Raw genomic sequence first — 57,671 nt, forward strand, 5'->3', positions numbered from 1 at the left:
CAACTTAAATAGCATGTCTCCCCTTTTGAAATTTTCCTCCTATGTAGTATAAAAACTTCATAATTCACTTTGAAACTGCTCTTCTTCCCTCACATCTATTTTTAGATGAAATAAATCCCAAAACAATATTTATTACCGGCTAAAATACGTTATAATTTTATGGTAAAAAACTTTTGTATATATATATCTTCGGGAGGAATACAATGGCAACTTCAATAATTTCTGCTCCTATAACAGTACCATTTAATGAATATAAATGGTTATGGGCTACCTGGACTGTTAGAGAGATATTTAAATCGGTAGATATTTTTCCAAAGTCAGTAAAAATTATGTATAAATACAATGATTTACCCTACGGTTTAAGTACAACTACAGGCAGGAACTTTCACGATGATTTACTTGCTCTTAATTTGACAGATGACAATGGAAGTAGAATTTCCTTTGTTGACACAAATGATAGAAGTTTTTTGAGAGGTTATCAACCCTATTGGACTAATTCCGGTATACTTAGTCCTCCATCTCTGAACAATAATAAAATTGTTGTTACACCTTTAGGAAAAGCTTTGGCAACAGGGAAATTTTCCTTTTCAGAATATATAAAAATTATTGCATCTCGCTTCCAATTACCTAGTCTTATTACACAATATAATGATTACCAAGCTTGGCTTACACATGGAGTAGTTTTTAAACCCTTTATTTTTACACTTAACGTTTTGGTGGAGTTATATAAACAAGGTGGCTTTGCAAATTCTTATATATCAGAGCAAGAAATGGCACTAATTTTAGTTCCATTAGTTCCTAGCATGACACCAAATCAAATTGCTAATGAAATTATTTCTTGGAGAGAAGGTCATCCGAGTTTTAATCTTTCATATCTTTATACTGGGTTTGCCACTGTGTCAAATACATATAGGAATATTAAAGAGTTTCTTCAACTTTTATCAATTGGTGGCTTGTTGGTAAATACGAATATGCTTGTTAAAAGCTTCTCAATTACAAGTGGAGTTGTTACCAGTACTACCTCTAATTCTAACTGCTACTTTTTAAATACTTTTACTAATGGAAAATGGGGTCAGTCTTCATCTAGCACATTTGTGCTAACTGAAATAGAGGATTTCTGTAAGGATGCTGAAAATTTAGGTTATTTCGCATATAACTCAACGTTGCAGGAGAGAGACCACAAATTAAAATTTATTGAATACATGGGAGCTTTTAATAGTAACACCTTTATTCCAACAACTTCAAATCCTGATATAAATAATTATATAGACCTTTTGAAGATGAACAAACAAATAATTTTTGCTGGTGCTCCTGGTATTGGAAAAACAAAAATTGCACTAGATATAGCGAACACTTTACAAACCAATGGTGAATTAGCCGCTGCAGAAACCATCTTGTTTCATCAAGCCTCTACCTATGAGGATTTTATCGAAGGAATAAGACCTTCTATTGATTCTGCAAATTTAAGTTATTCATATAAAACAGGGAAATTCAAATTAATTTGTGAAAAAGCACGTGAAAATAAAAGCCAATATTACCTTTTGATTATTGATGAAATAAACAGAGGCAATATTTCTAGCATTTTCGGTGAATTAATCTTTTTGTTAGAACCTGCTTACCGTAGACCAGAATATCAAATTGAACTTCAATATACTGGTGATTATTTTTATGTACCTGAAAATGTTTTGATTATCGGTACTATGAATACTATTGATAAGTCAGCAGTAGAACTAGATTTAGCACTAAGAAGACGGTTTAAATTCATCTACTTACATCCAGACTCAAAAGTAATTAAAGATGAGTTAGAAAAATTATCCGTTACAATAAACGACCCTGCAGGAGTACCTGTAGACATTCCAAAGACACACGAAAATTTGAATAACATTATTGCCGATGATCCGGGGTTAGGTGAGGACTTTTGCATTGGACACTCTTTTTTCTTGCCAAAACCTAATATTAATTATGATGAAGGATTTTTATTAGATATTTGGAATTTCAGTATTATACCTTTACTAAATGAGTATATTCTTCTATCGCCTAGATTCAAAACTACACTAACAGATTATGGCTTTAACATTTATAGGGGGAGAATTTCTGATTTCGATTTATCTAGTATGTTTAATACGATGGCTCAATTAAGTAGGTGAACCGGTTTATGCGAAGAGTTGAAAATAAAATTTATTATGGAAAAACTGGCATCCGAATAGCTCTTTCTCCAATGGATGAAATAGTATTAAAAGAAACCTTAGATGATAGAGAACGATGGACTAGAATAACACCTAATGGTAAAGAAAAATTTGAGCCCTTGTTTGAAAACATAGAAAGAATTGACTCAAAACACTGTATTGTTACTCCAGGGCCATACGTAGGGAAAATTAAGTTACTCGACTCTGATTTATTATTCTTACCGCCCACATGGTTAAAGGGATTTGATACATCTCATTTAATGTATATGATGATAAAATCAATGCGGGACGAACCAAAGGCTGCATACTTACCTGAATTTGTTACTGAAAATCGATCTAGCGTAAGCGAACTAAACGAACCTCTATATTCTTTTTTTGTAAATGAAGCATTTAAAGCATTAAAAAAAGGAATTTATAGAAACTACGAACATCAAAAAATCATTTCACCCCGATTAAGAGGGAAGCTAGATTTTTCACGTCAAATTAGTTTAAATATTAGGGGAAAAGCATTATTTGCAACGGAACAGCAAGTTTTTAGTGAGGATAATGATGTTAATCAGCTACTATTTTTAGCTAACAAAGTAGTATTAGAGCAGTCAAACAGTTATAAAACAATTGAGACTGCACAACAAGTAAAAAGAATACTACCAAACCTCTCAAATACCAAATCATTTAAAGCTAAAAAAATAAATTTACCTCGAAGAGGAAATCATTTTAAATCTAGTATTGAATTAGCAAAGTTAATTGTATCAGGTCAGTCTATATCCTATGAGGGGGAGTTAGCAAATACTTTTTCGATGGTTATAAATTTATTTGATTTATTTGAGAAATATGTATCAAGTGAATTATTTTCAAGGGATACGAATTATAACAATCAATATCCATTACTTTTAACAGATTCTAACGCCGCTAGTATCCCTTGGAGTAACCGAACAGTTTATCCAGATATAGTTTATTCTTCAAGTACAAAAAAAATGGTAATAGACATGAAATTAAAAAGGATTTCCAATTTTGGTCCGCAAATTGAGGATATATATCAGATTTTTTTCTACTCAACCATGATAAACTTGAAAAGTGGGATACTTATATATCCCACTAATTCAGATACTGAACAAATATATAAATTTCCTTTATCCCATGCTGGAGCTGATAAACTTCAAATTATTGCATATGGACTTCCTATAGTAAAACCTGTAGAAAAATTATCTATAGAAATTGATAAATTACACAGCTTCCTATTAAAAACACCGTAAAAACCTAAACCTTTACGGTGTGTTTTGTATTAACTGGAAAACATTTAGCCAAATTAAAAGCTAATAGTGGCGGAACTGCATTTCCAATCTGTCGATAACCATCAGTCTTTGAACCTGCGAAAACAAAATCCATTGGAAAAGATTGTACTATTGCCGCTTCTCTGACTGATAATCGCCTATGATTATTGGGGTGATGAATTATTACTACTCCACCTTTGTTATCACCTCTTGCAGTAATTGTAGGAGCAGGGCGATCAGGATTAATTTCTCTATGACCCATATATCCATTAAAGCGAAGTTTATACTTTGTATACTCATGGTTAGGTATATCAGGGGCCTCTTCAGGTTCAGGAACATCCTTTAACGCTTCACCAATAGTTACCCACTTCTTTAATCCAAATAACAAGTGGGAAGGAGGCTCTGCATGAGTTGGAGCTGGAAAATCGATAATCTCATTTAAATCTTTTCTTACTCCTATAAAAAAGACTCTTTCTCTCAGTTGAGGGACTCCATAATCTGCTGCATTTACTAAATTGCACGTAACATTATATCCAGCATTTTCAAAATCGGAAAGTATCATTTCCTTTATTTTCCCTTTTGCTAAACTAAGAATTCCTTTTACATTTTCAGCAACAAAGTACTTTGGTTGTTTGGCTTTAATTATTCTTAACATTTCTAAGTAAAGTTTATTTCTTTCGTCTTCTGTAGAACGGTTCATATTTGCTACCGAAAACCCTTGACATGGAAATCCACCAATTACCATGTCACATTTAGGAATCTGTTCAGAAGGAATATCTTTTATATCTTCACAAATGATGTGCTCCCCTATATTTTGTTTATATGTTTCAATTGCTCTTTCATACACATCATTTGCCCAAATGATTTCGTGACCAGCCTTTATAAACCCCAGATCCATTCCACCGGCCCCGGAAAACAGGGAAACGATTTTCATTTAAATTCATCTCCAATTTGTATTATCTAAAATTCTTAGCTAGTAAGTTCGCAAATAGCGGAGGTACTGCATTTCCAATTTGCCTGTAGCATGAGGTTTTTGAACCAGTGAATATAAAGTCCATTGGAAAGGTTTGAATGATAGCCGTTTCTCTAATAGACATTCTCCTATGGTTTTTAGGATGTTGAATAACAACTACACCTCCCCCACCGTTTCCCCTAGCTAATATAGTAGGTGACGGTTTATCCGGATCTACCAATCGATGTCCCGTGAAGTTTCTATTTGTTACTTTATATTCAGAATACACGTGGTTATAAAGAGTACAATCCTCAGAGGGTTCTGGAATATCTTTTAGTGCTTGTCCTATTGTTACCCAAGGCTTTGTATTTTCTTTAGCAGTCTTTGAGTAAGTCGGAGAGGGAAACATTATATCATCATGTGTATCATTTCTTACCCCTATAAAAATTACTCTTTGTCTAGATTGGGGAACACCATAGTCAGCTAGATTAAATAATTTGTACTTAACCCTATATCCTGCACTTTCGAAATCCTCGACTATTTGTTTTACGACCTCGCCCTTCCCCAAACTTAAAATTCCTTTTACATTTTCAGCAACAAAGTAACGAGGTTGTTTATCCTTAATTACACGATAAAATTCCCTATACAGGCTATTTCGTTCGTCATCAATAACTCTAAATCTATTAGCCATAGAAAAGCCTTGGCAAGGAAAACCTCCTATCACTATATCACTTTCAGGAATCTGATTTGAAAGGATTTCTTTTAAATCCCTATGAATAATATGTGTACCTATGTTTTTCTTATATGTTTCTACCGCATCAAAATCAATATCATTTGCCCAAATTATTTCATGTCCTGCTTGGATAAACCCCAGGTCAAGTCCTCCGCATCCGGAGAATAAAGAAACGACTTTCATTATAACACTCCTTTATTCCTATTAATTATAACATAAATATAGAAACGTTTGTTTGTGTTTATCATAGAAAAAACTGCATTATAAAAACTACTAAACTTTATCGAAAAAAGTCGAAAATAAAACTAAGATTTAATTATAATAGAATATAGTTACATAGTACATATTTATAATCACTATAAATTTATATATAAAGATTAGATAGTTTCAAGAAGATTTAGGACTTACTTGTTAATAGATAAAATTTTACCTTGGGGTTTTAAAGACATAATTTAAGGGTGAAAAAAAATTATGTTGATTCTTCACATCCATATTAGTCATTTGAACGTACCGCCGTACCATATTCATATGAGAGTGACCAAGTATACGTTGCAAACTAAAAGGGTCACCACCATTTAATATATAGAATAGTGCACCAGTATGACGTAAAGTGTGAGGACTACAACGTTTGTTATTGATACCTGCAATTTGACCGTATACCCTCATATTATCTCTTACAGTAGCTTCACTCATGTGTTCTCCTTCATAAGTTAAGAAGACAAATTCACTCTCGAAGTCTTCTGTTTCAGCCATATACTCACTAAGTAACTTCGCTGTTTTTGCTGATATTGGAACAGTACGAGCAATTTTAACTTTTGTATCCAATGCCTCTAATTGAATAGTTAAGCTTTTAAAATCGACATTCCTCCTTTTTATATCAACCAGCTCCGAAACACGAACCATTGTATCTAACAGAACAAACAAAATTACCTTCGTTCTAAATCCAGTGTATGAGGAATCATCTATTGCACCTATTAGCTTTTTAAAATCTTCTGGAGTAAATGCTTCAACATTGTCGATAGGGGCTTTTATTGGTTTAAAACGTTTATGGATAGGTTCTCTAATCCATTGCTTATCTTCAAAGATGTACCGTAAAAATGACCTCATTGTCCTTACTCGTATGTTTACAGTTGCTGGAGAGTAATTCAATTCTTCACACATATAAGTTATCCAACCAGTAAAAACTTCAATGGTCATTTCTTTTGCTGATAATTCACGACCAATATACTCCATGAAATATTGGAAGTTATTGTAATATTCCTTAATAGTTCTTGGTGCTAATCCTTCCCCTTTTTTGATTAACATGAATTGCTCAAACATCTCTGAAATTGAATAATCATAGCCTCCTACATTTACTGGTTTTGCTTCACGTTTAATACGTCTTAATTGATTTTGTCGCAAAATAAAAACCCCTTCCATAATAAAAATTACGTAAGAGGTTGAACGGTTTTATGTATCAGCCTAAAACAGTTTCTCATTTCAGCCTAACAAAGTCTTTCGTTTGACTGGTCAAAATCCGTTTGGAAATAGGTACAAACACATATTCGATTTTGATTCAAGAATGTGTCAATGGCGGGACTGCGTGGGAATCGAACCCACCAGACCTGGCACGCAGGTCTCAAGCAGTTTTGAAGACTGTGGAGGACACCAGTACCCCATTCAGCCCCATTTAGATGATAAATCATCATAAAAACTAAGTATATTTTACATTCTATTTCTTTAAATAACAATTATTATCTTGATATCATATTACAATGGAATATAGTATTAATCAATAAATTTGGCCCAATTGTCATTTTTTCGACAAGCAATTCCAATTCCCTTATGACAGTTTTACTAATTGATTAAAGCCAAACTTGTGACGAATTCTTGTCATCCGCCCAAGAAAAAGACTATAATAGATAATAATATCGTTATTGTAGGTGAATAGCATGCTTCAAGGTTGGTTTCTCTGGTTTATCCTATTTTGGGTAGTCTTTTTAATAGGTTCCTTTTCCATTGGCGGCTTCTTTATGTTCCGAAAGTTTCTGAAAAAGATGCCAAAGGAAGATGGCAAATCCGACATGGATTGGGAAGAACATTATGTAAATGAATCCCTTCACCTCTGGGGTCCTGAAGAAAAGGCCCTGCTCAATGATCTTGTCAGTCCCGTGCCTGAACTATTCCGTGATGTAGCAAAACATAAAATCGCAGGAAAAATTGGTGAGTTGGCCGTAAAAGAAAATGCCTCCAAAATAACAGAAGAACTCGTTATTCGCGGCTATATTCAAGCCACACCAAAACGGGATCATAAGTTTCTACGAAAAAAACTCTTTCAAAATCAAATAGATGTTACACCGTATGAACATCTATTTTAACCGCCCTATCAAGGCGGTTTTTTTCTTTTTTTATATATAAAAACACTGACTCACGGAGGAATCAGTGTTCATCATTTACATCATTTTACCTACTATTATGAAGTTCCCTGAAGAGTTTTCTATACGAACGGTACATTGCCACACGCCAAGGGACAATCATGCTGAAAGCCAACAGGAAGAACATCCCGCTTAACTGTCCGATATCAATCGTAGTACTCAAAATTGCTTTTAGGACCAGACGAAGAATTAACAACCCAACAAGGATGTAGATAAAGGCCTTCGACCGTTTTAAATAAATATTATTATCTCGAATTTCAAAATTTGATGTCTTAATCAATAAAATGGAAAACAGCATGCCAACTATAATTGCCTCACCAATTTCCATTGGGGTTAAGCGAAACTCCGGTACCACATACATCAATGCCCCAGTCGCCATAAAGAAAGGTGGCAGGATAATTTTTTTTGCATTGGTCGGTTTCTTTGCTGCTTTCATCCGAACAAACAAAGCAAGAGAGCCCATAATAACAGCTCCGATTGAAGAAACAACTACGTAATTCATTGGATTCATTCATCCCTTATCTTTATCTAATTATTTACTCAACTATTATATATCAAATGATGAATTTTGAGAAAAAATAATCACTGTTTTTACCTTTAAAATATTTAAATGTTCAAGGAAAACCATGCAATAGCTGGAAAGATCCAAATAACTTCCAAACTAGGAAATTCTTAAAAACCAGTAAAGCCGCCAAACATTCCTTGAAAAAGGATAATAATTTTCGTCATCCAGTCAAAGAAGAGCACAATTCCCATGACAATCATGATATAACCGCCGATTTTCATAATCTTTCCGCTGTGCTTCTTAATCCACTTCAATCGGCCGACAAAGAATGACAGGATTAAAAATGGAATCGCAAAGCCTAGGGAGTAGGCAATCATATATAATACGCCTGAACCGGGATTGGATGCGGCTAAGAGAATGACGGATGAAAGAATCGGCCCCGTACAAGGCGTCCACCCAGCAGCAAATGCCATCCCAATTAATACGGATCCAATATAACCGGATGGCCTGTTTTTGAATTCAAAGCGGCGATCCCTCATCATAAATTCCGGTTTAAACACACCGACAATCATTAAGCCAAATAAAACAATAAAGATTCCGCCTAATTGACGAATCAAATCTTTATAAGATAAGAAGAAGCTGCCAAGAAATGAGGTTCCAAAACCGATCGCGATAAAGATAATTGAAAAACCTAACAAGAAAAATAAGGTATGCAGCAAGCTTCGTTTTTGCAGCATGGCATTTTCATCTTTTAGTTCTCCTACAGACATTCCCGTTATGTATGAAAGAAAAGCTGGATAAAGCGGTAAACAGCAAGGAGAAATAAAGCTTAAAAAGCCGGCCCCTAATGCGATGAATATGTTTACATCAGACATATATTAACACTCCCACTATAGTCGATACCTTCTCATTCTAACAAATATGCTCTCTAAAAGATAATGGTTAACGTGAATATTTTGTGTCTCGATGTGAACACGTCAAAAATTAGTAACTTTTTCAAATAGAAACAAATAAATTGGATTTTTTCTTACAAATCTCTTTGAAGTAATTTACATTATAGGTTATACTAGTAAAACAATGCCCTTTTAAATGGCAATAGACTCTATCTTTTTACTAAAAAATTTTAGGAGTTACTCCGGAAAGGACTTCGGCCGTGCTGAAACAAGATCTCATTACTATGATAGAAACAAAGCGAGCTGAATTAATTCAAGTCGCCACCACAAACGGCTTGACATCCTCCGTTGCAATTCGTTACAGCCAGGAACTTGATAAGTTATTAAACGAATATAATAAAATATATATTAAAAAAGTTCCAACCACCGCAATATAAGAAAAGCGTAAGCTCCCTCGAGCTAGACAACTTTCATTGTCAAATCGAATACTTTTATCAACTTTAAAACGAAAGCCTGGCATCTCATGCCAGGCCTTTTTCTATTAATTCACCGCATCCTCCATACGCTCTAGTGCCCCGTTTTGCAGCAGGAACATCTTATGATAGAGTCCTCCCAGGGCCAGCAGTTCTTGATGCGTCCCTCGCTCAACAATCCCCCCTTGGTGCAAGACCAAAATTAATTCGGCATCTTGGATCGTTGACAAGCGATGGGCAATGGCGATCGTGGTTCGACCTTTTCGCATCTTTGCTAACGCGGTTTGGATCATTTCTTCTGTTTCTGTATCAATATTAGCCGTTGCTTCATCAAGGACCAATATTTTTGGATTTGCTGCTATTGTTCTAGCAAAGGCAATCAGCTGCCGCTGTCCGCTTGAAAATGTAGATCCCCTTTCAACTACCTTATGATGATAGCCATCTTCTAATCTTTCAATAAACGGATGGGCTTGCACAAACTTCGCTGCCTCTTCTATTTGTTCATCTGATAGACCCTGATTATGAAGGCGGATATTATCTTTTACCGTCCCAAAAAAGAGAAACGGATCTTGGAGTACAAGGCCCATTTTTTCCCGTAACTCGGCCTTTGTGTAATCTCGAATTGATTTCCCGTCAATTAAAATCTCGCCCCGTTCAAACTCATAAAAACGCATCATCAAGTTAATAATCGAGCTCTTCCCGCTCCCTGTATGTCCTACTAAGGCAACGGTTTCCCCTGGATGGGCTGTAAAACTGATATTTTTTAACACATCCCTTTCACCATCATAGGAGAAGCTGATATTCTTAAACTCAATTTTTCCTTCCTCAATCGTTGTGCTTTTTTTCAGCTGTTGGGCAGGGGCTAGTTCCTCTTCGTCTAATAATGTAAAGACGCGTGAACCGGCTACGATGGCCTGTTGGTATAACGAAAGCCTCATCATCATTTGATTGATTGGTTCAAAGAAACGGTCTAAATAATTGATAAAGGCGTAGATGACACCGATTTCTACACGATTCTCAAAGGAAGTAATCCCGAAGTAACTGAGAACAAGAATCAGGGCAAAGATATAGATGAGGTCAATCGCCGGTCTTAACAGTAAGCCATCAATCTTAATATTTTTCATTCCAGCATTGTAGTGCTGCTCATTGATGTTACCAAATTCTTGGCGGAGGCGTTTTTCTTGGCGAAAAACTTGAATGATCGCCATCCCGGAAAGCGATTCGGCCAGCTTTGCATTTAATTGACTCAATCGCTCCCGCATATCGAGGTAAAAACGAGAGCTCAATTTTCTGTATAAGTTCATAACAAACATTAAGATCGGCAAAATAATCACACATAACAGGGCAAGCTTCACATTTAAGAAAAACATGGCAATAAAGATGCCTATCAGTAAGAATCCACTTTGAATAAAAGTAGCGATGACCGTTACAAACATATCCTTGATGGCTTCTGTATCATTGGTAACCCGTGAAACGATACTCCCTGCCGGTGTTTTATCAAAATACCTTAACCCAAGTGACTGTACCTTGGAAAAGACATCAATTCGAAGCTGCTGGATAATATAAAGGGCAATCTCCTGAAATTTAACTAATTGAAAGAACATGAGAATCGCTTTAACGACTTGAATCCCCATATAAACGGATCCAAGAATCAGCAAGGGCTGAAATTCAAGTTTTCCTGGTGTTAAATAATCATCAATAAAGACTTTCACGATTAACGGAAGCACAATATCGCCAATCGTGGTAAGCAAAAGCAGGACAAAGGCAAACGTGATTATTTTTTTGTGCGGCTTTGTATAGGAAAGAAGACGGTATAAGACCTTTCGTTGTTCACGTTCTGACAGTTCTATTTTCTCGTCCATATTAACGTCCTCCATGTTCGACCAGCTCTTCCAATTGCTGGTGCAAATACATTTCCTTATACCATCCGTCTTGTTGCATTAAGTCTTCATGCTTCCCTCTCTCAACAATTTTCCCGTCATCCAGGACCAGAATGAGATTGGCATGCTGAATGGCACTTAAGCGATGGGAGGTGATCATCGTGGTCTTCCCTTCCCGATTTTGTCGTAAGGAAGAAAGGATTGCCTCTTCCGTTTTAGCATCGACCGCAGATAACGAATCGTCCAGCACTAATAGTTCTGGATTCATCAGCAGGGCCCGGGCAATGGAAATCCGTTGTTTTTGTCCGCCTGATAAAGAGACACCCCGTTCCCCGACAACCGTTTGATAGCCTTCGGTAAATTGAAGAATGTCATCATGAATATTCGCAAGTTTTGCCGCCTTTTCGATTTCGTCCTTTGAAATATCCGGGTTTGTAAACGCAATATTCTCGGCAACGGTCGCGGAAAACAGAAAATGATCCTGGGGAACATAGCCAATTGCTTCCCGAAGTTTTTCGAGCCTATATGATCGAAGCGCTTTTCCGCCAAACATAATTTCTCCCTGATAGCCTTCAAATTCACGGATAAGAAGTTTGAGCAGTGTTGTTTTTCCGGCACCTGTTTTCCCCACAATTCCGAGTGTCTCACCTTTCTTAAGTGAAAAGTAGATGTCTTTTAAAATCGGGTCTGTGGTGCCTGGATAGGTAAATTCGTTTATCTTAAAATCAATATCGCCAATCGGCATGACGTCTAATGCATCATCATTATCGGTGATTTCTACGATTTCTCTTAAGAGCGCAGCGACACGATCATAGGAAGCACGACCTCGTTCCACGATATTAAACAGCCAGCCAAATGCCAGCATCGGCCATATTAGAAGGCCTAAATAAGTAGTAAACGAGATTAATTGTCCGATTGTTAACTCCCCATTAAGAACATATTTTGCCCCAAAAGCAATCGATAGAAAAAAAGAAATCCCAACAATGATGGAGATGGTCGGGTCATAAAGAGAATCGATTTTGGCTACCACAATATTTTTTTGCACGACATCTTCTGATTGTTTGCGGAAATCCTCAATGTCCTCTTGCTCTTGGCCGAATGTCTTAATCACTTTAATCCCGGTGATGCTTTCTTGTGTTTTATCATTTAAAGAGGAAAAGGCTTCCTGTGCTTTGTGAAAACTTTTATGTAGCATCGTGCCAAACCAGCTAGTCAGCATCGCCATAAACGGCATCGGGATTAAACAAATTAACGTTAGTTTCCAGCTGATGGTAAAGGCCATTGCGAGAATCACAAATCCACCGGTAGAAAGTGAATCCACGAGGGTTAACACGCCTACGCCGGCCGTTTGCTGGATCGCCGATAGGTCATTGGTTGCATGGGCCATGAGGTCGCCAATCCGGCTTTTTTGGTAGAATGATGGAGACATTTTGGTAAAGTGGCTATATAATTGGTCGCGGAGGATCCTGCTAAGTTTGACGGATGAGCCAAAAATCATAATCCGCCAATAATAACGAAGAACATACATCGATAGTCCCACCACCATTAATACCACGACCCATTTTATCAGGATGACGGATGTAATTGTTCCTTCGTTGATTTGATCAGCAATAATTCCAATTACTTTAGGCGGAATTAACTGCAGGAGCGCTACAAATAATAAGATAAACACCCCTGACAGGTACGCTTTTTTCTCTTGTTTAAAAAACCAGCCTAGTTCTAAAAATACTTTCAATTAAACACCCCCAACATACATGACGAGCCCTTTGTTTCATAATATTTTCTTCGAACTCCGAGGTACCTATTTTATCAAATTTTTACAAAATAATAAATACTTTGAAATCATTGGATGTCATAAAAAATAAATTAGGTTATTGCTGGATTATATGCTACAATGGGTCTACCATTTGATTTACTTTTTTACATGTGCCCTGCTCATTCGTGAGCGGGGCTCCTTGTTTTTATTATAAAAAAATTAACAAATAAAAAAACAGACTCTGTAAAGAGCCTGTTTTCATTTACTTTTAATTAAGCTTTACGAACGTTAGCTGCTTGAGCTCCACGTTGGCCTTGCTCAACATCAAAAGTTACTGCTTGACCTTCGTCTAAAGATTTGAAACCTTCGCCTTGGATTGCTGAGAAATGAACGAATACGTCTTCTCCGCCTTCACGCTCGATGAATCCGAATCCTTTTTCTGCATTAAACCATTTTACTTTACCGTTTTCCATTTTGTTTCCTCCTGCTGTGTGCTTTGCACACAATGTGTTACTATCCTTGAACTCAGTGATCATCAAGACGAAAAGTTTAATCTTATACTATCCTTTACACCGAACAAAAATAATTCTTCTTTATAATAACACAGTTTATAAAAACATGCAAGGTTTCCAAAATTTAACGACCAAATTTATTTACGGTGTTTTTTCTCCGGTTGGAATCCATAAAAAAACCACCTTCTCATAGTAGTATCAGAAAAAGTGGTTTTTGGATTTAAATTATGAAGGGTAAGTAATTAATTGACAAAGAATGGCCGTTAAACTCCCCTATCTTCTAATTACTTACAAACAAGTGTTGAATCCTTTTGTAGAAGGATTTTACATGGAAGCTTGTCCAGTTTATTTAGATTGCTGCTTGTTCATTGCTGCCATCATTTGGTTGATCTTCTTTTGCGAAGGTTTCATACCCATTTGCATCATCATCATTTTTAACATTTGTTCATTGATTGGCGGATTTTTCTTTAAATAGCTCATCATATATCTGCGAGCAATGAAAAATCCTAGTGCTACACCAGCTGCTAATGCTAGTATACCAACTAGAAAATATAACATTAAACTTCCTCCTTCATGTTGTCTATCATACAGTGTACTAAATTAATCGGAAGAAAACAATATCTCATTTTAATTAGACAAATTTTCTTTCTTTAATTGGTTTTAACCAGCCAACTCGCTCATGTTCAAGATCAATGGCTAAGAAGGAAGATTCACATTTTCTGAGTACTTCAAAAAAAGCCGTTTCCGCTTCAAAGGTACCTTCTGCTTCCACGGTGATTAATTCTTGAAAAACTTCTAACCTTGCCGTGCTTAGTTTTCCGCTAAGGAAAATCGTATACGCACCATGATCTGCTTTAAAACCCTTCATTTTCCCGAGCTGTTTTTGAAGCAGATTGTGTATTTTTAGGACCTCGACCCGTTTCGTAATATATGAAATTTGTTTTTGCGTTATAAATTTAAGTTCGCCGTTAGAAGTTTGATGTTCATGAAAAAGCTGAAAAAATATTCGCTCTCGACCGAAGTAATGGGCGGCAAATTCATCTTCTATTAAGTAAAGCTGATATTTTCTCACCACTGTTCTCTCCTCCGTTGAAACCCTTTTTTCTATTATAAAAAAGCACGAACAAAACGTTTGTCTTACGGCGGCAAAAACTTTCACTACTTTTGTCGATTAGCATGTTACATAATTACTATTTCGGTAGAATTGATGAACTTTCCTCTTAAAAACACAATTGTTCAAAATATTGTAATAACTACTTCTATACTTACCCTTTGATAGATGGCTTTGGCTCATTTTTTGCTAAATTGGCTCAAATATAGTAATTCATAGATTAAAACTGTGATGGATTGGCTCATTCATTTGTATTTATGGCTGATTTTAATCATGGTTTGGTATTATTACCACATTTTTTCATTAGCACATAAAAAAAGAGAACGGAATTTCCGTTCTCCTTCTTAATCTTATTTTTGTAATAGAGCCTTAACACGAGCAACAACATGATCAACGTTAAAGCCGTATTCTTCCATAATTTTTTCGCCTGGTGCTGATGCTCCGAATTGGTCAATTGCCAAAACATCGCCCTCGTCACCTGTATATTTGTGCCAGCCAAGGGAAGCACCCATTTCAATTCCAAGACGTTTTTTCACGCTCTTTGGAAGAACTGAATCTTTATAATCTTGAGATTGTTGTTCAAAACGATCCCAAGAAGGCATGCTGACAACCGATACATGAACACCTTCACCAGCAAGGACTTTTTGTGCTTCAACAGCTAGACTTACTTCAGAACCTGTTGCCAAAATTAACGCATCTGCTGTCTCTTTTTCTGCTGGAGAAACCACATAGGCACCCTTTGAAACACCTTCATAGGCATTTGTATCAGTACCTTTTAATGTAGGTAAATCTTGACGAGTCAAGATAAGTGCAGTTGGTTTATTAGTTGACTCAACCGCAAGCTTCCAAGCTGCTGCTGTTTCATTGCCGTCTGCTGGACGGATGATAGATAGACCTGGCATTGCACGCAATGCAGCAAGCTGCTCAACAGGTTCGTGTGTTGGACCATCTTCTCCAACAGCGATACTATCATGCGTAAATACATACGTAACAGGAAGTCCCATAATAGATGCTAAACGGATCGCTGGACGAAGGTAATCAGAGAATACAAAGAATGTACCGCCGAAAACTTTTACTCCGCCGTGAAGGGCAATACCATTCATTGCTGCACCCATAGCAAATTCACGAACACCGAACCAGAAGTTACGGCCTTCATAGCTGCCTGGCATATAATCGCCTGAACCTTTAATCATGGTTTTATTAGAACCAGCAAGGTCTGCAGAACCGCCAATGAAAATTGGAAGGTTTTTAGCAATACCATTTAGAGCTTCACCAGAGGAAGCACGGCTTGCTAGACTCTTACCTTCTTGGTAGACAGGGATATCCTTGTCCCAGCCTTCAGGAAGTTCATTGTTTAACGCTTGTTCAAGCTGAACAGCTAGTTCTGGATATTCCTTTTTATATTGTGCGAATGTGTCGTTCCATTCTTTTTCCTTTTTCTCACCGTTTTCAACAATAAGTTTTTGGAAGTTGTCGTATACTTCTTGCGGCACATGGAAATCTTGTTCAAAAGTCCATTTATATGCTTCTTTTGTTAGCTTTAACTCGTCTGCACCTAGTGGAGCACCGTGTACACCAGAAGTACCAGCACGGTTTGGTGAGCCATATCCAATGACAGTTCTAACTTCGATCATGGTAGGACGGTCAAGGTCATTTCTTGCTTCCTCAAGTGCTTTTGCGATTTCTTCAAGGTTATTACCGTCTTCAACACGAAGATATTGCCAGCCATAAGCTTCAAAACGTCCTTTTACACTTTCAGAGAAAGACTTGTTTAGGTCTCCATCAAGAGAAATATCATTTGAATCATAGAGAACCACTAAACGGCCTAGTTTTAAATGTCCTGCAAGTGAAGCAGCTTCTGCAGAAACCCCCTCCATAAGGTCACCATCACCACAAACACTATATGTATAATGGTTCACAATTTCATAGTTGTCTTTATTATAAACACTAGCTACATGGCGTTCTGCCATCGCCATTCCGACAGCCATTGCAATTCCTTGTCCTAGTGGACCAGTAGTTGCTTCTACGCCTTCTGTGTGGCGATACTCAGGGTGTCCTGGTGTTTTACTCCCCCACTGACGGAATTGTTTGATGTCCTCCATACTTAAATTATAGCCGGATAAGTGAAGCATGCTGTATAACAATGCAGAACCATGGCCTGCAGATAAGACGAAACGATCACGGTTGAACCAGTGAGGATTTTTTGGATTATGGTTCATGAATCTTGTCCATAATGTATAAGTCATTGGAGCAGCACCCATTGGCATACCTGGATGACCAGAGTTTGCTTTCTCAATTGCATCAATAGAAAGCGTACGAATAGATGTTACTGATAAATCATCAATAGTATTAAACATGAAATACATCCTTTCTTGTTTACGGTTACTAAATACATTCTTTATATTATCTTTCATTGTCTATTAATTCAACAAATAAACAAGGATTAGAACGAATATTTCCTTTTATTTTTAGCTTGACCCTCCCCAGGTGAATGTATGTAATGGAAATGAAAATACCCCGCCTAACGAAAGGCGGAGCTAGATCATGTAGTAGGGTTATACCCTTCCAATATTTTTAATGAAGAGGCCGATTCTTTCTAGCTTTTAATTTTTCAGGTGTTACATCAGTACCTTCTGGATCAATAAATTTTGTATTCGTTAAAGTATCGAGCATATTTGCCCGGAAAGTGGCCAAGTATTCACTTCTTAATTTGGATTGTTCTTTTGCTTCTAGCTCTGTTAATCCTGACGATTTTGCTTTTCTGGCCAGTTCATTGATACGAGCCATTTTTTCTTTTGAGAGCATTCCCACCCATCCTTTCTAACAAATAAAGACACTTGATTTTACTAAAAAAAACCCTTTATGACAAGTAAAGGGCTACTGATTCTGTGATTCTATATATTCCTGATATCTTCGATGAACGGTGGCTTTTGAAACATTATACCCAAACCCTCTAAGGGTGGCGGCAATTTCAGCAAACGTCAAGTCATTGTCCCGCAGTCGAATAATTTGGTCGATCGGCACTTCGATTTTGTCCCTGCCGGAGGATTGTCCAAGATTCTTTAAGTTTTTTTCCGGTTGGTAGCCTTGGTCTACGGCCCGTTTCATGCCGCGTTTAATTTTTACATTATGCAGTTTCCGTTGATATTCTTCCACCATACTAACGATTTTTAATACCATTGAATCTGATTCAGACAGTTGTAATTCACCATTATGAGAAATGCTATAAAGTTGAATTCCTTCTTTTATAATACAATGCAGGAGGGCAATCTTGGCATTCCCTCTTCCCAGCCGTGTTTCATCCTGAATCAACAAGGCCTGAACTTGTGGTTCTTTTATTCTCTCTAATACCTCTAGTATTCCATCTCTTTCAAAATCATAACCACTAGCTTGTTCTTTGATAATGGTATCGATTTCGAATCCACACTGATGTGCAAGCAGGATTAATTCTTCTTCCTGACGTTTTAAAGAGGTTTCCTGTGTTTCTTTATTGGTACTGACACGGCAGTATATAATTGCTTTCATTCCATTTCCCTTCTATTCCTTTGGTGCACTTGCAAGTTGTGTTGGTTCGGAGGATTCCTTTTTACTAACTGGAATCACAATTTTTTCACCAGGATAGATTTGATCTTTGATATTTTCATTATGTTTTTTGACCCAGCTTACGAATTCTTTATGTGATAGAGAATGCTGACCTTCAAATTGGTCAGAAATCTTCCATAGTGTATCCCCTTCAGAAATAGTAACTTTTACATATTGTTCATCGGAATGATGGTTTAATGATAAGAAGATAGCAAATGTGCAGCTTAAAATAATAAGAGTAATAGCATACGAGTATTGGTTCCATATTTTTTTCATGTTTCGCACCTCTTATAAGAATATATGTTCTCTTTTGATTTGATTTCATTATAGTCCGAACGTTTGTTTGCTGTCAACTATTTTCTCGAACTTATGTTTGTATAGTATGGGGCAACATGCTATAATAAAGACAACATTAACCAGGCGAGGTGCATTTTATCATGGTAAAGATATCAAAGCGACAGCAAGATATCCTGGAGTTTATAAAGGACGAGGTTAAAAGTAAGGGATATCCTCCTTCCGTCAGGGAAATCGGTGAAGCGGTAGGGCTTGCATCCAGTTCTACTGTTCACGGTCACCTTGCGCGTTTAGAGAGTAAAGGCCTCATTAGAAGAGACCCTACTAAACCAAGAGCGATCGAAATACTAGATGCGGATGAAGCCGCACAGATTCCTAGAAACAAAGTTGTCAATGTTCCTGTTGTTGGTAAGGTAACAGCAGGTTTACCAATTACAGCCATTGAGAACGTCGAAGAGTATTTTCCACTTCCTGAAACCCTGGCTCCTGCAGATGAGCAAGTGTTTATGCTAGAAATCATGGGTGAAAGTATGATAGAGGCGGGCATTCTCGACGGAGACTATGTAATCGTCAAGCAGCAGCAGACTGCCAATAATGGAGAAATTGTTGTCGCGATGACAGAGGATGATGAAGCAACCTGTAAGAGATTCTTTAAAGAGAAAGATTACATCCGCCTGCAGCCGGAAAACTCTTCGATGGACCCTATCATTTTACGAAATGTGTCGATACTAGGGAAAGTGATTGGGGTTTATCGTCATATTCATTAAATCCAAGAGAGCTGATTTTTTAGCTCTCTATTATTTTTTGTGTGAATGATTTACCAGCTTACATAAAAAAGCCTTGGCGACGAGCGCCAAGGCTTTTTACTGTTTTTAGTATGTGCTCATGTATTGATCGCGTTCCCATTGGTGAACAACCGTACGGAACATATCCCACTCGATTTCTTTTGCTTCAACGAAGTGTTCGAAGATATGCTCTCCTAAACCAGCAACGATTACTTCATTAGCGCTTAATTGATCTAACGCTTGTGCAAGTGTTGCTGGAAGATCGATGATACCTTCTTCGATACGCTCTTCCTTACTCATTACATAGATATTGCGGTCTACTGGAGCTGGAGGAGTTAATTTATTTTTAATTCCATCTAAACCTGCTTTTAGTAAAACAGCCATTGCAAGGTATGGATTTGCTGCTGGGTCCACGCTTCGTACTTCTACACGTGTGCTAAGACCACGAGATGCAGGAATACGAATAAGTGGTGAACGGTTTCTAGCAGACCATGCTACATAACAAGGTGCTTCATAACCAGGTACTAGACGCTTATAAGAGTTTACAGTTGGGTTTGTTACTGCTGTAAAGGCAGGTGCATGCTTTAGGATACCAGCAATAAATTGACGTGCTGTATCACTCATTTCTAGGTTACCAGTTGGCTCATAGAATGCATTTTCCCCATTTTTGAATAATGAAAGGTTCATGTGCATACCAGATCCATTCACACCGAATAAAGGTTTTGGCATAAATGTTGCATGTAATCCGTGTTTACGGGCAATTGTTTTTACAACAAGCTTGAACGTTTGAATTTGGTCACAAGCTGTTAAGGCATCCGCATATTTAAAATCGATTTCGTGTTGTCCAGGAGCCACTTCGTGGTGGGAAGCTTCGATTTCAAAGCCCATTTCTTCTAGCTCAAGAACGATGTCACGACGGCAGTTTTCACCTAAGTCAGTTGGTGCTAAGTCAAAATAACCGCCTTGGTCGTTAAGTTCTAAAGTTGGTTCACCTTTTTGGTCTAATTTGAATAAAAAGAATTCTGGCTCAGGTCCAAGATTGAAGTTTGTGAATCCGAGTTCTTCCATTTCCTTCAATACTCTTCTTAAGTTATTACGTGGGTCACCTTCAAAAGGTTTTCCTTCTGGTGTATAGATATCACAGATTAATCGAGCTACTTTTCCTTTTTCAGCAGTCCAAGGGAAAATTACCCATGTGTTAAGGTCTGGATATAGAAGCATATCAGATTCTTCGATTCGAACAAATCCTTCAATTGACGAACCATCAAACATCATTTTGTTATCAAGTGCTTTTTCCAATTGGCTAATTGGAATCTCAACATTTTTAATGGTGCCAAGAATGTCGGTAAATTGAAGACGGATAAATTTTACGTTCTCCTCTTTCGCCATCCGTTGGATGTCTTCTCTTGAATACTTTGCCATTTTAATTCCCCCTATTTTCATAAAGAATGATTAACATTAATGGAAAAATCGAGACATATCGCCTTGGCGTAATGTAAATCGATTGTTTCTGCCTGTATGCATTAATTCATTGCGGAGAAGCTTTCTAAGTTGTTCATCTGTTAAGTCTTGTTTTGCTTTTTCCGTTTGTTTCTCTACTATATTTGATTGCTGCTCCTTGACCAAGAACAATTGCTTAATTCCAGCCATGTTCACACCTTGGTCAATCAAGTCTTTTATTTCTAACAGTCTATCAATATCATTTAGACTGAATAGACGTCTGTTTCCCTCGGTTCTTGCTGGAGAAATCAATTGGTGTTCTTCATAATAGCGGATTTGCCGTGCGGTTAACTCTGTTAACTGCATGACGGTTCCGATAGGAAACAATGGCATGGAACGACGAATTTCTTTTCCACTCACCAAATTTCTCCTCCCTTACTGGTAAATCATACTGCTATTATATTTCGTGTAAGAAAAGATGTCAATGTTATGTAAGATTTTCTTACATGGTTTTTAAAGAATATTTTGTACAAGATTTTTTCTAACCATTAATATGCCCGATTAAAAATCTAATAGTCCTTTTTCGATTAAGTGATCAATCGCTAAACAAATGGCCATTTTCACGTGAGCATAGGTTAATCCACCTTGAACATAGGCAACATACGGTGGTCGAAGCGGGCCATCCGCCGTTAATTCAATACTGGCTCCTTGAATAAACGTTCCTGCTGCCATGATTACATCATCCTCATAGCCTGGCATATAACTTGGATGTGGTGTGACATAGGAGTTAATTGGTGACGCGAATTGAATAGCTTGACAGAAAGAAATCATTTTATCGCGATCATCAAATTGTACGGATTGAATTAGATCCGTTCTCTTGGCATCCCATTTTGGGGAAGAATTCATTCCCAATTGTTCGAGCAAAGCAGCAGTTAAGACTGCCCCCTTTAATGCCTGGCCCACCACATGCGGCGCCAGAAAGAATCCTTGGTACATTTCTTGAAGGCTATATAGGGAAGCACCAGCCTCCGCGCCAATCCCAGGTGATGTCATTCGGTAAGAGCAAGCCTCAACCCATTGTTTTTTTCCAACGATGTACCCGCCTGTTTTCGCAAGCCCCCCGCCAGGGTTTTTAATTAACGATCCAGCCATTAAATCTGCCCCAACATGACATGGTTCTTGTTCCTCTACGAATTCACCATAACAATTATCAACAAAAACCACAAGATCAGGTTTTATTTCCTTGACAAAGGAAATCATTTGACCAATTTCCTCTACCGTGAACGATGGTCTAGTTGCATACCCTTTTGAGCGTTGAATGCCAATCATTTTGGTGTTTGGTTTTATTTTTCCGGCAACCCCATCCCAATTAATCGCCCCTTCATCTGTTAGGGCGACACTTTCGTAAGAAATCCCAAATTCCTTTAAGGAGCCAACTCCATTACCGCGAATCCCAACGATTTCTTCAAGCGTATCATATGGTTTACCGGTGATATAGAGGAGTTCATCTCCTGGTCTTAGGACACCGAATAAGGCAATAGAAATCGCATGGGTACCAGAAATAATTTGGGGGCGGACAAGCCCAGCTTCTCCACCAAACACATCAGCATATATTAATTCCAAGGTATCCCTGCCAATATCATCATAGCCATAGCCAGTAGATGGCATAAAGTGCGAATCACTGACCCGGTGCTTTTGATAGCTTTGCAAGACACGAAATTGGTTATTTTCCATTTTTTCATCTATTTCTTTATGTACTTCAGCAATTTGCTGTTCCACTTTTTTAACAAGGGGGTAAAGCTTTTCCCCATTTTGCAACTGTTGAAACATGTTGTTACTCCAATCTATATCGTGAATTTCTGTAGTTGTCCGGAGATTTGATGATCCGCGAGCGTGTACCCTTTACAACGGTAAATTTGTCCTTCCTCATCAAAAACAAGTTCCCGGAGGATGGTCTCGTTTTTCAATTGTGAAAGAAGCTTCCCTTCCGTAGAAGGAATGCGCACTTCGTAGGACTCCATCATATCCATGACAACTCTCTCGATCTGTTCCTTTAACGTATGACGATCCTTTTCATCAAAGGCACTAATGAAGACGGTAGTCGTATCCGCAGTGGGAACAAAATCGGGATGTTGAATATCTCTTTTATTATACACGGTTATTTGCGGGATATCTTTTACTTCTAGGTCATCAAGTAACTTTTTCACCGTCTTTTCATGCTGATAGTAGTCTGGATTGGACATATCGACCACATGGAGAAGCAAATCCGCTTCCTTTACTTCCTCAAGGGTTGAGCGGAATGCGGCAATCAGAGTGGTTGGCAGGTCTTGAATAAATCCTACTGTATCTGTTATTAAGGCTAAGAAGCCACTTGGTAAAATCAATTTGCGCGTCATCGGATCGAGTGTCGCAAACAACTGGTTCTCCTCATATGACTCCGCTTCTGATAACCGATTAAAAAGTGTCGATTTGCCTGCATTTGTATAACCGACGATCGCGACTTGAAAGGTCTTATTTTTCTTCCTGCGTTCCCGGTATCTGTCTCGGTGCTGAACAATAACGGAAAGCTGGCCCTTAATATCATCGATTCTGCGGCGAATATGTCGCCGATCTGATTCTAGTTTTGTTTCCCCTGGCCCTCTAGTCCCGATTCCGGCACCAAGTCTTGATAGCGCTGTACCTTGTCCTGCCAATCGGGGAAGTATGTATTGCAGCTGTGCTAGCTCAACCTGCAGCTTTCCTTCTTTTGAGCGTGCTCTTTGTGCAAATATATCTAAAATGAGTTGGGTTCGGTCAATAATCCGTGCTTCTATTTCTGAGCCCAGATTTCTTTTTTGGCTTGGTGAAAGTTCATCATTAAAGATGACGATGTCCGCCTCAAGCTCTTCCACGAGTGCCTTCAGTTCTTCTACTTTCCCTTTGCCAATATAGGTTGCGGGATGAACACGGTCTCGTTTTTGGATTACTGAAGCGATGACTTCTCCTTGAGCGGTTTCAGTTAGAGCTCCTAACTCTTCCATCGAATAGTCAAAACGTGAATCCTCATCCCCGTTTGTCTGACAGCCAACAAGAATGACCTTTTCTTTCGTTTCCTTTTGTTCCACAGGCATCCTTCCTTCCTTAACTGTTCTTATCTCTCATCATAACAAAAAAACTTTGTAATCACTAATTTTCCTCAACCTTTTAGATCATAAAATAAATGTTGTATTTTTCCCTTATCGTGATAAAATTTTATTGTTCGTTTGAGATCGGTTTTTACTATTTGCAATGTGTTTTTGTGACCTTACTACAGAGGGGAAATCAACTATGACTTGGGAAGTTTTAAGTATGATCGGAACCATTGCCTTTGCTATCAGCGGTGCAATCGTAGCAATGGAAGAGGATTATGATATATTCGGAGTTTATATTTTAGGAATTGTTACAGCTTTTGGCGGCGGCGCGATCCGAAATCTGTTAATTGGTGTACCTGTATCAGCCTTATGGGAACAGGGATTATTTTTTCAAATTGCCTTATTGTCGATTACAGCGGTGTTTTTATTTCCTGCTAACCTGTTACGGCATTGGCAAAAATGGGGCAACCTATTTGATGCCATCGGCCTGTCCGCTTTTGCGATTCAAGGTGCGATTTATGCCGAGAAAATGAACCATCCGCTAAGTGCGGTGATTGTGGCCGCAGTTTTAACAGGGATTGGCGGGGGGATTATTCGTGATCTGCTTGCCGGCAGGAAACCAATTGTGTTAAGGGCGGAAATTTATGCTGTTTGGGCTATCCTGGCTGGTCTAATGATTGGTCTTGAAATTGCTGTTGATTCATGGCAATTATATATCCTATTTGTGATCGTAACCGGCTTGCGAGTACTGTCTTATACCTATGATTGGAAGCTTCCTTCCCGACATCTTGGAGTTTCCCAAGAAATCCATAATCAAAAACAAATCGGCGGATAATGATTCCGCCGATTTTTTATATTTGTTATTAATCTTCCTCAAATATTAAATCATTACTTCGAAGGGTCATTAATTCATGTCTGTCATAGCTATTTAGCATCAACAGCCTCATTGCCTGCGCCCGAACTGATTTTTCGATTACGTTGCGGACATACCTGCCGTTTGAAAAACTATTAGGATTTAAAACTGCCTTTACCCAAATCAAATGGTCCTTTAATTTTTTCTCAGCCTCATGGCTTAGCGTATACTCTCTTTCTTTTAACATCCTGCCGGCAATATCCATCAGCTGTTCGATATTATAATCGGGAAAATCAATCACCAAGGGGAACCGCGAATGGAGACCAGGATTTAATGTTAAAAAATGATTCATTTCCCGCGAATACCCGGCTAGTATTAAAATAAACTCATGCTGCTTATCCTCCATATGTTTGACCAGTGTATCAATCGCTTCCTTGCCAAAATCCTTTTCCCCGCCACGTCCTAATGAGTAGGCTTCATCAATAAACAAGATTCCTCCTTGAGCCTTCTTTACTAAATCCCTCGTTTTTTGGGCCGTATGACCAATATACTCACCGACAAGGTCGGCCCGTTCTGCCTCAATGAGATGGCCTTTGGAGAGTACATTCATCTTTTGAAAAAGCTTGCCAATTAACCTGGCAACCGTAGTTTTTCCTGTTCCAGGATTCCCTTTAAACATCATATGGAGGGCTTGCTTTCTGGCCTTCAGCCCCATTTCCTCACGCTTCTTGTTCACATAAATCCAAGCATAAATTTCTTTAATCATGCGCTTCATTTCTTCCATGCCAACCAATGCCCCGAGCTCTTCTTCAATTTCTTTAAGTGCGGTGTGCTCTGGGGGAATGACCTTTGGAACAACTTGGAAATCGGGTACCTCTTTTCTTACTGTAGTTCTTTCATGTGAGTTGAGAACCACCCTTATTTGGCCGTTACTTTTCGTTCGAATTGGTTGATCCAAAGCTATCACCTCTCATTCTGCAGACAGTATACGTAAGGTAGCATGATTTAAGCTACTCAGAAGTGTTTTAGGTTAGGCATAATCCTTCCCTCTATGTGTATTCACAACCGTTGCAATTCATTAAAGAAGATTTCCTTTATTTTTAGAAAAAAAAGAGCCCTAGGCATGAGGGCTCCATTTTGAAACTATTTTATTGATTATCCAATTCAAGCTGGACATTGCGTTGTGGTGCAAACGTGGAAATAGCATGTTTAAATACCAATTGCTGTTTACCCTCTGATTCAAATAAAACGGTAAAATTATCAAAGCCCTTAATTTGGCCTCTTAATTGAAACCCATTTAGAAGGAACACCGTTACATTGGTGTTATCTTTACGGCACTGGTTTAAAAATTGGTCTTGAATATTAATGGTTGTTTTCATTAGTATATCCTCCTCTTTTATCTCTACTAATATGTATTCGATTTTACTTGAAGCTTTCCTTCAACATATTGTGAAATTTCCGCTATTTTTTTTGAGAAATTTTTCACATATGTCATATCAAACCATTGTACATCCATTTTGTTACGAAACCAAGTCAACTGCCTTTTTGCGTATCTCCTCGAGTTCTGTTTTAGCTGCTCAACTGCTTCCTCCCAGGTCACGCTGCCATCTAAATAATCATAAATCTCTTTATATCCGATCGCTTGAATCGACTGGCAATTACGTAAGCCTTGGTTGTATAAGGATTTTACCTCATCTAGCAGTCCTTGCTCAACCATTAAATCTACTCTTCGGTTAATGCGCTCGTAAAGCTTTTCCCGATCCATAGATAATCCAACAAGCGCTGTCTCATACATCAGATCCGGCTGCTGTTTTTTTTGAAAATCCTGCATGGTTTTACCTGTCAAATGGAATATCTCCAGTGCCCGGATCACCCTTCTTACATTATTCGGATGAATTTGTGCGGCACTTTCTGGGTCAACCGCTTGTAATTCTTTGTACAATGCTTCATTACCAATTTGCTTTGCTCGTTCCTCTAGCTCAAGCCGAAAAGCTTCATCACCAGGTACATCTGAAAATTGATAGTCATAAATGACGGACTGGATGTATAACCCTGTCCCGCCAACAATGATGGGAAGCTTTCCCCTTTTGGCAATCTCATTTATTTTAGCACGAACCAAGAGTTGAAATTCCGCAACGGAAAAATTTTCTTCCGGCTCCTTGATATCAATTAAATGGTGCGGGATACCCTGCATTTCTTCTTTCGTTATTTTTGCTGTCCCAATATCCATACCCCGATAAATCTGCATGGAGTCACCCGAGATAATCTCACCATTGTAGCGTTTGGCCATTTCGATGCTCAAATTTGTTTTTCCCACTGCGGTAGGGCCAATAATAACGATTAATTTTTGGTTGAAATCCACTATTTTCTCACTGCCTTATGCTTTTTTTCAGTAATGGAGACTATTTTTCACTGCTGCCATCACTACATGTTAACACAATTTTGAAAAGCAGTAGAACATCAAACAAGTATATACAAAAAATTTGTTTCTTATGCGTTTTTAGTTAAATGAAATTTTTATAACATCTTCCTTCAAATTATGACAAATTAATTGATAAGGTTACAAATCGATAACGGTTCTTTTACAAAAAGCTTTTAACCCCCACATTCATGTTAGGCTTAAACGTAGCTTTTAATGTATTTAAAAATTGAGGAATAGGTGAAAAAAATGCTTTCTAATTTTGATATTGGGATTGATTTAGGAACCGCTAATATATTGGTATATAGCAAAAGTAAAGGAATCGTACTTAACGAGCCATCGGTTGTGGTAATAGATACAGAGACAAAAAATGTAGTTGCAGTTGGAATCGAAGCGAAAGAGATGATCGGTAAGACACCGGAAAAAATTATCGCCATTCGTCCATTAAAAGATGGGGTTATCGCTGATTTTGATGTCACTACTGAAATGCTTAAAAACGTGATGCGAAAGGCATCCAAGAAGTTAGGTTTTGCCCTTCGCAAGCCGAATGTGGTGGTTTGCATTCCATCAGGTTCTACGAGTGTAGAGCGCAGAGCCATCCAGGATGCAGTCCGAAATGCGGGTGCAAAAAAAATCTCACTCATTGAAGAACCTGTTGCTGCAGCAATTGGGGCAGGTATGCCTGTTGATGAGCCAGTTGCCAATGTGGTCGTTGATATCGGCGGCGGGAATACGGAAGTAGCGATTATTTCCTTTGGCGGTGTAGTAGCCTGCCATTCTATTAAAATAGGCGGCGATCGTTTGGATGACGATATTATTCAACATGTCCGCAAAGTGTACAATGTATTAATTGGGGAAAGAACCGCTGAGAATATTAAAATGGAAATTGGTTATGCCCTGATTGATCATGAGGAAAAGTTTATGGATGTGCGCGGCCGCGATCTCGTAACTGGGCTGCCAAAAACGGTTCAACTATCATCCTATGAGATTCGGAATGCGATTAGAGAATCCTTGCTGCATATTATGGAGGCTATTCGTGCTACACTCGAGGATTGCCCAGCTGAGTTGAGCGGTGATATTGTCGATAGAGGCGTGATTCTGACTGGCGGCGGTTCGTTGTTAAATGGAATGGAAGCCTGGTTGAGTGAGGAAATTTTTGTTCCAGTTCAGCTGGCATCAAGTCCATTGGAATCTGTTGCTGTTGGGACTGGACAGGCTTTGCAGTTTATTAATAAGATTCATGTTGGGGTAAAATAGGATATTTTAAAAGGCTGCAGGATTTTTTCCTGCAGCCTTTTGTTATTTTGATAGTTTTGTGTTTCTTTCTAGAGACACAATTCTTTTTCATAATGACTGTGTGCTCTCTTTTTCGGAGTTCACGGGCATAATTATCTTTTATTGTGACCGGCTTCTCTCTTTTTCGGAGTCCACGGTCACAATTCTCTTTTATTGTGACCGTCCACTCTCTTTTTCGGAGTCCACGGCACAATTCCTTTTTATTGTGACCGTTCCACCTCTTTTTCGGATTCCTCGGGCACAATTCCTTTTTATTGTGACCGCTCCACTCTCTTTTTCGAAGTCCACGGGCACAATTCTTTTTTATTGTGACCCCTCCACCTTTAATAACGATCTCACGGTCACAATAGAATACTACATCACCCGTTTAAACATCTTCTCCATTTCATATATCGAATAATGGACGATAATCGGTCTGCCGTGCGGACAGGTAAACGGGTCTGATGCTTTGCGGAGATCATCAAGAAGTGCCTGGATTTCATCATTGCGCAAATGTCGGTTCGCTTTAATCGAGGCTTTACAGCTCATCATGATCGCCGCCTCTTCCCGAAGCTTCTTAATATCTACCTTTTTCATCAATAATACCTGTTCAATCATATCCTCAATAATCTGCTTCTCTTCCCCTTTCGGAAACCATTGCGGATGGGAGCGGACAATAAAACTATTTAAACCGAATTCCTCAAGGAAGACGCCGACTTTTTCAAGTTCACTAAGATTCTCAGTAATTTTGACATATTCATCGGTTGAATACTCCAAGGTAATCGGCACAAGCATTTCTTGCAGCTCGGGCTGAACCTGTCCTACTTTTTCCCGGAAATACTCATATTTCAAACGTTCCTGAGCAGCGTGCTGGTCGATAATATATAAGCCATTTTCATTCTGTGCAAATATATATGTCCCATGCATTTGACCGATTGGGTACAGACGAGGGATCCTGCTTGTGACTTCATCAGGATCAGCCGGTGCATGGTACTCCGTCTGCGGTTGAACATCACTTGGTTCGCTTTCAGGCGTTGACGCATAATCGGAATACTCCTGTTCAAACGTCTCCTCATTCGGTTCAAAAGTAGTTTCCTCCGAAACTGTAAACTCCGGTACCTTTTGCTTAACTGAAATCGAATCAAATCTTGGAACCGAAATAGGCGTCGATTCCTGAACCGTTTGAGTAATAACCGGACGCTCCCACGGAGTTTCTACCGGCTTACTTGTCAATGGCGTCCCTTCATCCAAAACGAACGCCGTTTGCTCAGATTTGGGTTCTTCTTTTTTCACGGGTGTATAGGCGGTTGGGATCAAGATTTTCGATTTAAAGGTATCCTTAATCATCGTGGTGACCAGCTCATTCAGTTCGGCTTCCTTACTGATGCGGACCTCCATTTTCGATGGATGCACATTGACATCAACTAAGAGCGGATCCATCTCAATATTAAGAAGAACAATCGGATATCGTCCGATTGGAAGCAATGTATGGTAACCTTCCTGAATCGCCCTAGCCAGAGCATAATTCTTGATAAAACGTCCATTAATCATAGTAGAAATATAGTTTCTTGAAGCCCTCGTTACTTCCGGCATCGAGGCAAAACCGCTAATCGTATAATCTAGGGATTTTCCGGAAACCGGGACAAGCTGTTTTGCAATAGCCATTCCATAAATCGCTGCCAACACTTGCCGGACGTCGCCGTTTCCGTTCGTTTGCAGCAGTTTCCGCTCGTTATGAATTAACCGAAATGCTACCTCAGGATGGGAAAGCGCCAATCGATTCACGACATCCGTAATGTTGCCAAGCTCTGTATGAATGGTTTTCATATATTTCAAACGGGCAGGCGTATTGAAAAATAAATCCGTAATCGTAAGATCGGTACCGCGTCTAGCTGATGCTTTTTCAAAAACTTCAACCTTGCCGCCCTCAATCACCACTCTGTTTCCGGCCCCTTCGCCTGTGGAGGTCTTCATCTCCAGTCTGGAAACGGAGGCAATACTCGGCAGGGCTTCGCCACGGAATCCGAGCGTCCGAATCCGGAACAAATCATTTTCATTTTTAATCTTACTGGTGGCATGGCGCTGAAAGGCAAGTAATACATCCTCTTCCTCAATCCCATAGCCGTTGTCTGTAATGCGGATTTTAGCGAGCCCGGCCTCTTCGATTTCAATTTCAATCACCGTACTGCCGGCATCAATCGCATTTTCAACCAGTTCTTTTACAACAGAGGCAGGGCGTTCGACAACCTCACCTGCCGCAATTTTATTTGATAAAATTTCATCTAATTGAATAATCTTGCCCATCAATAAAGCCCCCTTACTTTAACTTTTTCTGGAGCTCATACAGCAGGTTAATAGCTTGAAGTGGCGTCACATCTAATAAATCGATTTCTTTAATTTTCTCTAAAACGCGTTTTTCTTTAGGAGTTGGCTCCGCTTTTTTCGGTGATGCGGGCTCATCGAAAAAGGATAATTGGGCCGGCTGCTCAACTGGTTTTTCTATCTCTGCAACGGGCTGCTCGACCACTTTCTCCAATGGAGCCGTCTGAGCATCTGTCTGTTCCAGTTCTGCTAAAATTTCACTCGCCCGTTTGATTAACTCCGCCGGTAGTTCCGCGAGCTGCGCAACATGAATACCGTAACTTTTATCAGCTGGACCTTCTTTAATTTTATGAAGGAAAACAACCTTGCCATTATGTTCAATCGCACTAACATGGATATTTTTTAACTTCGAAAGTTCTTCTTCCAACACGGTTAGCTCATGATAATGGGTTGAAAATAAGGTTTTTGCACCAATTCGCTCATGAATGTATTCAATAATCGCCTGCGCAAGGGCCATCCCATCATAGGTGGATGTTCCCCGGCCAATTTCATCGAATAAAATTAAACTGTTTTGCGTTGCATTGGCAATCGCATTTTTTGCCTCAAGCATTTCCACCATAAAGGTACTTTGTCCAGAAATCAAATCGTCCGCTGCCCCAATCCGGGTAAAGACCTGATCAAAAATCGGCAATACCGCTTCTGATGCCGGTACATAACAGCCAATTTGCCCCAATATCGCTATCAGAGCGATTTGCCGCATGTACGTACTTTTACCGGACATATTTGGTCCCGTGATTAACAGGACTTCACGATCGCTGTCCATCATGCAGTCGTTTGGCACATATTCTTGTGTGTTCAACACTTTTTCAACAACCGGATGACGGCCATCCTTCAGTACGACCCGACGCTCATTCGAGAACTGCGGCTTGACATAGCGGCGTTCTTCACTGACTTGAGCAAAACATTGTAAAACGTCTAATTCACTAACGGCTTTGGCCAATGCCTGTAAACGCGGGATTTGTTCCTTAACCATTTCGCGGATTCCCGTGAATAAATCATATTCCAGCTCTCCGCATTTTTCTTCCGCTTGTAAAATTAATGCCTCTTTTTCTTTTAATTCCGGTGTAATAAAGCGTTCAGCATTCGTTAACGTCTGTTTCCGCTCATATTGCCCTTCTGTTAAAAGGTGAAGGTTCGCACGGGTAACCTCGATATAATAGCCAAATACCCGATTATAACCAACCTTTAAAGACTTAATTCCGGTTTTCTCGCGTTCTTCTCGTTCTAGCTGGGCAATCCACGTTTTTCCGTTTCGGCTGGCATCTCGATATTGATCGAGCTGATCATGATAGCCGTCCCGGATGATATTTCCTTCTTTTAAGGAAAGCGGTGGATTATCAACAATGGCCTGTTCCAGCAGGTCGGTTACCTCTTCACACGGGTCAAGCTTTTCAGCAATTTCATTCATTTGCTCATTTTGCATTCCAAAAAGGATTTGTTTTAAAAAGGGTACCTGCATTAAGGAGCGTTTTAGCTGGACTAAATCGCGGGCATTTACATTTCCAAACGCCACTCGTCCGGCTAATCTCTCTAAATCATAGACTTCTTTTAAGTTTTCACGCAGTTCCTGACGCTCAAAATAATGCTGGATTAACACATCGACCAGATTATGCCGCTGCTCAATTTCTGATTGCTGAATCAAAGGCCGATCGATCCAGTGCTTTAGCATCCGTCCACCCATGGCTGTTTTGGTTTCATCAAGCAGCCATAGCAAGGAACCTCGTTTCCCTTTCGAGCGAATCGTCTCGGTTAATTCGAGATTTCGTTTTGAATAGTAATCAATTTTCATATATTGCTGAATTTGATAGGTCGTTACAGGCTGCAAATGGTCTAGACTTCTCTTCTGCGAGCGGAATAAATAATGAAACAGTCTTGCTGCCGTTTGCTTTAATTTTTCTTGATTCAGATCTTCGAGCAGATGGGCAAAGTTCATTTCTATTGAACTATTATCCTCTATCGAAATTGCCAGCACATCGCGTTCACGCATCTTCTTTTGCAGTTCCCCATCAAAATTACTGGCAACCACAACTTCTTTCGCACTTAGAACAGCCAATTCGTTGAGAACTTCATCAAAATTATTGGAAAGAAGGGTAACCCGGCTTTCACCTGTTGAGATATCGTTGTAGGCAAATCCATAGGTTTGGTCGTCAAAGGCTGTAATGGATGCGAGATAGTTGTTCTCTTTGTCCGTTAACCCTTTTCCATCCATTACGGTACCAGGTGTGATTAACTGAACAACTTCTCGTTTGACCATGCCTTTGGTTTCTCTTGGGTCTTCCATTTGCTCCGCAATTGCCACTTTAAAGCCTTTGGAAATCAGTTGTTCAATATAGTTTGGAGCAGAATGGTAAGGCACACCGCACATGGGGATTCGGTCTTCGCTGCCGCCCTCGCGGCTAGTCAGCGTGATTTCTAATTCTTGTGATGCTTTGATGGCATCGTCAAAAAACATTTCATAAAAGTCGCCTAGGCGAAAAAATAAAAAGGCATCTTGATAATCTGCCTTAATCGTTAGATATTGTTGTATCATCGGCGTATAACCAGCCATAATGACCTCCAGGATATTAATCTTTTATTTAAGGGATTCCCCTCTTGATTGGGTGTTTTTTAAGAACCGCTCTTTGTCCTTAGAGACGTGTTCATGAAGACATGGTTGGTGCATTTCTTGCTTAACTTGTCCTCATAAAGGGTTCATGCGGACCGTGTTGAATCGTTTCTTGCCTTCTCTGTCCTCATAACGAGTTCATGAAAACCCATTTGGCTCTTGTTCACTATTACTTATCTTATTTTCGATTTTCTTCGACAAACTATTATATCATATCCGAATGGTGTCAGGCACCCATTGAATATTTGCCAAATTAATAGAATAAATGATCCATACTTTCGACTATTTCCGTAAGCAAACCATGGTATGATGCAAATTAAAGGGGGAATTTATGTATGGGGTGGTTTGGCAAAAGCTACAAAAATTATGATTTTGACATGTTTTCCGTAAGCCATTTTGTCGTAATTGCTCTTTTAGTCATAGGTGCAACTTGCCTATTTTTGTATAGAGATAAATTGAAGTCTGAAAAATTAAGACCTTGGGAGATTGGCGCAGCCATTTCGCTAATTATAATAGAAGCAACCTACCATGTTTGGATGGTGATCAATGGCAGTTGGCATGTTAGTCATGCGATTCCTCTAGAATTATGCAGCATTAGCCTCATATTAACAGTGATCCTATTGCTATTTAAAAAGAAGTTCATTTATGAAATTTTGTTATTTACGGCTTTGTTAGGTGCATCCCAGGCGATTTTCACTCCATTACTAAATTATGATTTTCCGCATTTTCGATTTTTTCATTTCTTTTATACACACTTAATGAGCATTCTTGTGCCACTCTATTTCACTTGGGTAAAAGGATATCGCCCTACCTTTTGGTCAGTTGTGAAGTTGTTTATCTTTTTAAATGTCCTGATGCCAATTATTATGCTGATTAATAAGTTGGTGGGAGGAAATTATATGTTTCTGAGTCACAAACCAAATGGCACAAGTTTGTTAGATGTTCTTGGCCCCTATCCTTGGTATATCTTATCATTGGAAGGCCTATTAATTTCATTAAGTCTAATTGTGTGGATCCTCTTTCGAGAAAAAACAGCAAGACAAATGGAGGTAGAGAGGAACCTCCCAATGCCTTAACCGATCTTTTTATTGACCTTTGTTAATTTAATTATTATAATAAATAACGTTCCTAATATTTGTCCCGATAGCTCAGCACGATTGAATCCGCTTCAGTGGTTTTGCTACAGCGTACTGATCGAGCAGCTTCTTGATTAATCTTTCTGAGATCAGGACGGGATATACTTTATTGCGTTAGGAAACTAGATATGTTTTATTAAATTTGTCCCGATAGCTCAGCAGGATAGAGCAACAGTTTCCTAAACTGTAGGTCGGAGGTTCGAATCCTCTTCGGGACGTCTAAAAACCCTTGCGATTGCAAGGGTTTTACTGTTTTAATCTGTCAAAATTTCACTATTGAATCATCTTTTTCATTATTCGTTTCACAGAAATTAATGTCATCAAAAACAGAGACACCTTTATAATCGTTCACATTACACTCTACCATTATAAATCCTCCAACAAAAAGCGGGAGAATATTCCGAACTTAAAGTTTTGATATTATTAATAATACAGAAGGAGATAACGGGTTGTAATTTATTCAATTTAATAAAAATTGTTTTGTGTACAAAAAATTCTTCTTTAGTTAATCCTTATGAGACGTACTGAATCTATAGTAATGAAACTGCTGCTTCTGCTTTAGAATCTTCCGTTTCGATTTTAGGAGCTGTTCTAACAAGAAGCGAAGCACTAAATGTTACGATTGCAACAAAAATAATGTAAAAACTAACCGCATAGGAAGTGCCAAACCGATGCATTAGGTACGTACATATTAACGGTGCAATTCCGCCTGCAATTATGGACCCAAACTGTGATCCAAGAGAAAGACCGCTATACCTTAATCTTGCTGGAAAGCTTTGTGCAACAAAAGCACCTTGCGGACCAACCTGCATGCTATGTGGGACCATGGCAAGAGCCGTCGCCAAGAAAACAACGATTGGAATCCCTGTATTAATGAGTCCAATATATGGGAATGCCCATAATAAGGTTGTTACTACTCCAATCAAATACATTTTCCTAATGCCAAATCGATCTGCTAAATAACCGAAAAGCGGAATACAAATGGCCATAATAACACCACCAATGGTGTTTGCATTAATTAAAAATTGTTTGTTCAATGAAAACTGTTCAACCCCGTAGTTGATCATTAAAACTGTGTAAACATAGAATGGACCGTTTTCAGATAGGCGAACTAGAGCAGCTAATAGAATATCCTTAGGATGTTTCCTCAATACTTCCAATACAGGAAGACGTGATACCTTGTTTTCATCTTGTACATTACGGAAGGACGGGGTCTCCGGTATCTTTGCTCGAATGATTAAACCGGCAATAAGTAAAACAAAGCTGAAAAGAAATGGAATTCGCCATCCCCATGTAAAGAACCCATCACCAGATATCGTCATAATTAAGGAAACCATGATAGAAGCTACCAGCATACCTGAGGCCACTCCCATTTGCGGCCACGCAGCCATTAAGGCTTGCTTTTTCTTATCTCCCCATTCCATTGAAAGAAGAACTGAACCTCCCCATTCTCCTCCAACTCCAATTCCTTGTATCAAACGTAATAAAACAATCAATGTCGGTGCCCACATACCGATTTTGTCATAAGTAGGCAGAAGGCCTATGGCTAAACTGCTGAATCCCATTATAAACATCGTTAATACTAGTGCAGTTTTTCGTCCAATTCGATCACCGAAATGGCCGAATATTGCTGCACCGATCGGACGGGCGATAAAACCGATCGCAAATGCTCCAAAAGATTGCAAGGTAGCTAGATATGGATCCGCTGAAGGAAAAAACAGTTTTGGAAAAATCAATGCTGAAGCAGTGGCGTATAAGAAAAAATCATACCATTCAATAACTGAACCAATTGTTGCAGCAACCGCTGCTCTTCTTCCCATTTTTTTATACGTAGTATTTTCCATTTACATTCCTCCAAATAGTATTATCAATGTTTCACTACTATTCAACTCGAGTTTTTTAATTATTCGGAATATTATCTTGATACTTTTTCTGATTTTATGATAAGCTCTTCGGGAGACTGAATTAGTCTCATGTGCTTCAGTAAATCAATAAATTTTTTCATCGTTTCCTTTTGATAATCATCAATATTGGTTTCATCAAAATGATAAAAACCCTTTTTCGTTTTTAATCCAATATTTCCACTGTGCATTTTCTCTTCAACTATTTCAGGCGGCAAGAACCGATCGTCGGTTAAAGATTTTTTTAAATAATGGCTTGCATGGAAAAGAGTGTCTGCTCCTCCCCAATCAATAAATTCCAAAAGCCCTAAAACTGCGAATCTTAGACCAAAGCCTATCCTGGATGCCTTATCAATATCTTCGACTGAAGCAACTCCCTCTTCAACCAGACGTGCTGCTTCATTCATTGCGAGCGCTTGAATTCTTGGCACTATAAACCCAGGAGATGGCGCACACTTCACTGGCACCTTTCCAATCCCCTTAAGAAGTTGAAACATTTGCTCCAAGTTCTCGTTACTTGTTTCGTTTCCAGGACTAACTTCTACAAGAGGCATCAAGTAGGCAGGATTTAACCAATGTGTATTCAAAAAACGCTCTTTATGGGTGACAAATTCAGCTAGATCATTTACCAAAAATGAAGATGTAGTTGAGGCTATTAAGGCATCTTTAGAAGCAAAAGTACAAATCTGGGAGAATACATTCTTTTTTACTTCGGCAATTTCCGGTACTGCCTCAAATATAATACTTGCTTCCTTCCAAATGGGAAAAGAATCATCCAAACGACAAATACTGATTATTTGGCTAATCTCCTTGACCATTCCCGCAGGTATTACATCAGATATTTCCAGTATCTTTAAATGACTATTTATCTCTGCCTCAGTTTCTGACTTAAGCTGCTTGAATTCTTCCGGGCTCCTTTCTTTTATGTCAACAAGTACTACTGGATGACCCTGATAGGCAAAAGCAACAGCAATGCCTCTGCCCATACGTCCAACTCCTGCGATTAAAATGGACTCTTTAACGTGTTTCATAATGATGCAGGCCCTTTTTTAATACTTCTTTTAGTTCACCCTTTGTTTTTGATGAAAGCTTGAGATTTTCCATGGTCCTTCCAGTATCCCGAAGATTTTCTCCTGCTACTGCTGAAGCTATTTGAAGCAGTGCTTGCGCTGTTGGAACAGGGACTCCCATCCATTCTCCAATAGAAACAAGAAAGGCCAAACCGCAAGCAATATCCTCTTTCATATAGCGATGGTTATATAAATTGAGAGGTTCAAACCAATCCTTACCGTCTACTAATTTTTCATGTGCTCCATTCCCATACATCCATTCTTCTCCATTAGGATTATAATGATCATCTAGTGGAAAATGGGGTGCACAATAGCCTAATGCTTCCCTTACTTTGATCCTTTCAGCATCCAACAATTGATGAACCTTACGAATAGAGGGTTGGGTTCCTTCATTATGAATGTCCCATTTTTCAAAATGTTCAATCGGACCAGCATTCATTAATATAAGTGGAGGATGAATAATCGGTCCTGCATTCATTAAAGCACCGTCAAGTGCATCTTGAATTGGCTCTATTGATGGAAATGCTTCTTTTAAAATCTTGAAGGCATAGTCTGATTGATTGCTAGGAAAAACACCTGTTGGAAGTCGTGTCGCTCTCCCAGATATGGAAACAGATTGTTCATCGTGTTTTCTTGATAGGTATGGGAGTGTACCAGTTTCAGCAAAAACAACATTCGCCCGGCATCCTTCTTCTTCCAAAGTTTTTGCCATCAGATAGCTTCCAAATGTTCCCGGGGCCAAGTAAATGACTTGTCCGTCTTCAAGGACCGGTGCAAGTTGCTTTGCGATTGACTCCTGGGAAAAAGCAGGGAGCGGAATGACAATTAATTTAGCACCTTGAACAACCTTCCGGATATCTGTGCTGGCCAGATCTAATGAAACCATTCTTGAGCCAAGATAGTCTTTTAATAGAATTTGTTGTTGTTCAAGTACTTTTTGGAAGGCATTTTTATCCCTTCGCCAAAGCCTCACATCATGCCCCTTTTCTGTTAAATCAACCGCGGCAGCATAAGAACCATTACCTCCACCAATCACAGCAATTTTCATGCAGTTTAACACCATCCTTATAATGATTGACTACTTAACGATAATTTTGATTTTTTCATTTCGGCATAGATTTGTGGGATTTACTTTTATAGTAGGTTTATTCTCGCAGCTAACGTTAACTCTCTAATAGGAAGAAGGGACGGCCAATGGATGCCTCTAGTCGGAAATATCGATCCAAGCCTGCTGCACGGAACGCATGTGTCATATTTGATACTGTTTGCAAGTCGGGAACATTATATAAAAAGCATGCATGCCAATTGTTCGGCCCGGAATGTCCTGCTGTTAAAATATCCCGGTCAAACGTTCCTAATAACTCAGATCCATTCTTTCCCCATTCTTGAAGGATGTCATTTAACATCGGTAAAATTTCTTTTTCTTTTTGCTCCTTAGATGTGTCAAACCATCCAGTTGATTCAAACGTGATAAACACTCTTAATGGATTTGGCACCACTGGTGCACCATGTTTTATTTCAGCCATTATCTTCAACACTCCTTCTGGTATTTTATATAGTTAAGAAGAAGATGTCTGATGAGATTACATTTTATCTCATCAGCAGCCCTCCGTTGATATCAAACGTTGAACCGGTTATGTACCCCGCTTCCTCAGATGCTAGAAATGAAACCATTCTCGCTACTTCTCTTGCCTTTCCAAACCGCTTTACAGGAATCCCTTCCTTCATTTTGTCGAGTTTTCTAGGATCCATCTTATCCATTTCTGGTGTTTCAATTGCCGCAGGTGCGATACTATTAACTGTGATTCCTTCATCAGCTAATGCACGGGCAAAGGATTTCGTTAAGGCAAGCTGACCGGCTTTTGATGCACAGTAATGGGCACCGGATGTCAACGGACCTGCTTGACCCCCAAAAGATGAAATATTGATAATTCGGCCCCATTTTTGTTCTTTCATTGGATGCAAAACCGACTGTGAGAAGAAGAAAGTTCCTCCTAAGTTAATGGAAAGTATTTGATTCCATTCCTCTGGAGTGATATCCTCTATACACGTTTCTTTTCGAGCCCCTGCATTGTTAACTAAAATATCAATTCGACCCCAATGATCAAGAATCTTATCTACACATTGCCGAACAGCTGTTACATCGGCGACGTCCACTGTTAAAAACATGCAGTGAGATGGATCAATTTCTCTTAAGATTTCTGAATCTTGGACCTGACGTAACAAATCTTCATTTATATCAAGTAAAACTACTTTTTTTCCTTCTTCAAGAAATACCTGAGCAATCGCAAGCCCCAGTCCTTGACCGGCACCCGTCACAACTGCAACCTGATTACTTATATTCATAAAAAGGAACCCTCCTTTTGTTTAAGACACTTCTTTTGCCTCAGCTAATTTTTCAATTTTCCCTCTAAAAAACAGCAATGGGGCTTTCTCTTGATCATATGATGCATTTTTTACTAATCCAGTTATGATATAGTGGTCACCGCCCTCCAGGATTTCGTGAACCTCACATTCTATTGTTGCAAGATTTCCATTTAAAATTGGAACATCATCCGCTGACATCGAGTAATTTGCATCAGCAAATTTATCGGTCTTTTTTGCAAACCCCCAACATTCCTCTTCCTGATTTTGTTCAAGAATATTGACAACAAATGGCTGACCCTTTTTAAAGGCTCGTAAACTTCCGGATCTTTTATCAATGCAGACTAGAATTAAGGGAGGGTCTAACGAGAGCGACGAAAAAGCATTCGCGGTTAGGCCAATAAGCTCCTCCCCATATTTTGCAGTGATGACAGTTACTCCAGTGGCAAAGTGACCAAGGGTATTTCTGAATTCTCTGTTATCCATATAACTTCCACACCTCATTCATTGTTTTTCTTTGGTTCTAATCTTCTATCTATTTGGCTTACTATAGTTACTCACGAAAACTAGATCTTTAGCTTTCCCATCACAAATAATATTTGCAGTGCAGCTTGAATTTCAAAGCGATTATTTGAAAGAGATAAATCTAATTCAAGTAATTCCTCAATTTTTTCGATTCTATATCTCATCCCGGTTAATGAAACATTCATTTCACGGGCTGTCTTGCGAAGATTAAATTCATATTGTGAATAAAAGTATAAAGTTTGAACGAGTTCAGCATTTTTTCTATCATCATAAAGAATAATTGGAGAAAGTTTACTGATCGCAAAGTCTTCCAACTCCTTTGGTGACCTTGCATTTAAAAATAGGGTTAAATGTCCTAACTCACTGGAAAGCATAACTGATGATGTTTTCGACTTCATTTTTGCGACCTCTACCGCTTTTTTAGCTTCCACGGACATTTGATAAAATTGTGAGATGTTCTGAGTAGGACCGCTTATCCCAAAATAAATTGGAAAAAGTTTATTTTCAATTTGTTCTAACATTCTTTCAGCAAATTTTTTAATGGTAGTTCTCTCAGATTCAATCATTTTCTTAGAAATCACCATTTGAATCATATTTAATTTTGCTGAAATAAGAATATTTGTGTTGTGACTTTCTAAAAATCGGTAAAACAAACCAACAAGTTTATCACGGATTTTAAGATAATCATAGCTGCTTTTTAGACTATTATTCTCATTTTCTCCATTATCTAATTCCACATTAATAACATAATAGGGCTCTGAAAGATCATATCCCAGGTATAAAAAACGATTATAAATTTCCCTGACATCAACCTCTTTGTTATTTAACAGATGTTCGAGCATTTCACCATTTAAACGGTTTTCTGTCTCAATCGCCGTTCGTTCATTTTGAATATACAGCGCCGAAGCAGTTGTGACCCGCTCCAGTAAATCCTTGTAAAAATCTTCATTCTCTTGCTCTGGTGCAATGATAATGAAGCCAAAAATCTGGTTTTTTACAATAATTGGCGAGATTAATATCTTAAAGGTCCTATCTTTAAGTTCAGTTACAATGATTTGATTCTTCTCCATCATTTCTGTTAATTGTTGATATCCTATATTACGGGCCGTTAAATATTGCTCGATGCCGGGTAATTCCCCGTAAGCTGCTTGCCGTTCAAATGAGTTATTTTCAATTATTACCGGGCAATGAAGATTTTTGCCAAGAAGTTCAGCAAAGTTTTCCAACCCTTTTCCTTGCAGCATTGCCTGGTTTAGACTGCGGCTTAGTGTGTAGCCAATTTTAAATTTTTCTTTCTCCTGCTCTACCCGCCGATACATTTGATCGAGCTCACCCGACATATCGTCATCCTCGTAAAACATTAATTCCTCAGCTATTTCGGCTCCCCATTCTTCAACTGTTTTTCCAATATAGCTGCAATATTCATCGCCTTTTCCTTTACAGCGGCTTTCTTTAAAAATAATTTTTTTCCCCATACACTCGCTCGTGTAACCGCTTGCATAACCGCTTAGAAAATAGCAAATTGGTTCATGATATAATGAAAAATATTTTAAATGCTGCTTCACTTCATATGAATCCAACCAGAAGCCCGAAACATTAAACTTGCCGGTTTTCATATCTACATCAAAGTTTTCAGGATAGGAAAAAACACGACCAGAAAGCTGATGCATTTTCGTTCCGGCAATTAGCCATTCAAGATCATCAGACCATTGTATTGCTTTTCTTAACATGCGTGCCTCTTGGACACCGCAATTCCAACCATATCGAAGCAAGAATCTTTTTGCCCGTTGAACCCCTAATGCAGTTATTAAATCCTTGCGAAGAACTCCCCAGGCCTCTGCGCTTGTAATGGTCATTTGGAAATCTTCTAAAGGTATTTTAGATTTCTCGGAAAAATCCAATAAATGTTCCAGCTTTAGATCATTTGCCTTTCTAGCCAAAAGATCCCCTCCATTATTCTGAATATTTTTTATTTAAACATTCATCTACAAAATAATAAAGGATTTTTTCACTCATATGGATTAAAACACCAATCAACAAATTCGTTATCAGGTAATTGGATAAGCAACTCAGCCGGCTCTCAGGGCAGATTGCTCACATATGGATTAGGAGGGTCAAATGTAGCCGGGCATCGGCGGCACACCAAGGAATACCGAGCCTGCGCCGTCATACATGCTTTCACTGAGGAACGCGTGCTGGGTCACGACCATCGCGTCGCGCAAATAGCGCTGCAGCGGGTGTCCGTCGTAAATCGCCGCAGTGCCAGAAAGCATGTAGGCAGTCTGCACCGCGCTCGCGCCTGCGCGGGTAGCTTGTACGGCTGCCAGACGAAGCATGCTTGATTGTTCAGTGGAGACGCCATCACCCCTCATGATTGACTCCCAAGCCATATCGGTGGCTTCGTAGAAGAAGGCGCGCGCCGATCTTAGCGAGGCTTCAGCCTTTGCCACGGAAATTCGCAGGTAAGCACGATCGGCCATCTTCGGTGCACCGGTAATGCCAGAACGACCACCGGCCGCCATCTGAGAGACCTCATCAAGCGCTGCGCGGGCGACGCCAAGATTGACCACCGCCAGTACTTGCGCTGCATAAGCAACGGATGGATACTGGTAGATCGGCTCTTCAATCGAAGGCAACCCGCCACGGACAAAGGTCCATTCGTCGGGGACGAAGACATCTTTTACCCTAAGATCATGGCTGCCTGTTCCACGCATCCCTAGCACTTCCCAGTTCTCGACGATTTCCACGTCCTCAGGCTTGAGCACAGCAGTGAGCGGCTTGCCGCCCTCCCCGGTGCCAATACCGACGCCGAGAATGTCAGCACCCTTGCAGCCGCTCGCAAACTTCCAGAGACCATTCACCCGCCAGCCGCCCGCGACCTTCTTTGCGGGCTGGACAGGGAACAAGCCGCCCGCGAAGGACACGTCAGGCCCATTTGCATAAAGGCGTGCGAGCGTTTCTCGCGGCAGGGCAGCTAGGTAGATTGCAGCAGAGCCGAAACTCGCTACCCATCCGGCAGAGCCGTCAGCCTCTGAGATGGCTTCGATCAGCCTGAGAAACTCCGAGGGCGAAATGGCATCTCCGCCAAAACAACGAGGGGTGTGAGCACGATAGACACCCAGTTTCTTTAGTTGTTCTACCATGTCCCGAGGCACGTGCCGTTTCTCCTCAAATTCGTCTTTTCTGGTGCGGATTTCAGTCAGCACACCCTTGAGAAGGTTCTGACTTTTCATTTCAACAGTCATGAATCATTCCTCCCTTTGTCTTAATAGAATACCGTTTAATAGTTTCGTAACTTTTTGAATATTGTGATTATAATTACATTTTATCGATTGTTAACACTATTAACAATTTACCAATAGGTCTAAATCAATTGAATTTATAGTATTATTGATACTAAAATCTAATGAATTAGAATATATTAAATAGATTCACGTCTACTTAATTAAGAAATTCACCTTATTTTTGGCATGTTTCTTCAAATATTTTTAAACCTGCTAGTGCACATTGGACATCTTGATCAGAAGTACCGCCCGAAACCCCAATACCTCCAACAATAATTCCTTTGAATATTAATGGAAATCCTCCTCCAAAAACTACCAGCCGATCTGTATGGACAATCCCTGTTAATAAGGCAGGATCATCTTTAATCATCGAATACCATTCATGGGTTGGCCTACCAAAAGCTGCGGAAGTGTATGCTTTGTTTTGTGCAATTGTTCCACTTAACAATGGGGCTTCGTCCATCCGAATAAACGCTTTTAAATTTGCCCCATCATCTATGACAGCGGCATTTACTTTAATTCCCAATTCTTCTGCTTTGTTCGTAATCGTCTCTAGAATTCTTAATGCTATTGACTGGGTTAAAGCATATTTTGGATATAGTACTCGTGTTTCTACACTTTCAATATCAGCTTTTTGGAAAGAATTCTCGTAGTCTTCTATACTGATAAGGTCGAGGTCGCTCTTAGGTGTCATACAGCATCCTAAGGCAAAACTGTTTTCTAATTCTTCATCGGAAAGTGCCTCTTTTGAACGAACCAAATCCTGCTCGTAATCTCCATTCAATACTTTCACCTTGCACATACCACACCCTCCGCGGCGGCATCCGACTGGAAATGGAATAAATTCATTCCTAGCTGCATCAAGAGGAGATTGGTCCGGTGCTGAGTTATAATCAAATTGTTTCCCCCTAGCCCTAAGTGTCACTTTATACATTCGCTTCCCTCCTTCTACTAATTCATTCGATTAACTATCCCCATTAGGTTAACGCTTTCATAAACGACTCCGACAATACTCTAGCATGATAGAAAATCCCGGTCCCTATTTTGGAGGCATCCCAAGTTATGGTTGGCATATCCGCATAGGACATATATCCGTTGGCAAAGGCTTCGTTACGATTGCCAGATGGATCAAAGAAGTAAATGGTTTCTCCTCTTGAAATCCCATGGCGGGTAGGAGTGACATCAAATGGAACATTATACATCGATAATAGATCAGCAGCTTTAAAGACATCATGAAGAGAATCAACATGGAATGCAGCATGGTGAAGCTTCGCATCAGGGCCTTTCACAAAAGCAATATCATGGGCAGTATTGGTTGTAAAAAGAAAGCTTCCCAGCAACTCCTCGTCACCTTCAGTGACAATTCTTTCACTTTGTCTGAAGTTCAGGGCTTCAACAAAGAATCTAGTAACCGTTTTCAAATCGTCCCCTGTTAATAGAATATGGTCTAAACGATGTGGTGCAATCCCTTTCCAATTCAGTGGCCAAGGATTAGGATTTCGATATCCCACTGCTGTTCCCAGGAAACCAATTTCATAATATAATTCGCAATGATGTCCTGTCGGTAATATAAAATGAACTGCTTCACCTTCTGCCAATCTAGAATTCTTTGATATTCTTGTCGTTGTACAACCAAACTCTTCTACTTTCTTTTCGTAATAAGCTAAATCATCTAATGTCTCCACCTTAAAGGCCATATGTGCTAATCCTGGCGAATTTGATTTTGTCAATATGACACTGTGATGGTCAAATTCATCCCAAGCTTTTAAATAGACACTGTTACCCATCCGTCCGGTTTCTTCCAGACCAATAATATTTGTATAATAGTCAACTGATTTATCTAAATCCAAGACTTTTAATTCAACTCGGCCAATACGTAATACTCTCGCCATTTTCTTTTCCTCCTGACAAAGTAAGATTTTTTACTAGAAAATTATTGTTTTAAACGTTCAACAAGTTGTAGTAATTCTTGGTTTGGACCCCTAAATAGGATCATTCGTCCGCCTTCAAGGGTGGATTTAATTTCATCTGACAGAAAGGTAATATTGTTTCCTTTTAAAAAACTAATTGTTGTATCAATATTCTCTACTGTAAACGCAAGATGATTTACAATTCCGTTTTCGTTGTATTGATTCGATGTATCAAACTCTTGAATTAATTCTATTTCCATATTTTTCTGTGATGGCAGAAATATAAAAGCCATCTCCCTATCGGGCTTTCTTCCTCGAAGTCGAACCTTAAACCCAAATATTTCTGAATAAAATTGTATGGTCTGATCCATGTCTTTTACCATTATGGCAACATGCTCCATTTTACTGATCATTGCCTGCTCTCCTTACCATGCTCTCCAATCCTAATTTCCAATAATTAACTTCTTTCGATTTTTTTCTCGGACAAGGGAAACCATGAAATGTTTCCCTACTATTATTTAAATTTATTTTTTAAAGCCTTGATCCACTGTTCTGATTGTTCGTAACAATCACCGATTTGCAGTAATTTTTGATCGGCGAAGGGTTTTCCAATGAATTGCAATCCAACAGGGAGATTTTCTGCAGTAAAACCACATGCAACGGATAATGCCGGAAAACCTAAAATATTTGCAAGAGGCGTCTTCCCAAGTGTAAACATGTTGCTGATGGCCATTTCCGGAACCATAGTACCAATTTCAAATGGTGGTTTAACATTCGTTGGTCCAATTAAGGCATCGAGGCCATTCATTTGCTTAAATGTATCTCTCACAAACTGATTTCTTCTCCGCTGTGCTTGGATATAAGTGGTTGCAGATACTTCATTCCCAAATTCAAAGCGATATTTCAAATCATCTCCATACAGATGGCCATACTTTTTTAATAATGGCTTATGAAAGGTGACAACTTCCGCTTGAGCAATAGTTTTAAGTGCATCAAGAGCTTGTTCGATTTCTGGTAAATCAATTGGTACAATTTCTGCCCCAAGTGACTCTAATTGACGAAAGGCCTGTTCTATGATGACTTTCACGCCATTATCTATCCCTGAAAACATATAGGGTTCATAAAAACCCAACCTTACTCCTTGTAAATCTATCAATGGTTCATTAAATACTGCCGAATCATTTCTACTTACTGTTGAACGATCTTTAGGATCATGTCCCTTCAACACTTCAAGCATGATTGCAGCGTCCTTTACAGTCCTTGTCATTGGCCCGACATGGTCTAACGACCAACTAAAAGGAAGACATCCAGCTCTGCTAACCAAACCATACGTTGGTTTAAAACCTACCGTTCCGCACATCGCTGCTGGAAGACGTATAGAGCCAGCAGTATCTGTACCAACTGCACCAAAAGCCATACCCGTTGCGGTAACTACAGCTGAACCTCCACTTGAACCACCGGGAATCCTTGATCCATCCCAAGGGTTTTTCGTACTTCCATAATGGGGATTTTCTGTCGTGGCTCCCATAGCAAATTCATGCAGGTTTGCTTTTCCGATAATAATAGCACCAGCTTCTCTTAGTTTTTGAACAGCTGTTGCATCCTCATCAGGTATCCATCCTTCAAAGATTTTTGATCCATTGGTGGTTTGAACACCCTTTGTTTGCAAAATATCTTTTACAGCAATGGGGATACCGTGTAATGGACCTCTTATTTGATTGTTCTCCATCGCTCGTTCAAGTTGTTTTGCCTGAACCATCGCCTCCTCTTCCATTACTGTTATAAAGGCATTTAAACGAGGTTCAGTCTCGTGAATTCGGTTGATGGTTAATTGCGTTAATTCCACTGGTGATATTTCCTTTTTTTTAATATGAGTGATTACAGTTTCAATCGTCTCAAAAAGAATATCATTCATTTTTGGTCCTCATATTTTTCAAGATTAAAAGTAAATGCTGGTTCTTCGTTAATAACCTCGATTTCCCCATCATCTAATATCGTTCTTAAATACTCATCTAATGACATCTAATCCCAACTTTCTCTTGGAAGTTCACATTCTACTTTCTAGAGGTTAATAGTCTTATTAATCACAACTTTACTTTCGCTGCATTTTTTTGAAACTGTTCCTTCATTGGAAAGGCATCTTGCCATGTTTTATGTTTATCATCATAGATTCCGTCACTGAATAAAGTTTTCAATGAATCATTATCTAATATGAGCGGTTCGTTTCCTTCTTGGAAGGCTTTTACTTGTTGAAGCAATAAGCGGCGCATATGAATAATAGGTAAGTCACTTGTACCAAGGTGTTCATTTGAACGATCTACGATTAGACCCATTGTTTCGGTTGCTGCATGATCCTGATTGGCTATTCCGCGAATACCGGAAAAGTTTCCTGTTTTTTGTAACTCCCTGCTTTGTCCATATTCATTTTCAATGCTGATTTGTTTTTTGAAATCACCATCTAACTGTAAGCCGCGGCGGGTATAATTTGCTTCTACATCAATCGGACGATTGTGGGAGAATTGAACATCCCAGGACCATGTACTATAGTCATCCCTTGGAATAAATGCATGCCACATTCCGTCCTCCCCGCTGAATCTTGGAGGGAATGTATAAAATGGAAAAATATAATGAATTTCCATAAAAGCATTTTGGTCTTCATTTCCAATTCCCACAGCTACACACCGTTTCCCATAATTTGTGTCCTCAACATCCTGCTTTACAGGTGGATTCCTAACAAGCGGGTGATCCGGGTCAATTCCTAGATCCGTACTTAAAACCCCTTCATTTGTTTCCTGTTTTCCATGTGCTTTATGAAGAAAGGCCGCATGAACATAATCTAAATCATTTTCCATTACTTGTGCATAATTACATTCCTGCCACACTCGTTCAGTCATTGTATTTTCCTCCGGCAATCCCATCCAATAGAATACTGGAAATGCCGGTTGTTTCTCAATCGGTCCCATATAAGTCCAGATAATTCCTTTTACCTCTTTCACAGGGTAGTTTTTTAACTTGATTTGCTTCCTGAATTTTGGATCTCCTTTTTCGGATGGAATATCAGTACAATTTCCCTCAGTATCAAATTTCCAGCCATGATACATACAGGTGAGTCCGCACCCGGCATTTATCCCATAATAAAGTGAAGTTCCGCGATGAGGACAGCTTTCTTCCATCAATCCAACACTGCCTTTAGTGTCACGAAATGCGATTAAATCTTCACCAAGAAGTCTGATCCGTATTGGTTTACCATCACTTTTTAATTCAACTGACTTTAGTGCCGGAATCCAAAAACGACGAAACAATTCACCCATTGGTGTTCCTGGACCCGTACGCGTTAATAATTGATTATCATCTTTTGATAACATTTAATTTCCCCCTTACCCGTATTTTTTTGAAAATTCTAATTTATGAATTCATATTAATAAATTGTAGTGAATCAAACAATTTAGTTTTAGGTCGAAAAAATTGATTTTTACAACCGATTCGTACAGTACTTAATCCCCTTCCCATTTTGATCATGGCTTAGGTACGAAATTAGGATCCATGACAGATCAATTATCAAAACTGACATAAATTTTTTTATCTTATAAACAAAAAAAGAACATGTCCATTCAATGGAAATGTTCTTCGATACACTTATACGCTGTTTTTTGTTTATTTCCCACGCCATGCCTTTATACGGGTATATCCACAGCTGTGCTTTTCCACCAATCCGTTAGGGTAAAATTCCCTTTAATACCCGCAATGCATTATCTCCAATGATTTTTTGAATGTCCAGAATCCTATAGTCATGTTTAATCATCCATTTAATCATATTTTTCATCGCTTCTGCTGGATTTTCTAAGCCTTTAACAAATGCTGATTCTTCGAAACGTTCCCCATGTGATTCACTAAGGGAAAGCATGTCGTCAAATGCGTGCTGCAAGCCAACATGGTCTCCAAAAAATGTATCGGGTCCCAGTCCAACATGGTCAATTCCAACTAAATCTATTAAATACTCCAAATGTTCCATAACTGATTCAATAGTATGTTCGTTTGGATTTTTTGCTGAAAGGGTAGTATTGGGGGCCGCACACACCCCGATGATCCCCCCCTTATCTGCACAAGCCTTTAATACCTCGTCCGACTTCATCCTTGGCGAGTTCCAAACCCCACGTGCACCTGCATGTGTAATAAAGACAGGTGTTTCACTTGCGTATATAACATCCAAACTTGTCTGATCTCCACAATGCGAGATGTCAATAACCATCCCCAGTCGATTCATTCTTTCAACTACTTTGCAGCCGAATTTAGTTAACCCACTGTCTCTTTTTTCTATTAGACCCGCTCCTAAAGTATTCGCTTCATTGTAGGTGATACCCATACAACGGATACCTAATCCATATAAAACATCTACACGGTCCAGTTCATTTTCTAAAATACTTGCTGCCTCTAATGAAGGAATAATAGCAATCCGATTGGTTCTCTTAGCTTCTATTAAATCATGATAATTTTTCGCAATATAAACCGTATTCTGCTTAGCAATATCACAATACCTAATCCCTAATGTTAAAATAACATCATCCCACTTTAAACCGTTTGTTGATGTCAAAATTGAGATTCCATCCATGAAGTTATCGAATAATACGTCTACACCAGATATGGCTAGCCCTTCATAATCATAGACAGTATGCAGTTGACGACAATAAGGAATAATATCTTCTTGATTCTTTGGAACCACAAAACCATGATCTCTCAGGGACACAATTGGATAGTATTTCAATAAGGTTTCAAAAATCTTTTCCTGATCTTCCCTTAATTTTATTTCTTCTGTTTGCCGGTATCTTTCCAACTGTGGTAGTTGGAACGGCTTATAGTGTTTACCTGGTGTTAAATATTGAAATGAATGATACCCATTAAAATTCTTTCCATTCATATGTATGCCTCACCTTTTGTGAAATTTTGATACAAGCTTAAGAATTTCGGATTATAAACATGCCTTACATATTCCTAAAATAAAAACCCCTTTTTCGGGAGAAGTGGGAATCTTTAAGGTTATTATGTAAAGAAGACATAACTTCCATCTTGTTACTCTTTTATAGATATAATCTACTATTATTTATTTAGAAAATAGTTGAATTTTTTTAATTATAATTATCTTTTTCTAACTGTTCCACAGCAGTTTCGGTAGGAAAAATAATTAGTTTTTGTACTATTCTGTAATTTCAGCGAAATAAATAAAAATATTATGGTATTATATTAGAAAAAATGCTCACTTCTGGGGGTAAAAGTATGGTCATAAAAGCAAACAACATATCCTTAATGGATTTACTTGGAATTGACACTGATAAGGACAACTTTTTTCAGTCTCATGGAATGTTTATATCTAGTGCCGATGCATGGGGAGCTTTAATAAAGGATTTAGTTTTGGCACTTGGAATAGAACGGGCAAAACGCTTTTTATTACGATATGGTTATCAATGCGGACAACATGAAGCAAAATTGCTGAAAAATATGTTCAAATGGGAAACCAATAAAGAATGGGTTTTAGGCGGCGTCACCATGCATAACTTATCTGGTCGAACGGCATCTGTCGCAACAAAAACTACTATCAATATAGAAACTGGAGAATTTGATGTAGAAGGTTTTTGGCATAATTCTTATGAGGCAAAACAATATTTACAACATTTCCCCGTTCATTCAGAACCTGTTTGCTACTTTTTAGAGGGATATGCAAGCGGATATTGCAGTACTTCATTCGGAAAAAAAATCGTTTTTAAAGAAGTCGAATGTATTGGAAAAGGGGATAAACATTGCCATTTCATTGGAAAAACACTGGAGTTATGGGGAGAGGAAATTTCAAGTGAATTAGTTGATTATGCACGGGAAGATATTGGAGATGAATTGGACCGGGCGTATAAACGGATTGAAAAACAAAGTGAAATCCTAAAGCGGGTGAATAACTTAAGTAATCAATTAACCCAAATTGTTCTCCAAGGAAAAGGCTTAGAAGCAATATCTCAAACCCTCGGCAGGAACCTTCAGTGCGGTATCGTCGTTTCTAATCAACATTTTGAAACCATTACAGAATATGGACAAGTCCTTAACTATTCTTTACAAAATCTCATCGAAAACAAAGACATGCTTACCCCATCCGATCGAAAAAAAATATATGAAATGAATAATAAACGATCTACCGTTCAGTTAAATTCTTTAGAGCAATTGGGATTAATTTATTTCCCTTTAATTACTCCAATAATCGTCCAAAATGAAGTTTACGGATATATTTCCATCATTAAGAACTCAAAGGAAATTGAGGAACTAGAGTCTGCTATTATCGAAAGGGCAGCAAATATTTGTGCTCTTCATATATTAAATGAAAAAACGGCCATAGATACAGAAAATCGTATGAAAGGAGAATTACTTAATGAATTATTACTCACCCCCTTACAAGACTCAAATATTACGAAAAGACTCTCTTTTTTAGGCTACAACCTAAATAAGCCACATTATGTGTTTATATTTCGTTTACAAAATCAAAAACTAAACTATAAGAACGATAAAATATTTCTAAATGAAAGTGAATTAATTGTTACTACTTTAAGAAAATATTCTTCAATTAGTGAAGAAAAAATATTGATTTCTAAATCCTTTGGACAGATTCAAGCATTAATCCCGGAGAACCTATTACTTTCATTAGAAGGGAGTGTCACAAAATTTGGAGAATCATTACTTCAAGAATTCAAGAAAAACCAGCCTGCTTCATTGTTGTTAATTGGGATTAGTAACCGCTGTTTAGAAACTAATCATTTTCATGAAGGATATAAACAAGCTAAAAAAGCTCTTGATATTGCGCAAATCAAAGGACAGAAACAAAGGGTAATTTTATTTTCGGAGCTAGGTTATATCTCTATTTTGTTAGATGCACGAAATCCCGAAGAGTTAGAAAACTATGCTAATAACATTTTAGGTCCTTTATATGAGTGTGATCTTGAGAAATCTACCGAATTTTTGAAAACGCTATATTTTTATTTGAATAATGAATGTAATTTGCATAAGACAGCTCGATTTATGAATTTATCAATAGGAGGAATGCGATACCGCATCGCAAGTATTAAAGAACGATTTAACATTGATATGATGAATGCCAGTGACCGGCGCGAAGTACAGTTAGCCTTGGACATTTACCTGGCTTTTGGTAAACTGCCTTTTTTAATTGGTGAGTTCAATGAGGATCTACCTTCCATTTAATAAATAATTTTTTAACCATGTAGCTCTTGAGAGAACAACAAGAAGATGGAACTTTTAAAATAAAACTCCTTCTTTCTAAGATTATTAAGGGTTCAAGTGCATCCCATTAAATAAAATCATAAGATCTAACGTTTTTCATACTCCAACTTGAAGGAAGTGAAATTGCATGGAACACGTATTTTCTCATAAATTTTTTCATCAAACAGCCACCCATTTGCCACCAAATATTACAAACCGATGTTGAACAAAGAAAACCTGATAATACCAAGCATTTCTCCATATGATACAGATTAACATTACACATTCCTGACCAGTGGGTCGGAGGTTCGAATCCTTTTTAGGACATACAAAAAACCCTGTAAACCCAATACTTCAAGATTGGTTTTACAGGTTTTTTTTCACAAATTGTAAGCAAAAAAATTAGCCCAGTAGTTAAGTAACCTGATTTCTATCTGCTCACATAATGATTGGGTTTTCAGCCTTGCGGAATTTTGCTCATATCCATATACAACGCGTTCCACCGATGACCGTCCGGATCGGTAAAACCGCAGCCGTACATCCAGCCGCCCTTTTCGCCCGGCTTACCGTATACAGTGCCGCCGGCCCGTTCTGCTTTCGAAGCCAGCTCATCAACTTCTTCCCTGGAGTTCGCCCCCAAAGAGAATAACACCTCCGTGCCCTGCCACGAGTCCGCCACCGCATTACCAGAAAAACCACTGAACGTGGATTCCGGGAAAAGCATCAAAACAACCTGATTATCGCCAACGATAAAACTCACTGAGCCATCTTGACTCACGTACTGCTCATTCAATCGAAAACCAATCCCCGTATAAAACGCCTTTGACCGTTCTGGTTCTCGGACTGGTAGGTTCAACCATATTTCTCTCGACATATCTAACAACCTCCTGTTTTAGAAAACAGTGATTCACTCACTCCTATATAAATTCAATGCTTAGTCTATTCTTCCCTTCTTGGTTGGAAATAAAATCCTTGCGGAGTTCTGCTCATCCCCTTCACTAAAATTAGTATCGGGCCGTTTCACATTTCTGTTTTCTACATATTTTGTAATTACCGCACCATTCCCATTCACTAATCTCTACTACATAATGCATTAAAAAGAAGATCAAAGTGGATAACAAAAGAAATGTAAAGGGGTTACATCCATGATTAACGTATTATTTGTATGCCTAGGGAATATTTGCCGTTCTCCGATGGCTGAAGCTTTGTTTCGCGCATTAGTCAAAAAAGAAAAGTTGTCAAAAAAAATTGCCGTTGATTCCGCTGCAACCAGTTCATGGCAAATCGGCTTCCCTCCCCACAAAGGAACCCTTGAGATTCTCAAGAAATACCATATCTCTTCTGAGGGACTTGTTGGACGCCAATTAAAGAAAGAGGACTTTTTGAGATTCGACTATATTATCGGGATGGACAATAGCAACATAAAAAATATTTATAAGATCACCGGCAAACCTAATCATCCCAAAATCTTCAGGCTGCTCGACCTGACTAGATACAAAAAAGATATCCCCGACCCATTTTTCACAGGAGATTTTGAACAGACGTATCGTCTTGTTTCAGCCGGCTGCCGGGCATTACTCCATAAAATACACAACGATCAAAACTTATAACAAACGAAATTTAAACTCCCAGGTTGAAAAACAAAGAAAGCAATGCCCTAAAAGCATTGCCACCTTGTCCTAGAAATATAAAACCTTATAACGGACGTTCCCAAAAACGTCCCTGTGCCATTCCCTCAATAAATGGAGTAATATCATTTTGGGATAAATTATATACACCTGGTGCTTCTATATTTACTCGGCATCGTTCAAGCGCTTTTTTATCCGGGACCGCCACTGCCAAAGGTTTAAAGTGCTTAAACGTCGTTTCAATAAATTCCAATGCACACGGTTCGACTTCAGAACTACTACTAATTAATATCGCTGCATCAAAAAGACTTGAATCGGCCGTATCAAACGTATCGGTTACTTTTAGTACAGGACTAATCGTAAACACTTTCTTTGCTACAATACTATAATTTATATTATATTGGGCCAGCGTTCGAACCCAATCCGTTACTTTTTCATCATCGGGTTCACCGTTTAACAAGATGGCTGCACATTTAGTAGACGGCTGGCTAACGGTGTTTGCCATACTAAGTGCCGGAGACTTTTTATCCGAGTTTACTTCAAGATTTTCCTCAGGCAGCTCCGCCCCAATATTGTCAGCGACTTCCTCGGCTACTTGCCGATCGATATGATTTAATAGTGCCACCGCATTATTTTTAACCATATCCGATTTACATTTCCCAAGTTCAAAGCTGAGGGCATCTTTCAGGTGCTGCTGTTCAAATGGAGCAAGACTATTGTAGAATAACTTCGCTTGAGAGTAAAAATCTAGAAAACTCTCACTACGGCCTCTGATTTTCCGCCCCTCGATCTTTTCCTGATAAGATTCATAACCACCTATTTCAACTGGCGCCGGTTCAGGCTGATTGCCATTTAAACCGTTGCGGTGGTAGCTTGTTTGCCCTTGATGAATCGCCATTTGATGCATTCCATCCCGTTGATTGTTATGAAATGGGCAGACAGGCTGATTGATTGGAATCTGATGGAAATTTGGACCTCCCAGCCGGGTAAGCTGTGTATCTGTATAGGAAAATAAACGGCCTTGTAAAAGGGGATCGTTTGAAAAATCGATACCCGGTACTACATGACCAGGGTGAAAAGCTACTTGTTCTGTTTCTGCAAAGAAGTTGTGGACATTACGGTTCAAGGTCATTTTACCAACGATTTTTACAGGTACATCCTCTTCCGGCCATAATTTGGTTGGATCTAGAATGTCAAAATCAAAATTGAATTCATCTTTTTCAGGGATGATCTGCAGACCTAACTCCCATTCCGGGAAATCCCCTTTTTCAATTGCTTCATATAAGTCTTGACGGTGGAAGTCTGGATTTTTACCGGCTATCCTCTGTGCTTCATCCCAGACGAGTGAATGAACGCCAAGGACAGGCTTCCAATGGAATTTTACAAAGTTGGCTTCCCCATCCGCATTGATCAGTCGGAAAGTGTGTACACCAAAACCCTCCATCATCCGTAAACTGCGCGGGATGGCACGGTCACTCATGGCCCACATCACCATATGGGCCGACTCATGGTTTTGGCCAATGAAATCCCAAAATGTATCGTGAGCGCTCGCACCTTGTGGAATTTCCGTGTGCGGTTCAGGTTTAAGAGCGTGGACAAAGTCAGGGAATTTAATCGCATCTTGAATAAAGAAAACTGGCATATTATTCCCGACTAAATCAAAGTTGCCTTCATCTGTATAAAATTTGGTTGCAAAGCCGCGGACATCACGGACTGTATCGGCTGATCCTTTTGAGCCCTGAACCGTTGAGAAGCGGACAAAAACCGGAGTTGTTTTCGCTGTGTCAGTGAGAAAGTCAGCTTTTGTATATTCAACCAAAGATTCATAGAGTTGGAAGATTCCATGGGCCCCTACGCCACGGGCATGAACCACCCGTTCAGGGATTCGTTCATGGTCAAAATGGGTCATTTTTTCACGAAAATGGAAGTCCTCCATCAAGGTTGGTCCTCTTAACCCAGCCTTTAAAGAAAACTCGTCCTCCGACACCTTTAGCCCTTGGTTAGTAGTCAATGATGCTTTTTTTTCATTATCAATTGAAAAATTTTCTAATTGAACCGCCTTCTTATTTTCCATTGTGATCCTCCTTACCAGAGTATGTATAAACAGAAAGAGCAGGTAAAAAAATACTCCCTCCTTCAGTACCCTTTTTTCAGGAAAGTGAAACGTGTCGTGACCATTGGATCTAACAAAGCATTTTAGAAAATGAGCAACAAGAAATGCGATATTGTATTTTTTTTCTAAAAAATATGACAAAAGTTGTAATTTTTTATATTTTTTTTACTAGAAGAGCAGTATCATAGAATAGTTATATTTTTGCTAGGAAGGATGAAAACATGAAACTGTTTAAAAAAGTAGCTGTGCTTGTCTTGATGGGACTGATATCACTGTCGTTCGGGATAACGCCGATATACGCATCAGCAAACACGATCTTAGGACCTGAAGTAACCAACTATATTCAATCCAGAGGTAATACCGTTTCCGTTGGTGTTTACGATGCAAACACGGGTAAAACCTATACATACAACCCTTCTAAAACCTACTATACTGAAAGTGTTGTAAAAATGTCGATGTTAGCAAATGTGCTTTACAAAAAAACACCGATTACAAGTTATGAAAATTCCCTGTTGACTAAAATGATCGAAAATAGTAATAACAGTGCGGCAAGTACAATTTGGCGCCAGCTGGGCAGTGAACAAAAGGTCCAGCCCTTTTTTCAGAAAGTGGGTATGCTTCATACAACTGCCGGTACTGGCGGATGGTGGGGACGCACCACCACAACGGTCTCGGATCAACTTATCATGATGAAATACTTTGCTTTTCGTAATGCATTATTGACTGATTCACAAAGAGCGTATGGTCTGAATCTTATGCGGCACGTCCAGTTGGATCAACGCTGGGGCACAGGTTATGGAATTCCTTCAGGAGTCAGTATTGCCTTAAAAAATGGCTGGGTTACTTCCAATCCGCCAAGTAAACTCTATGTCAATAGTGTCGGATACATAAATGGACAAGGTAAAAACTATGTGATTGCGGTGCTCACCACCAATAATAAATCCTTCTCCTATGGAAAAGATACCATCAATAAGATATCAAGCTTAGTATGGAATGAGGTTCCAGCATCCTTTCCGGTGATTGGATATATCGATGCACCTGCGAATAATTCTACTATTATC

50 protein-coding genes and 2 tRNA genes (1 of these 52 running past the window's edge) are annotated in these 57,671 nt (G+C 38.9%); 12 read left to right on the top strand and 40 right to left on the bottom strand.

Annotated elements, in window-relative coordinates:
- Nucleotides 1-203 precede the first annotated feature (203 nt).
- Both V7077_RS06885 and V7077_RS06890 read left to right on the top strand, forming a co-directional pair.
- A complete protein-coding gene (locus V7077_RS06885) occupies nt 204-2,147 on the top strand; it encodes an AlwI family type II restriction endonuclease (RefSeq protein ID WP_335499758.1) in 1,944 nt (647 codons plus the stop codon).
- 8 nt (nt 2,148-2,155) lie between these two features.
- On the top strand, nt 2,156-3,439 hold the full coding sequence (locus V7077_RS06890; RefSeq protein ID WP_335499760.1) for a 5-methylcytosine restriction system specificity protein McrC: 1,284 nt from the start codon (nt 2,156-2,158) through the stop codon (nt 3,437-3,439).
- Nucleotides 3,440-3,443: 4 nt separating this feature from the next.
- On the opposite strand, the gene V7077_RS06895 is transcribed toward V7077_RS06890, so the two are convergent.
- From V7077_RS06895 to V7077_RS06910, 4 genes are all read right to left on the bottom strand, one after another.
- Nucleotides 3,444-4,391: a DNA cytosine methyltransferase gene (locus V7077_RS06895; protein ID WP_335499762.1), complete on the bottom strand. Its 948-nt coding sequence runs from the start codon at nt 4,389-4,391 to the stop codon at nt 3,444-3,446.
- Between the two features lie 22 nt (nt 4,392-4,413).
- Nucleotides 4,414-5,325, bottom strand: a complete 912-nt coding sequence (locus V7077_RS06900) for a DNA cytosine methyltransferase (RefSeq protein ID WP_335499765.1) — start codon at nt 5,323-5,325, stop codon at nt 4,414-4,416.
- 243 nt (nt 5,326-5,568) lie between these two features.
- Nucleotides 5,569-6,543 carry a tyrosine-type recombinase/integrase gene (locus V7077_RS06905; protein ID WP_335499767.1) on the bottom strand — a complete coding sequence of 325 codons (975 nt, stop codon included), beginning with the start codon at nt 6,541-6,543 and terminating at the stop codon, nt 5,569-5,571.
- A gap of 169 nt (nt 6,544-6,712) precedes the next feature.
- A tRNA-Sec gene (locus V7077_RS06910) sits at nt 6,713-6,809 on the bottom strand.
- A 264-nt stretch (nt 6,810-7,073) separates the two neighbouring features.
- Between V7077_RS06910 and V7077_RS06915 the strand changes: the two genes are divergently transcribed.
- On the top strand, nt 7,074-7,499 hold the full coding sequence (locus V7077_RS06915; RefSeq protein ID WP_335499770.1) for a DUF2621 domain-containing protein: 426 nt from the start codon (nt 7,074-7,076) through the stop codon (nt 7,497-7,499).
- 85 nt (nt 7,500-7,584) lie between these two features.
- On the opposite strand, the gene V7077_RS06920 is transcribed toward V7077_RS06915, so the two are convergent.
- Nucleotides 7,585-8,058: a CcdC family protein gene (locus V7077_RS06920; RefSeq protein ID WP_335499772.1), complete on the bottom strand. Its 474-nt coding sequence runs from the start codon at nt 8,056-8,058 to the stop codon at nt 7,585-7,587.
- A gap of 170 nt (nt 8,059-8,228) precedes the next feature.
- Nucleotides 8,229-8,936 carry a cytochrome c biogenesis CcdA family protein gene (locus V7077_RS06925; protein WP_335499775.1) on the bottom strand — a complete coding sequence of 236 codons (708 nt, stop codon included), beginning with the start codon at nt 8,934-8,936 and terminating at the stop codon, nt 8,229-8,231.
- A gap of 302 nt (nt 8,937-9,238) precedes the next feature.
- On the opposite strand from V7077_RS06925, the gene V7077_RS06930 reads away from it, so the two are divergent.
- On the top strand, nt 9,239-9,391 hold the full coding sequence (locus tag V7077_RS06930; protein ID WP_335500119.1) for an aspartyl-phosphate phosphatase Spo0E family protein: 153 nt from the start codon (nt 9,239-9,241) through the stop codon (nt 9,389-9,391).
- A 104-nt stretch (nt 9,392-9,495) separates the two neighbouring features.
- Here V7077_RS06930 and V7077_RS06935 read toward each other — a convergent pair whose 3' ends face one another.
- The 9 genes from V7077_RS06935 to yneA all read right to left on the bottom strand — a co-directional run bounded on the left by V7077_RS06935 (nt 9,496) and on the right by yneA (nt 18,544).
- Nucleotides 9,496-11,289, bottom strand: a complete 1,794-nt coding sequence (locus tag V7077_RS06935) for an ABC transporter ATP-binding protein (RefSeq protein WP_335499777.1) — start codon at nt 11,287-11,289, stop codon at nt 9,496-9,498.
- A 1-nt stretch (nt 11,290) separates the two neighbouring features.
- Complete coding sequence (locus tag V7077_RS06940) at nt 11,291-13,042, bottom strand: ABC transporter transmembrane domain-containing protein (protein ID WP_335499779.1); 1,752 nt, start codon at nt 13,040-13,042, stop codon at nt 11,291-11,293.
- A gap of 293 nt (nt 13,043-13,335) precedes the next feature.
- A complete protein-coding gene (locus V7077_RS06945; protein WP_098532719.1) occupies nt 13,336-13,536 on the bottom strand; it encodes a cold-shock protein in 201 nt (66 codons plus the stop codon).
- Between the two features lie 384 nt (nt 13,537-13,920).
- A complete protein-coding gene (locus tag V7077_RS06950) occupies nt 13,921-14,133 on the bottom strand; it encodes a YneF family protein (protein ID WP_215040889.1) in 213 nt (70 codons plus the stop codon).
- Nucleotides 14,134-14,206: 73 nt separating this feature from the next.
- Nucleotides 14,207-14,647, bottom strand: a complete 441-nt coding sequence (gene sirA, locus V7077_RS06955; protein ID WP_335499787.1) for a sporulation inhibitor of replication protein SirA — start codon at nt 14,645-14,647, stop codon at nt 14,207-14,209.
- 389 nt (nt 14,648-15,036) lie between these two features.
- Nucleotides 15,037-17,043, bottom strand: coding sequence for a transketolase (gene tkt, locus V7077_RS06960; RefSeq protein WP_335499790.1), 2,007 nt, complete (start codon nt 17,041-17,043; stop codon nt 15,037-15,039).
- Nucleotides 17,044-17,260: 217 nt separating this feature from the next.
- Complete coding sequence (locus V7077_RS06965) at nt 17,261-17,491, bottom strand: DUF896 domain-containing protein (protein WP_215040886.1); 231 nt, start codon at nt 17,489-17,491, stop codon at nt 17,261-17,263.
- A 72-nt stretch (nt 17,492-17,563) separates the two neighbouring features.
- Entirely contained in the window at nt 17,564-18,211 is a 648-nt protein-coding gene (locus tag V7077_RS06970; RefSeq protein WP_335499792.1) for a YneB family resolvase-like protein, read from the bottom strand.
- A gap of 12 nt (nt 18,212-18,223) precedes the next feature.
- Nucleotides 18,224-18,544 carry a cell division suppressor protein YneA gene (yneA, locus tag V7077_RS06975; RefSeq protein ID WP_335499794.1) on the bottom strand — a complete coding sequence of 107 codons (321 nt, stop codon included), beginning with the start codon at nt 18,542-18,544 and terminating at the stop codon, nt 18,224-18,226.
- A 161-nt stretch (nt 18,545-18,705) separates the two neighbouring features.
- Here yneA and lexA point away from each other — a divergent pair, with 161 nt between their 5' ends.
- On the top strand, nt 18,706-19,329 hold the full coding sequence (gene lexA, locus V7077_RS06980) for a transcriptional repressor LexA (protein WP_335499798.1): 624 nt from the start codon (nt 18,706-18,708) through the stop codon (nt 19,327-19,329).
- Between the two features lie 105 nt (nt 19,330-19,434).
- On the opposite strand, the gene glnA is transcribed toward lexA, so the two are convergent.
- The 4 genes from glnA to hflX all read right to left on the bottom strand — a co-directional run bounded on the left by glnA (nt 19,435) and on the right by hflX (nt 23,897).
- Nucleotides 19,435-20,769 carry a type I glutamate--ammonia ligase gene (gene glnA, locus V7077_RS06985; RefSeq protein WP_335499800.1) on the bottom strand — a complete coding sequence of 445 codons (1,335 nt, stop codon included), beginning with the start codon at nt 20,767-20,769 and terminating at the stop codon, nt 19,435-19,437.
- Between the two features lie 36 nt (nt 20,770-20,805).
- The gene (locus V7077_RS06990) at nt 20,806-21,207 is read right to left on the bottom strand and encodes a MerR family transcriptional regulator (RefSeq protein WP_335499803.1); all 402 of its coding nucleotides are present in this window, start codon (nt 21,205-21,207) and stop codon (nt 20,806-20,808) included.
- A gap of 141 nt (nt 21,208-21,348) precedes the next feature.
- Nucleotides 21,349-22,617 carry an aminotransferase class I/II-fold pyridoxal phosphate-dependent enzyme gene (locus V7077_RS06995; protein WP_335499804.1) on the bottom strand — a complete coding sequence of 423 codons (1,269 nt, stop codon included), beginning with the start codon at nt 22,615-22,617 and terminating at the stop codon, nt 21,349-21,351.
- A 14-nt stretch (nt 22,618-22,631) separates the two neighbouring features.
- Entirely contained in the window at nt 22,632-23,897 is a 1,266-nt protein-coding gene (hflX, locus tag V7077_RS07000; protein WP_420489620.1) for a GTPase HflX, read from the bottom strand.
- 196 nt (nt 23,898-24,093) lie between these two features.
- Between hflX and V7077_RS07005 the strand changes: the two genes are divergently transcribed.
- Nucleotides 24,094-24,732: a trimeric intracellular cation channel family protein gene (locus V7077_RS07005; protein ID WP_335499809.1), complete on the top strand. Its 639-nt coding sequence runs from the start codon at nt 24,094-24,096 to the stop codon at nt 24,730-24,732.
- A 28-nt stretch (nt 24,733-24,760) separates the two neighbouring features.
- On the opposite strand, the gene spoVK is transcribed toward V7077_RS07005, so the two are convergent.
- The 3 genes from spoVK to miaA all read right to left on the bottom strand — a co-directional run bounded on the left by spoVK (nt 24,761) and on the right by miaA (nt 27,112).
- Nucleotides 24,761-25,708, bottom strand: coding sequence for a stage V sporulation protein K (spoVK, locus tag V7077_RS07010; RefSeq protein ID WP_335499811.1), 948 nt, complete (start codon nt 25,706-25,708; stop codon nt 24,761-24,763).
- A 190-nt stretch (nt 25,709-25,898) separates the two neighbouring features.
- On the bottom strand, nt 25,899-26,129 hold the full coding sequence (gene hfq / locus V7077_RS07015) for an RNA chaperone Hfq (RefSeq protein ID WP_215040877.1): 231 nt from the start codon (nt 26,127-26,129) through the stop codon (nt 25,899-25,901).
- Nucleotides 26,130-26,155: 26 nt separating this feature from the next.
- The gene (gene miaA / locus V7077_RS07020; RefSeq protein ID WP_335499818.1) at nt 26,156-27,112 is read right to left on the bottom strand and encodes a tRNA (adenosine(37)-N6)-dimethylallyltransferase MiaA; all 957 of its coding nucleotides are present in this window, start codon (nt 27,110-27,112) and stop codon (nt 26,156-26,158) included.
- Between the two features lie 306 nt (nt 27,113-27,418).
- Here miaA and mreBH point away from each other — a divergent pair, with 306 nt between their 5' ends.
- Entirely contained in the window at nt 27,419-28,426 is a 1,008-nt protein-coding gene (gene mreBH, locus V7077_RS07025; RefSeq protein ID WP_335499821.1) for a rod-share determining protein MreBH, read from the top strand.
- 393 nt (nt 28,427-28,819) lie between these two features.
- Here mreBH and mutL read toward each other — a convergent pair whose 3' ends face one another.
- Complete coding sequence (gene mutL, locus V7077_RS07030; RefSeq protein ID WP_335499824.1) at nt 28,820-30,748, bottom strand: DNA mismatch repair endonuclease MutL; 1,929 nt, start codon at nt 30,746-30,748, stop codon at nt 28,820-28,822.
- A gap of 13 nt (nt 30,749-30,761) precedes the next feature.
- The gene (mutS, locus tag V7077_RS07035; RefSeq protein ID WP_335499826.1) at nt 30,762-33,374 is read right to left on the bottom strand and encodes a DNA mismatch repair protein MutS; all 2,613 of its coding nucleotides are present in this window, start codon (nt 33,372-33,374) and stop codon (nt 30,762-30,764) included.
- A 392-nt stretch (nt 33,375-33,766) separates the two neighbouring features.
- Here mutS and V7077_RS07040 point away from each other — a divergent pair, with 392 nt between their 5' ends.
- A complete protein-coding gene (locus V7077_RS07040; protein ID WP_335499828.1) occupies nt 33,767-34,507 on the top strand; it encodes a YwaF family protein in 741 nt (246 codons plus the stop codon).
- Nucleotides 34,508-34,711: 204 nt separating this feature from the next.
- Nucleotides 34,712-34,785: transfer RNA gene (locus tag V7077_RS07045), tRNA-Arg, on the top strand.
- 312 nt (nt 34,786-35,097) lie between these two features.
- Here the strand turns inward: V7077_RS07045 and V7077_RS07050 are convergent.
- The 14 genes from V7077_RS07050 to V7077_RS07115 form a co-directional block, all read right to left on the bottom strand.
- Entirely contained in the window at nt 35,098-36,411 is a 1,314-nt protein-coding gene (locus V7077_RS07050; RefSeq protein WP_335499830.1) for an MFS transporter, read from the bottom strand.
- Between the two features lie 71 nt (nt 36,412-36,482).
- Nucleotides 36,483-37,499 (bottom strand): 3-hydroxybutyryl-CoA dehydrogenase, encoded by a 1,017-nt coding sequence (locus tag V7077_RS07055; RefSeq protein ID WP_335499834.1) that lies wholly within the window; start codon nt 37,497-37,499, stop codon nt 36,483-36,485.
- Nucleotides 37,486-38,586 (bottom strand): NAD/NADP octopine/nopaline dehydrogenase family protein, encoded by a 1,101-nt coding sequence (locus V7077_RS07060; RefSeq protein WP_335499836.1) that lies wholly within the window; start codon nt 38,584-38,586, stop codon nt 37,486-37,488. The genes V7077_RS07055 and V7077_RS07060 overlap by 14 nt, the downstream gene beginning before the upstream one ends.
- A 115-nt stretch (nt 38,587-38,701) precedes the next feature.
- Complete coding sequence (locus tag V7077_RS07065) at nt 38,702-39,064, bottom strand: hypothetical protein (protein WP_335499838.1); 363 nt, start codon at nt 39,062-39,064, stop codon at nt 38,702-38,704.
- Nucleotides 39,065-39,128: 64 nt separating this feature from the next.
- Complete coding sequence (locus V7077_RS07070) at nt 39,129-39,884, bottom strand: SDR family NAD(P)-dependent oxidoreductase (protein ID WP_335499840.1); 756 nt, start codon at nt 39,882-39,884, stop codon at nt 39,129-39,131.
- A gap of 21 nt (nt 39,885-39,905) precedes the next feature.
- Nucleotides 39,906-40,388, bottom strand: a complete 483-nt coding sequence (locus V7077_RS07075; protein WP_335499842.1) for a flavin reductase family protein — start codon at nt 40,386-40,388, stop codon at nt 39,906-39,908.
- 80 nt (nt 40,389-40,468) lie between these two features.
- On the bottom strand, nt 40,469-42,367 hold the full coding sequence (locus tag V7077_RS07080; protein WP_335499844.1) for a XylR N-terminal domain-containing protein: 1,899 nt from the start codon (nt 42,365-42,367) through the stop codon (nt 40,469-40,471).
- A 174-nt stretch (nt 42,368-42,541) separates the two neighbouring features.
- Nucleotides 42,542-43,672: an acyl-CoA dehydrogenase family protein gene (locus V7077_RS07085; RefSeq protein ID WP_335499846.1), complete on the bottom strand. Its 1,131-nt coding sequence runs from the start codon at nt 43,670-43,672 to the stop codon at nt 42,542-42,544.
- A 214-nt stretch (nt 43,673-43,886) separates the two neighbouring features.
- Nucleotides 43,887-44,645, bottom strand: a complete 759-nt coding sequence (locus V7077_RS07090) for a heme-binding protein (RefSeq protein ID WP_335499850.1) — start codon at nt 44,643-44,645, stop codon at nt 43,887-43,889.
- Between the two features lie 43 nt (nt 44,646-44,688).
- On the bottom strand, nt 44,689-45,603 hold the full coding sequence (locus V7077_RS07095; protein WP_335499852.1) for a catechol 2,3-dioxygenase: 915 nt from the start codon (nt 45,601-45,603) through the stop codon (nt 44,689-44,691).
- A 41-nt stretch (nt 45,604-45,644) separates the two neighbouring features.
- Complete coding sequence (locus tag V7077_RS07100; protein ID WP_335499854.1) at nt 45,645-46,034, bottom strand: VOC family protein; 390 nt, start codon at nt 46,032-46,034, stop codon at nt 45,645-45,647.
- 101 nt (nt 46,035-46,135) lie between these two features.
- Nucleotides 46,136-47,536, bottom strand: a complete 1,401-nt coding sequence (locus V7077_RS07105; protein WP_335499856.1) for an amidase — start codon at nt 47,534-47,536, stop codon at nt 46,136-46,138.
- Between the two features lie 169 nt (nt 47,537-47,705).
- Nucleotides 47,706-48,986 carry a Rieske 2Fe-2S domain-containing protein gene (locus V7077_RS07110; RefSeq protein ID WP_335499858.1) on the bottom strand — a complete coding sequence of 427 codons (1,281 nt, stop codon included), beginning with the start codon at nt 48,984-48,986 and terminating at the stop codon, nt 47,706-47,708.
- 350 nt (nt 48,987-49,336) lie between these two features.
- Complete coding sequence (locus V7077_RS07115; protein ID WP_335499860.1) at nt 49,337-50,536, bottom strand: dipeptidase; 1,200 nt, start codon at nt 50,534-50,536, stop codon at nt 49,337-49,339.
- 356 nt (nt 50,537-50,892) lie between these two features.
- Between V7077_RS07115 and V7077_RS07120 the strand changes: the two genes are divergently transcribed.
- On the top strand, nt 50,893-52,851 hold the full coding sequence (locus V7077_RS07120) for a XylR N-terminal domain-containing protein (RefSeq protein WP_335499863.1): 1,959 nt from the start codon (nt 50,893-50,895) through the stop codon (nt 52,849-52,851).
- 475 nt (nt 52,852-53,326) lie between these two features.
- Here the strand turns inward: V7077_RS07120 and V7077_RS07125 are convergent, their stop codons facing one another.
- Entirely contained in the window at nt 53,327-53,743 is a 417-nt protein-coding gene (locus V7077_RS07125; protein WP_335499865.1) for a VOC family protein, read from the bottom strand.
- A 271-nt stretch (nt 53,744-54,014) separates the two neighbouring features.
- Here V7077_RS07125 and V7077_RS07130 point away from each other — a divergent pair, with 271 nt between their 5' ends.
- Nucleotides 54,015-54,479, top strand: coding sequence for a low molecular weight protein-tyrosine-phosphatase (locus tag V7077_RS07130; RefSeq protein WP_335499867.1), 465 nt, complete (start codon nt 54,015-54,017; stop codon nt 54,477-54,479).
- An 85-nt stretch (nt 54,480-54,564) separates the two neighbouring features.
- On the opposite strand, the gene V7077_RS07135 is transcribed toward V7077_RS07130, so the two are convergent.
- The gene (locus V7077_RS07135) at nt 54,565-56,571 is read right to left on the bottom strand and encodes a catalase (RefSeq protein WP_335499869.1); all 2,007 of its coding nucleotides are present in this window, start codon (nt 56,569-56,571) and stop codon (nt 54,565-54,567) included.
- A 260-nt stretch (nt 56,572-56,831) separates the two neighbouring features.
- On the opposite strand from V7077_RS07135, the gene V7077_RS07140 reads away from it, so the two are divergent.
- On the top strand, nt 56,832-57,671 hold the 5' portion of the coding sequence (locus tag V7077_RS07140) for a serine hydrolase (protein ID WP_335499871.1). Its footprint extends 279 nt past the window's final position; the window shows 840 of its 1,119 coding nt (coding positions 1-840); the start codon lies at nt 56,832-56,834; its stop codon lies beyond the right edge, outside the window.

The organism is Neobacillus vireti (genome assembly GCF_036962465.1).
In the GTDB taxonomy this organism is placed as follows: domain Bacteria; phylum Bacillota; class Bacilli; order Bacillales; family Cytobacillaceae; genus Neobacillus; species Neobacillus vireti_B.

Coding starts and splice junctions, on each gene's coding strand:
- V7077_RS06885 (WP_335499758.1), top strand. CDS start 204: ATGGCAACTTCAATAATTTCTGCTCCTATAACAGTACCATTTAATGAA.
- V7077_RS06890 (WP_335499760.1), top strand. CDS start 2,156: ATGCGAAGAGTTGAAAATAAAATTTATTATGGAAAAACTGGCATCCGA.
- V7077_RS06895 (WP_335499762.1), bottom strand. CDS start 4,391: ATGAAAATCGTTTCCCTGTTTTCCGGGGCCGGTGGAATGGATCTGGGG.
- V7077_RS06900 (WP_335499765.1), bottom strand. CDS start 5,325: ATGAAAGTCGTTTCTTTATTCTCCGGATGCGGAGGACTTGACCTGGGG.
- V7077_RS06915 (WP_335499770.1), top strand. CDS start 7,074: ATGCTTCAAGGTTGGTTTCTCTGGTTTATCCTATTTTGGGTAGTCTTT.
- V7077_RS06920 (WP_335499772.1), bottom strand. CDS start 8,058: ATGAATTACGTAGTTGTTTCTTCAATCGGAGCTGTTATTATGGGCTCT.
- V7077_RS06925 (WP_335499775.1), bottom strand. CDS start 8,936: ATGTCTGATGTAAACATATTCATCGCATTAGGGGCCGGCTTTTTAAGC.
- V7077_RS06930 (WP_335500119.1), top strand. CDS start 9,239: ATGATAGAAACAAAGCGAGCTGAATTAATTCAAGTCGCCACCACAAAC.
- V7077_RS06935 (WP_335499777.1), bottom strand. CDS start 11,289: ATGGACGAGAAAATAGAACTGTCAGAACGTGAACAACGAAAGGTCTTA.
- V7077_RS06945 (WP_098532719.1), bottom strand. CDS start 13,536: ATGGAAAACGGTAAAGTAAAATGGTTTAATGCAGAAAAAGGATTCGGA.
- V7077_RS06950 (WP_215040889.1), bottom strand. CDS start 14,133: ATGTTATATTTTCTAGTTGGTATACTAGCATTAGCAGCTGGTGTAGCA.
- tkt (WP_335499790.1), bottom strand. CDS start 17,043: ATGTTTAATACTATTGATGATTTATCAGTAACATCTATTCGTACGCTT.
- V7077_RS06965 (WP_215040886.1), bottom strand. CDS start 17,491: ATGCTCTCAAAAGAAAAAATGGCTCGTATCAATGAACTGGCCAGAAAA.
- V7077_RS06970 (WP_335499792.1), bottom strand. CDS start 18,211: ATGAAAGCAATTATATACTGCCGTGTCAGTACCAATAAAGAAACACAG.
- yneA (WP_335499794.1), bottom strand. CDS start 18,544: ATGAAAAAAATATGGAACCAATACTCGTATGCTATTACTCTTATTATT.
- lexA (WP_335499798.1), top strand. CDS start 18,706: ATGGTAAAGATATCAAAGCGACAGCAAGATATCCTGGAGTTTATAAAG.
- glnA (WP_335499800.1), bottom strand. CDS start 20,769: ATGGCAAAGTATTCAAGAGAAGACATCCAACGGATGGCGAAAGAGGAG.
- V7077_RS06995 (WP_335499804.1), bottom strand. CDS start 22,617: ATGTTTCAACAGTTGCAAAATGGGGAAAAGCTTTACCCCCTTGTTAAA.
- hflX (WP_420489620.1), bottom strand. CDS start 23,897: ATGCCTGTGGAACAAAAGGAAACGAAAGAAAAGGTCATTCTTGTTGGC.
- V7077_RS07005 (WP_335499809.1), top strand. CDS start 24,094: ATGACTTGGGAAGTTTTAAGTATGATCGGAACCATTGCCTTTGCTATC.
- hfq (WP_215040877.1), bottom strand. CDS start 26,129: ATGAAAACAACCATTAATATTCAAGACCAATTTTTAAACCAGTGCCGT.
- mreBH (WP_335499821.1), top strand. CDS start 27,419: ATGCTTTCTAATTTTGATATTGGGATTGATTTAGGAACCGCTAATATA.
- mutL (WP_335499824.1), bottom strand. CDS start 30,748: ATGGGCAAGATTATTCAATTAGATGAAATTTTATCAAATAAAATTGCG.
- mutS (WP_335499826.1), bottom strand. CDS start 33,374: ATGGCTGGTTATACGCCGATGATACAACAATATCTAACGATTAAGGCA.
- V7077_RS07040 (WP_335499828.1), top strand. CDS start 33,767: ATGGGGTGGTTTGGCAAAAGCTACAAAAATTATGATTTTGACATGTTT.
- V7077_RS07050 (WP_335499830.1), bottom strand. CDS start 36,411: ATGGAAAATACTACGTATAAAAAAATGGGAAGAAGAGCAGCGGTTGCT.
- V7077_RS07055 (WP_335499834.1), bottom strand. CDS start 37,499: ATGAAACACGTTAAAGAGTCCATTTTAATCGCAGGAGTTGGACGTATG.
- V7077_RS07060 (WP_335499836.1), bottom strand. CDS start 38,586: ATGAAAATTGCTGTGATTGGTGGAGGTAATGGTTCTTATGCTGCCGCG.
- V7077_RS07065 (WP_335499838.1), bottom strand. CDS start 39,064: ATGGCTGAAATAAAACATGGTGCACCAGTGGTGCCAAATCCATTAAGA.
- V7077_RS07070 (WP_335499840.1), bottom strand. CDS start 39,884: ATGAATATAAGTAATCAGGTTGCAGTTGTGACGGGTGCCGGTCAAGGA.
- V7077_RS07075 (WP_335499842.1), bottom strand. CDS start 40,388: ATGGATAACAGAGAATTCAGAAATACCCTTGGTCACTTTGCCACTGGA.
- V7077_RS07085 (WP_335499846.1), bottom strand. CDS start 43,672: ATGACTGTTGAAATGAAAAGTCAGAACCTTCTCAAGGGTGTGCTGACT.
- V7077_RS07090 (WP_335499850.1), bottom strand. CDS start 44,645: ATGTATAAAGTGACACTTAGGGCTAGGGGGAAACAATTTGATTATAAC.
- V7077_RS07095 (WP_335499852.1), bottom strand. CDS start 45,603: ATGGCGAGAGTATTACGTATTGGCCGAGTTGAATTAAAAGTCTTGGAT.
- V7077_RS07100 (WP_335499854.1), bottom strand. CDS start 46,034: ATGATCAGTAAAATGGAGCATGTTGCCATAATGGTAAAAGACATGGAT.
- V7077_RS07105 (WP_335499856.1), bottom strand. CDS start 47,536: ATGAATGATATTCTTTTTGAGACGATTGAAACTGTAATCACTCATATT.
- V7077_RS07110 (WP_335499858.1), bottom strand. CDS start 48,986: ATGTTATCAAAAGATGATAATCAATTATTAACGCGTACGGGTCCAGGA.
- V7077_RS07115 (WP_335499860.1), bottom strand. CDS start 50,536: ATGAATGGAAAGAATTTTAATGGGTATCATTCATTTCAATATTTAACA.
- V7077_RS07120 (WP_335499863.1), top strand. CDS start 50,893: ATGGTCATAAAAGCAAACAACATATCCTTAATGGATTTACTTGGAATT.
- V7077_RS07125 (WP_335499865.1), bottom strand. CDS start 53,743: ATGTCGAGAGAAATATGGTTGAACCTACCAGTCCGAGAACCAGAACGG.
- V7077_RS07130 (WP_335499867.1), top strand. CDS start 54,015: ATGATTAACGTATTATTTGTATGCCTAGGGAATATTTGCCGTTCTCCG.
- V7077_RS07135 (WP_335499869.1), bottom strand. CDS start 56,571: ATGGAAAATAAGAAGGCGGTTCAATTAGAAAATTTTTCAATTGATAAT.